This window comes from Bifidobacterium stellenboschense (assembly GCF_000741785.1).
Taxonomy (GTDB): domain Bacteria; phylum Actinomycetota; class Actinomycetes; order Actinomycetales; family Bifidobacteriaceae; genus Bifidobacterium; species Bifidobacterium stellenboschense.
The window spans coordinates 1-57671 of the sequence record NZ_JGZP01000003.1 but is presented as its reverse complement, the minus strand read 5'-3'; the positions used below and the strand labels follow the sequence as shown (position 1 = coordinate 57671).

Genomic DNA, 57671 nt, shown 5'->3' with positions numbered 1-57671 from the left:
TGAAACCGCCGGCGAAGCGGATCATGGCGGTGACCTGCGCCTTCCTGGCGTCCGCCTTCTCGTCCTCAAGCGCCGCGAGCTCGCTTTTCACATCATCCAGAAGAGCCAAGAGCCAACCTCCTAAGTCTCGTCCCTCTCAATGGTTCCAGGGGTCCGGGTCTGCCGGACGGGGACTCTTCCCCGCCGTCCGCCGAACTTCTGTGATACCGGTCATCTTGGACAACAGTCGCGCCGTTTTCACTTTTTCGCGGCCGACGTCTCGACATGTGGTCAGCGCCGCATGGGCGCGATTACTTGCGCTTTCGCTGTTCGCGGGCGGAAACCGTGACATCAAGCCCATGTGAGCGCAAACGCTTCGCCAGCGCCTCGCTCATGGCGACCGACCGGTGCTGGCCGCCGGTGCATCCGACGGCGATCGTCACGAAGTGCTTGTCCTCGCGCGCGTACCCGTCGATGGCGACGAGCAGCGCCTTCTCGTACGCGTCGAGGAACTCGGACGCGCCCGCGCTGTTCAGCACGTAGTCGGCGACCGGCTTGTCCCATCCGGTCAGCTCGCGCAGGCTCGGCACCCAGAACGGGTTGGGCAGGAACCGCACGTCGGCCACGAAGTCCGCGTCGGTGGGGGTGCCGTATTTGAACCCGAAGCTGAAGATGTGCACGGCGACGGTCTTCGGACCGGAGCCGACCATCGCCTCGTACAGTTTGGTGGACAGCTGGTGGATGCTCAGCGCGGAGGTGTCGATGACCATGTCCGCACGCTCCTTGAGGTTCGCGAGCAGCGCGCGCTCCTCGTCGATGCCGTCGATGAGACGGTTGCCGTGCTGGAGCGGATGCGGCCTGCGCACCTTCTCGTAGCGGGTGACGAGCACGTCGTCGCTGGCGTCGAGGAACAGGATGCGGGTCTTGACGCCGAGGTCGTCGAGGTGGCTGAGCACCTCGTTGAGGTCGTCGAAGTATTCGCGCGACCTCACGTCGATGACGGCGGCGAGCTTGTGCACGCCCTTGCCGTCGCCGGCGTTGGTCATCATGTCGACGAGGGGGACGAGCAGCTTGGGAGGCATGTTGTCGACCACGTACCAGCCCATGTCCTCCACGCAGTCGGCGGCATGCGAGCGCCCCGCGCCGGACATGCCGGTGATGAGCAGCACCTCGAAGCCGTCGGCGGGCGCCGGCCTGTCGGATGCGGCCGGGTCCTGGGCCGCGTCGATCGGGGTCGCGGCGGCGCCGCGCAACGTGTTCATCAGCGTCTGGTTCCTGATCACAGCGCCTCCTCCAATGCCGTTCTCATGGCGATCTCCAGATGGTCGTCGTCGGTGGTGACATCCTGCAGACGACGGTCCGCGTCGGATGGCGGGTCGTCGTCCCAGATGCCCGTCATCAGCAGCACCTGGATGAGCCCCTGGTAGAGGAGCATCTCCTCGCCGCCGATCGCGTGGCCGCCGTGTGCGCGCCACGCCTGCATGAGCTTCGTGGGCCGCGGATCGTAGACCACGTCGAGCAGCATGCCGCCGAACGCGTTCCCGGCATGGTCGAGCGTCCCGGCGAGACCGTCCGCGGCGTGCCCGGGAATCGTGTTGATCACGTAGTCGGATTCGCATGCGGCCGCCGTCACCCCGTCCGCGTCGGCGAGGTCGATCTCGTCGTAAGGGCGGCCTTCGACGCCGCGGAACAGTTTCGCGGCGGAATCCAGTCCGAGGTCGCGGCCGGGATGGCGCGCGGCGACGGTGATATGTTCGACGCCCGGCAGCATCAGGCATGCGGCGGCCGCCGACGTGGCGGTGTTGCCGTTGCCGATGATGAGCGCGCGGCGTCCCGTCCGTCCATCGCGGTGCACGCCGAGTTCGCGGTCGGCGTGATCGAAGGCCAGCTGGATGCCGACCACGTCGGTGTTGTAGAGTCTGATCGCCGGCTTCCCGTGGGGCCATGCGGGGTCGTCGTGAACGGCCTCGTCCCAATCGAACACCGCCGTGTTGGCGATGCCGAGCTCCCTGGCCCATACGTTGCTGGGCGTGCCGTACGGCTGGATGGTCTTCTTGAGCGGCATGGTCAGGCTGAGCCCGCGCCACGTGGGGTCGAGCCCCTTGAGGAAGGCGTCGAGATCCTCCTCCCCCACCTCGTGCCTGTCGTACGCCCAGTCGTCGAGTCCGAGCGCACGGTACGCCGCGTTGTGCAGCACCGGCGACAGCGAATGTGCGATGGGTTTGCCGAGCACCGCGCACCGATTGGCGATCGTCATGCTTCCCTCCTTGCCTTCCCGGTTCTCCCGACCATCCTACTCGGTTCGTCCGGCGCCCGCCGGAGCCCCGTTCCCGGTGCGGGCGTCGCCGGCGTCACCGGCGTGCAACGCGTCGTAGATGGCCTGCGCCTTGGCGTGGCCTATCCCCTTGACCGTCTCCAGTTCCTCGACGCCGACGCCGCGCATCGCCTTGACCGAGCCGAACCGCGCGAGCAGACGTTTCTGGTAGGCGGGCCCCACGCCGGGGATGCCGTCGAGGGCGCTGCGCAACGCCCCCTTGCGCCTCGCCTGGCGATGGTAGGTGATGGCGAAGCGGTGCGATTCGTCGCGCACGCGCTGCAGCAGGTACAGGCCCTCCGACTGGCGTTTGAGGATGATCGGATAGTCGTCGTCCGGCACCCACACCTCTTCGAGCCGTTTGGCGAGACCGCAGACGGCCACGTCGTCGACGCCGCAGTCGGCGAGCGCCTTCGCGGCGGCCATGGCCTGCGGCCTGCCGCCGTCGACGACGACGAGGTTCGGTTTGTAGGCGAACCGATGCCGGTCGGTGTTCTGCTGGACCGTCGTCCCCGTCGCCGCGCCGTCGGCCGTCTCCCCGCCGTCGCCGGCATCGTGCCGCACGCCCGCGGCGGCGGCCGCGCGCCGTTCCGCTTCGATGCTTTCGCCCGAGTCGCCGGCGATGTTGCCGTGGCGAAAGCGGCGCGTCAGCGTCTCGTAGAGGGCGCTCAGATCGTCGAGCGCGCCCTGGCCGTCCTTGCCACGGATGGCGAAGCGCCGGTATTCGCTTTTCTTGGCGACGGCGTCCTCGAACACGACCATGGAGGCGACCTGGAAGGCGCCGCCGACCGTGTTGGAGATGTCGTAACATTCGATGCGCAGCGGCGCCTCGTCGAGGCCCAGCGCGTCGGCGACCTCGTTCATGGCGCGGGTGCGCGCGCCGATGTCGGCGATGCGGCTCATCTTGGCCCGGACCAGCGCCTGCGCGGCGTTGTCGTTCGCCCTGTCCATGAGCTGCCTCTTGTCGCCCCTGCCGGCGACGCGGATCGTGACCGCGCCGCCGCGCAGTCCGGTCAGCCACGTTTCAAGTTCCTCGCGTCGCGACGGTTCGAGCTCGATGGGCGTGATGACCTCGCGTGGCACCGGTGCGACGGGCGCGAGCAGGTCGGCGCGTCCGGTGACCTCCCGGCGCGCGTTGCGTTCGCGCGTCGCCCGCGCGCGGGACGCCGCGTCGGTCGCGGTCACGCGCTGCGTGGAGCCGATGGCGTCGCGCCGCTCCTCGACCTTCGCCATCGTGGTGCCGTCCGCGCCGATGCCGACGGCCGGCGCGCCGGAACGCGCGTCGGCCGCGGCGTCGGTCCGCGCGTCCGCGTAGACGCGCACGAGCAGGTCGGCCATGAGGTCGGCGTCGTCGGCGTCGTCGACGCGCTCGACGCTCCAATTGCGTTCGCCACGGATCGTGCCGGCGCGCACGTGGAACGCGTGCACGGACGCTTCGATCTCGTCGGTGGCGAAGCCGAACACGTCGGCGTCGACCTGGTCGTCGAGCACGACCGCGTTCTGTTGGACGACGGTGGAGAGCATGGCGATCTCGTCGCGCAGTCGCGCCGCCTTCTCGAATTCGAGTTCGGCGCTGGCGGCCTTCATGTCGCGGGTGAGCTGCGCGATGTACGATTTGCCGAGTCTGCCGGTCATCACGCCGACGAGACGCTCGCACATGCGGCGGTGCTCCTTCGCGTCGACGCGGCCGACGCATGGCGCGGAGCATTTGCCGATGGAGGCGAGCAGGCAGGGGCGGCCCGTGAGCTCGGCCTTGCGGTAGACGCCGTCGGCGCAGGTGCGCACGGGGAAGGTGCGCAGGAGCCGGTCGAGTCCGTGGCGCAGATCCCATACCTTCGCGTAGGGGCCGAAGTAGCGGGTGTCGCGGCGTTTGCGGCTGCGCGTCACCCACACGCGCGGCACGGTCTCGCCGACGGAGACCGCCAGATACGGGTAGGTCTTGTCGTCGCGGAACTGCACGTTGAACCGGGGGTCGAACTCCTTGATCCACGTGTATTCGAGGGTGAGCGATTCGAGTTCGGTGCCGACGACGGTCCATTCGAGGCTGCGCGCGGTGAGCACCATGGTCTGCGTGCGCGGGTGCAGCAGGTACAGCGGCTGGAAGTAGTTGGCGAGCCTGTTGCGCAGGTTCTTCGCCTTGCCGACGTAGATGACGCGGCCTTCGCCGTCGCGCCATTTGTACACGCCGGGTTCGGCGGGGATGTCCGAGGATTTCGGGCGGAACAGGTCGCGCGAGTCGCCGAGCAGCGGCGCCCCATTGCGGTTCGTCCTCGCCGTCGCGCCGGCGTCGGCGTGCGCGCCGTCCGTCGTCTCGCCGCGCAGCGCGTCGGCCGTCCGCAGCCACACCTCGGGCGAATGTCGTTCGATGTCGTTGGTCACGGCGTCGCCTCTCAGAGCATGCCCTTGAGGAAGCGGCCGGTCCACGACGACTCGCATTGCGCCACCTGTTCGGGCGTGCCCTGCGTGACGACGGTGCCGCCGCCGTCGCCGCCTTCGGGACCGAGGTCGATGATCCAGTCGGCCGACTTGACCACGTCGAGGTTGTGTTCGATGACGATGACCGTGTTGCCCTTGTCGACGAGACCCTGCAGCACCTTGAGCAGCTTGTTCACGTCCTCGAAGTGCAGGCCGGTGGTCGGCTCGTCGAGGATGTACACGGTCTTGCCATCGGATCTGCGCTGCAGTTCGGTGGCGAGCTTGACGCGCTGGGATTCGCCGCCGGAGAGCGTCGGCGCGGGCTGGCCGAGGCGGATGTAGCCGAGGCCGACGTCCACGAGGGTCTTCAGGTACCGGGAGATGCCGGTGTACGCCTTGAAGAAGTCGGCGGCCTCCTCGATGGGCATGTCGAGGATGTCGGAGACGGTCTTGCCGTTGTACTTCACCTCGAGGGTCTCGCGGTTGTAGCGTTTGCCGTGGCAGGTCTCGCATTCCACGTACACGTCGGGCAGGAAGTTCATCTCGATCTTGAGCGTGCCGTCACCGTGGCACGCCTCGCAGCGGCCGCCCTTCACGTTGAAGGAGAAGCGGCCGGGGCCGTAGCCGCGCACCTGCGCCTCGGGCGTCTTGGCGAACAGGGCGCGGATCTTGTCCCACACGCCCGTGTACGTGGCGGGGTTGGAGCGCGGCGTGCGCCCGATCGGGTTCTGGTCGACGTGGATGACCTTCCTGACCTGGTCGAGCCCTTCGACGCGGCGGTGCTTGCCGGGCACGATGCGCGCGCCGTTGAGCTTGTCGGCGAGGACCGGGTAGAGGATCGTGTTGACGAGCGAGGATTTGCCGGATCCGGAGACACCGGTGACGACGGTGAACACGCCGAGCGGGAAGCTCACGTCGATGTTCTTGAGGTTGTTCTCGCGCGCGCCGACGACCTTGAGCTGCGCGGTCCTCTTCACCTTGCGGCGGTGCTCGGGCACGGCGATCTCGCGGCGGTGGGCGATGTAGTCGCCAGTGATGGAGCGCTTCGCCTCGACGAGATGTTTCGCCGGACCGGAGTAGACGACCTCGCCGCCGTGTTCGCCGGCGCCGGGGCCGATGTCGACCAGCCAGTCGGCCTCGCGGATCGTGTCCTCGTCGTGTTCGACGACGATGAGCGTGTTGCCGAGGTCACGAAGATGGTGGAGCGTCTCGATGAGGCGAGCGTTGTCGCGCTGGTGCAGGCCGATGGAGGGCTCGTCGAGCACGTACATGACGCCGACGAGGCCGGAGCCGATCTGCGTGGCGAGACGGATGCGCTGCGCCTCGCCGCCGGACAGGGTGGCGGCGGCGCGCGACAGGGTGAGGTAGTCGAGGCCGACGTCGTTGAGGAAGCCGAGGCGGGCGCGGATCTCCTTGAGCACCTCGCCGGCGATCTTCGCGTCCGCGCCTTCGAGCTTCAGGTCGTTGACCCAGGCGAGCCCGCGCACGACGGGCATGTCGCACACGTCGAAGATGGACAGGCCTCCGACGGTGACGGCCAGCACCTCGGGCTTGAGGCGTCTGCCGTGGCACACCTGGCAGGGCACTTCGCGCATGTACGACTCGTAGTACTCCCTCATGGACTGCGAGTCGGTCTCCTCGTGCTTGCGCATGAGCGAACGCACCACGCCTTCGAAACCGGTGGAGTATTCCCTGAGACGACCCCAACGGTTGCGGTAGGAGACGTCGACCTTGAACTCGTGGCCGTAGAGGATGTCGTGGCGCACGTCGGAGGGAAGGTCCTTCCACGGGGTGCGCATCGAGAAGCCCATCTCGCGGGCGAGGCCTTCGAGCAGGTGGCCGTAGTACTGGGAGGTCATCTTCGTGTTGCTCCACGGTTCGATGACGCCCTCGGCGAGCGACTTGTCCGGGTCGGCGATGACGAGATCCGGGTCGATCTCGAGCTTGAAGCCGAGGCCGGTGCAGGCGGGGCATGCGCCGTAGGGCGCGTTGAAGGAGAAGGTGCGCGGCTCGATCTCGTCGAGTTCGAGCACGTGCCCGTTCGGGCAGCTGCGGTGTTCGGAGAACGGCCGGCGGCGGGCCGGGCTCCCCTCCTCCTCGTCGACGAAGTCGATGACGATGGAGCCGTTGGCGAGCTTCAGCGCGGTCTCGACCGAGTCGGTGAGACGCTGGCGCATGCCGTCCTTGACGACGAGACGGTCGACGACGACTTCGATGGTGTGTTTCTTCTGCTTGGTGAGCGTGATGTCGTCGGACAGTTGCCGCATCTGGCCGTCGATGAGCGCGCGGGCGTAGCCGTCGGACCGCAGCAGTTCGAGCATGTCGACGAATTCGCCCTTGCGGCCTTTGACGACGGGCGCGAGGATCTGGAACCGCGTGCGCTCCGGATAGTCCATGAGCGCGTCGACGATCTGCTGCGGGGTCTGCGAGGCGACGGGTTCGCCACATTCGGGGCAGTGCGGCACGCCGGTGCGCGCGAACAGGAGGCGCAGGTAGTCGTAGATCTCGGTGATGGTGCCGACGGTGGAGCGCGGGTTGCGGTTCGTGGTCTTCTGGTCGATGGACACGGCGGGGCTCAGGCCTTCGATGAAGTCGACGTCCGGCTTGTCCATCTGGCCGAGGAACTGGCGCGCGTACGCGGACAATGATTCGACGTAGCGGCGCTGGCCCTCGGCGAACAGGGTGTCGAACGCGAGCGAGGATTTGCCCGAACCGGACAGGCCGGTGAACACGACCATGCGATTGCGCGGGATCGCGAGGTCCACGTTCTTGAGGTTGTGCTCGCGCGCGCCCTGGATGGTGATCTTGAGGTCGTTGGGGATGTGCGAGATGTCCGCCACGAGCGAACCGTCGTGCTCGACGAGCGGCGCCTTGCGGATCTCGCGCGTGAGGAACGAATCGCTGGTCATCACCTTCTCGACGACGACCTCGCCGTTCCTGCCGCCCGTCGTCTTCCGTTTCGTCGCCACGATCCCCGCCTTCCGTCAGTCGCCGCGGCACGCGTCCGGCCGCGGATTTTCCGCACCCAGAATACCCGAAACCCCGACGCATATCGAACACCTGTTCGACGGCGTGTCTTCTTCCGAATGGAAGCGAATCAAATCATCGGCACATCGAACGGCGCGGCATCGCGCACGACTATGCCCTTCTGGCTGTCGATATACGGCTGCAATACGTCGATTACCGCGGGAAGCTCCCGTTTGACCGCATGATACAGGCGGCCGAAATCAAGTTCATCATAGTCATGGACGATCCAATCCCGGGTACCTGCGATGGCCTTCCATTCGGTCTCCGGTTCGCTTTCTCGGAATCCTCTCGACAGACCCTTGACATGTTCTCCCACCCGGGCCACCGCCATCGCGACCGCGTTCTGGGTTTTGTCATCGTCATGGAATTCTTCAAGACTCATATCACCGAGAAACCGTTGGGCATCCTTCATGGCGCGCATGATGGCGACGATGTGCATCATGTCGCGTTCGCCGACAATTCCCATACCATGGCCTTCCCTATCGTCATTCATCACGAACAGGCCTACACGATTCTGAACATGGGTTTCGAAGTGATGCTGTTGGCGAACAATACGCGCTGAAGCTCTCTGAGCCTGTCATGCTGAGAATCGGTCACATAGGTCTTACGGACCAAATCGACGCTCCTGCCGAATGCATGCTCCAGCTCGTCACGCAACGCGATGAGATCTATCTGCGGATTGGCATCCGGTGCGAACTGGTAGATGAAATCGATGTCCGAATCGGCTTTTCCCTCGCCACGAGCCATCGAGCCGAACAGATACAGCTCGGAGACCCGGTTCCTCAACGCAATCGGCCGGGCGACGGAGGCGATTCGCCCCGGAGTGAGATCGGCTTGTTCCGCGCGATGCTCCGCGGCCATCGACGGTGCATCGTCAGCTGTTTTCACATGTTCGGAAACGCTCATCATCCGTGTCATCCCCACACCTCCCGTTCAAGTCTCACGTTCCGTCAGCGCACTTCTTCATCATATGCCCATGCGCGTATCCCGCGCCCCTTCTTCGGTCTTCGGCGCCGTCCTAGCCGGCCATGCGTCATCGATCCCTTCGCATCTCACGGGAAACCCCATGTTCGCCAAGCGAGACATGGCATAATCCATCGTGATGCGCTCCTGTTCGATACGAAGGCAATCGACGCCCTCTCCCGTGCATAGGGCCTCATACAGGTTTCGTTCCTCATCGGTCAATCCGGGAAGATCCTGCGGAATCCGCGTACGAAGCGTTTTGCCGTCTTCCGAGAGCTTGGCTCCGAATTCCTTATGAGCCTCGTACGTCTCCCTGTCCATGCATAACGATTCGCAGGAGATGCCGATCTGTCTGACCTTGGATAGGATTTCAAAGCCGGAAGCGTCCAAATCTCCCCAGTACGCCACGTGGATGCCATGCCCCGCATCGTCGAACAGCCACGGCAGCAGCGGCAACGAATCCGATGCCGCAAATCCTTGTCCGAATACGCATAGTCCCCCGTCAATGGACGGCATGGTCTGATAGGTGTCCTTGTTCTCGCAGATGACGACGTATCGGATGCCGCATGACGGCCCCTCGTTCCAAGGCCGGACGGCGACCATATCCGGAGACCGATGCAACGCCGGATCCAAGTACCTGAAACGACATTCGCGAGGACGTTCATCAAGCCCGAGATCATCCAAACCGCATAACAGTTCGATGGTCCGCCGACGTACCTTATGCGACTGGTCCAGCCATTTCGCGCTGAATCCGGCGAGCGGCACCGCCCTTGGCCTCCTACCGGTGGCGTCATAACGCAGGAAGAACTCGGAGGACCGTATCAGCAGCTCGAAATCGACATCCGATTGGGCATGGGTCTTACGGACCGCCTTCATCGCCAACGCCGGTTCCACACCCAGACGGTCACACAACCGGCCGGCCCGTTCCCGCATCCTGCGGTATTCGGCGGCGTCCCGCCGGCCGATGACCCGCAACGCGGTGGCTTCATCCTCGATCAGCACCTTGGACACGAGCCGCACCGGCGTTCCCATCCGTCGCGTCACATATTCCAAGCCGCATCCATGGTCATCCGCCCATTGTTTAATCGCGTTGTTGTTGTCATGCACCTCGACGATATTGGATTCCAGCTCGCTTTTGCCGGGCAACCCCACCTTCACCGTCAACGGCCACACCGTATCGAGTCGGTACATGCGGGTCCGCATCGCGCGACGTGTCTCGGCGACGAGGTCCTCCACGCTCTTCATACGGCTCATGCTTGCGGCTCTCCTTCATGTGTCGGAGACTCTTCCCCGTTGGGGGCATAATCCGCATCCCTCATTCCGAGGCCTTCGAGCGACGCCTCGCGCAGGGAGGTGAGGCCGGTGTCGGGGTTCTTGTATGTGACGTAGGCCTTGGTGGAGACCTCGAGGATCTCGCCGGTCTTGCTTTCCGGTGCGGAGACGATCACCTGGAAGCCGAGACGCGGCAGCACGGTGAGGGCGCGCTGCGTGTAGCGGCCGTCCGCCTTGATGAGCGCCTCGTCGAGGAACAGCGTCGTGTAGCTGGGCCTGAGCCGGTTCTCCATGCCGCCGCCGAGCAGATAGATGAGCGCGGCCCCGTAGACGAACGAGGTGAGCTCCTGCAGGGCGCCGCCGGACCGCCCGCCGGTGGAGGTGATGCGCTCGTCGAGCCCGTCCTCGTGGTGCACAATCGCATAGAAGGACGAACGGCATCGCGGGTCGAGGTCGCGCGCGCCGTAGCTCTTCACGCCGTTCGCGTCCTTCACCTGCGCGAGTTGGGCGCGCAGCAGGCCGATGATGCCGCCGCATGCGGCGAACACCTTGCGCATGGCCGTCGGATCGTCGTCTCCCGACGACTTCCAGTCGTTGAGCGCCCCGATGGTCCGGGTCAGCTGCGAGAAGAAGCCACGGTCCGGCTTGCGCACGTCCGCATGCAGCGACAGGCTGCCGTGCCTGGGACCGAACCGCTGCCCGTCGAGCATGGCGTTGATGCGGTCGAGCTGGTCGCGGATGCCGGCCTCGTCGGTGTCGACGGCGCGTTTGATGGTCAGCAGGCTCATCAGCAGCTGTTCCAGGCAACGCCGGTATTCAGCACCGGTCGCCTCGCCGGCGGTCAACCGCGACAATCCCTCCAACTCGTCGAGATAGTACCGGCGGTCCTCCACGGTGGCCGACAGCGCGTCGTCGTCCGCGGCGTACATGCCCTTGTACGATTCCATCCGGGCTTCGACGACCGTCTTCGCCGCCGAGGCCTGTGCGGCGAGCGCGTCGATGCGGGCGGCCATGTCGTCGCGCATCCTCGCGACGACGCGTTCGGGGAACGACGTTCCCGCGGCCGCCGCGTCGGCACCCGCTCCGATGATCATGTGGGCGCGCAGCGCGGCGTCCGCGATTCCCGAGAACCCGTCTTCGTAGGAATGTTCGAGCGCCGATTCCACGCTCTTGTCCAACGGCATGGCGTCTCCCCGCCCGGCATCGTCCCGGTTGGCGTCCAGCCACCGCCGGGCGGCTTCGCAGGCGGATGCCGCGGCGTCGGCGTCGCGTTTCTCGGCGAACCGGCGCTGCTCGTTGCGGTCGAGCTCCTCCTTCATCGATTCCTCGCGACGGACGAGGTCGGCGAGTTCGGGGTTGTTCCTGATCGCGGCAATCGACGTCTCGAGACCGTCCACCTTGGCCGCGGCCGAATCCGTATCGACGCTCTCCCATGAGGCGTAGGCGAGCTGTTTGGCGAGTTCGAGCCCGCTGCGCAGGTCCTCCGCACGGCGTTTCGCCTCCGTGTAGTCGTGTTCCGCCTTCTCCGAACGTTCGCGAGCCTCGGCGATGCCATGCTCCAGAGCATCCAGATAGGCTTCGGTGACGTAGCCGATGACCTCGCGACGGTCCTTGACGCCGTGCTGGCCGCGTTTGCCGCTTTTGATCTGACCGTCGGCCTGCACCTGACGGCGTTCACGATCGGCGTCGTCGATGGCGTCGACGCATACGGCGTCGAACCGTTCGGATGCGGTCTGCGCGCGCAGCCAGTCGGCGAACGGTGAATCATCGCGGTACCGCAGCTTGGAGGACATCCACGGGCCGCCGTCCGCGGCCGTGGTCTTCCCGTCATCCGCCCCGAAGCGCTCCGAGGTGTCGACGAACTGCCAGGTGCGCCGTGCCATCGCATGCGGGTCGATGGCGCTGACCTTGGCGGCGAACCCCCGTTCGTGGCGCTTGTCGACGAGGATGGTCTGCGCGATGGCACCGTAGGCGACGTTCATGGCGAGTCTCCACCGCTCCTCGCTCTCACGCACATCCATGAGTTCGGCGACGTACGGCAGTTCGTCGGCGCGCAGCCCGGTGGCCCGGCAGAGCATGGCACGGGTCTCGTCCATCTGCTGGGTGATGCGGGTGCGCTGCGTCTTCTGGCGCTCATAGTCGCGTTCGAGACGGCGCAGTTCGTCGTTCGCCGCGGCGCGGGCTGCGACCGCGCGGTCGCGCGTCTCGTCCAGTTCCTGCGCCCGCCGGTCGTACAGGCGGGTGAAGTCCACGGCGGCGATGCGTCGTTCCGTCCAGGCGTGCTCGTCCCCGGGCATCGTCTCGCCGACCGACCCGAACCCGGCTTCGATGCGCTCGCGGTTCGTCTTCACATCGGTGAGCGCGCGTCGGGCCTGTTCGAGTTCCATCTCCATCCGTGCGAGGTTGCCGCCGTCCAGTCCTCTGATGCGGTCGCGGATGGCGTCGATGCCCGCGCGGATCTTCTCGCCGTCGCGGTATGCGGCCTCGGCGGCCGTCTGATGCTCGCGGTGCTCGTGTTCGTCGATGGGCAGCCGTGCGGCGACCTCGCCGGACATGCGCGCCGTCGCCCAGCGTCGTATCGCCGTCGAGCCGACTTCCCCGGCTGGGTCGACCGGGTCGAAGGTCCGGACGCCCCGGCGTGCGGCGTCGTAGGCGTCGCACGCGTCCCGGATGCCGGCGAGCGCCGTCACGCGTTTCGCCTTGCGTTCCATTTCGGTGAAGTTCGCCTCGTAGCGCCCGTAGTCGTCGACGGTGTCGCGCGCCAGTTTCAGGGCTTCGGGCACGCCGAGCACGCCCTGTTTGAAGATGTCGTCGAGCCGCGACGGCGCGTCGGCGGACTGGATCTTGTGCAGCAGCCGGCAGGCCTCCTCGCTCAGCCCCATCATGTCCCAGATGTGTTCGTGGAATGCGTCGGCGCTGGTGAAGGTCTCGCATCCGGGGTATGCGTCCTTCAGCTGCGTGGGGGTGAACGGATGGTCGCGGTAGATGTCCATGAGACGCGGGTCGATCGGCTTGCCCCATGTCGCGTACTGCCGCCGCACGTCGCCACGCCCGTCGCCGGCCATCAGGTAGAGGAATTTGGCGCATGACAGCGTCTGTCCGCTGGTGGCGTTCACGTATGTGTCGACGATGGCGCCCCATACGGCCTGCGGCGCCCCGTCATCGTCGCGGCCGCGCAGGTAGACGGGCTCGTCGCCGCCCGCGGTGCTGCCGACGCCGATCATGCCTCGCAGATACGTGTAGTCGCTGCGTTCGGAGCGTCCCGAGTTCGACGCCTTGTTGAACGGCGTGCCGGTCGGGTACAGCAGTGAGATCTGCGCGTCCACGAGCGTGGATTTGCCGGATTCGCTGGCTCCGGCGAGCAAGGTCACGGGGAGCTTCGGGTCGGTGGACGGCCTGAATTCGTGGTAGCCCTGGTACGAGCCCCAGTTGACGAGGCGGCGGCTTTCCATCATCCACCGGTCGGCGATCATCTGCAGTTCCCTGATGGTCATGTTCATTCCTTCTCTTCCTCGCCGGCGTCACTCTCGCCGGCGACGCCGAGCCATGCGTCCGCCAGTCCCCGGTCGAGCACGACGGGGACGAGCGGCGTGATCCGATACATGGCGTCATCGTCGGTGACCGCCAGATAGCCGTAGGTGACCATCGTGTTGACGAGCGTGCCCACCTGCTTGAGCACGCCCTCCTCGTCGTTGCGTGAGGCGAGGTATCCGGCGCCGGTGGCGAGCGCGGCGCGCATCTCGTCGAAGCCGACGATCCACTGCCCCTCCGGCACCTGCATGTTCTCGTATTCGAGCACGCGGATGCGCAGGAACGCGAGCAGGGCGGCCTCCTCGCGCCTGAGGCTGGTGCGCGTCTTGAGCGAACGCAATGGGACGTCGGGGCCAGTGACGGGCGTCGCGTACATGATGCGGTGGCGTTCGTCGTCGACGAGCTCGAGCATGTCGTTGTTAAGCGAGCGGATGACCGCGTCGCGGTTGTCGTCGACGAGGTCGTACAGCTCGCCTTCGATGTACCGTTCGCGTTTGAGCGCGATGGCGGCCCTGCGGGCGTCCGCGCCCATGTCGCCGCGATCCCCTTCGAACAGGGCGTCGGGGTTGGTCTTCTCGTCCATGATCATCCTTCCTCCATGATGGCGTCCAGTTCGTCCGCGCCGGCGATCAGCGCACGCGTGCGCCAGTCCCGAGGCCTGCCGTCGATTGTCACGCAATGCCAGACGGCGTCACCGTCCTCCCGCCCGCCGATCGCGCCGAGGAAGCCGACGAGTTCGCTTTCACGCCGATCGGATTCCGGTAGCCGGTTGAAACTGGCGGCAATGTCGATTCCGCCGTCGGCCGTCACCGGTTCCCTCCGGATGAGCGCGATCATGCGGCGCAGACGCGGACCACCGTTGTCGATCAGCGTCTTCAGGTCGACGCGCGGCAGGTCGGAGTCCCCGGCGGCATCCAGTCCGGGCGATGCCGCGCGGACCATCGAACGTGCCGGCCGCGTGGGCAGCGGGGCGAGCCTGACCCCGCCGACGTCGGTGGCGTAGGGCCTGCCGTCGGCGCCCGGATGGGCTTTCGCGTCGGCGTTGACGGCGGCGTACAGCCGGTTGAGCCGCGCGAGCATCGACCGGTACCGGGTGTCGGTCTGCTGGCGTACGAGCCTGCCGATCTCCTCGTTGGAGACACGCATCTGGGCGCGTACCGCCTCGATGCCGTCGTAGATGTGGGCGAGCTCGTCGCGCACCTGCCCGAGCAGCGCGGCGGACTCCCCCGCGAGGTAGGGCGTCCTCGCGATGTCGCGCATCGCCTCGTCGATCTGCTGGCGTCCCTCGTCGGTGATGATCACCTGGAAGGCGTCCTCGAAGCGGCGCCCCATGTCGGATTCGCCGAAGTTCGCGCGGTATTCGGCGTTGTAGGCGTTCAGGATCTCGTCGACGTCCATGTCGCCGGCCTGCATGCGCCGGCGGAGCGCGTCGCCGTTGTCCCGTTCGGCGAGCACGAGCTCACGCAGGTCGACGGGCACGCCGCGCAACGTGTTGTGGATGACGGCGATGATGTCCTCCACCTGCGAGTCGTCGAGCGTCTCATGCCGCATCCCCTGCTGGATGCGTCTGATCTCGTGCTTGCGCTCCTTGATCTCGCGGTTGAGCAGGCGCACGCGTTCGCCGGGGTCGGCGGTCAGCCGCATGCGAGCGTGCTCGATCTCCATGATGATGCTGTTGGCCTGCGCGCCGGACAGGGTGCGGGATTCGTCCTCCAGCCGCCCCAGCGCCTCGATGGCGCGGTGGGCGCGCGCGGTCAGCCGGTAGAGGAACCGGTGGGATGCGGCGTCGTGCGAGTTGGCGAGCCAGGCGTAGTCGCCTTCGCCCTCGCGGGTCAGGTCGACGAGCATGCGATGCGCGGCCTGGCCGAACGTGAGGTCGGGGTCCAGCGCGTATTCGCCGATGTCGGCGAGCGCGGCGAGTCCCTGCGCGAACCGTTCCTCCAGCGTCTCGCGCGGCAGTTCGCCGGTCAGCGGGTCGAACGCCGCCTTGAGCAACGCCACGTACAGGCGCGAGTTGCGTCGCAGCAGCAGTCTGAGCACGCCGGTCTCGTAGACCGGCCGCAGCCGTTCCATCTCCCGTCGCGCATCGCCCATGGCGCACCTCCTGCCGCCGTCCTCGATCGTTGCCGTGCGAGACGGGAACGACGGCGTGCCCCGCGTCTCTCCTAGAAGCTAACACACGCCCGTACGGGCCGGCATATCGGGTACGGTTTCCGTCGACGCGGCGTGTCGTGCATGATTTCGGCGGAACATCCGAATACGCCGTCGGCGGAACCCGACACGATCGGATTGCGACATCGCAATCCCATCCGTACGGTTTCACCCCGATATCCAGCGGTTATGCACAGAGTTATGCACCGTTATGCACATTGTTCACATGCGATTTGCATATACCTCACAGACGCGGCATGGTGGTGCGTGTCGGCGGACGACGAAGGTCCGCAAGGCGGCCAGCGTAGGCCGCGCATCGGGAGAAGGAGCGACATCATGTCGGACGAGATCATCATGCAGGACGAGGACGCGACGGCGCGGTCGTGGGTCCAGCTGTTCCGGGAGGACGTCGACAGGCGGTATGTGTCGGACGATCAGGTGGACAGGGCCGCGACGATCATCGGGACAGCGGCCCGCATGGCCGTCGAACGCGGATACGCCGTCGTCGACCCGTCCCGGGAGCTGTTCGCCGAGGCGAAGCGGTCCAAATGGCCGTGGCCGCATCTCGTCGTGCGGGACGAGGACGGGTTCATGTCCTCGTTCCACGTGTCGGAGCTGTCGAAGCCCGGCAGCCCGCCGAAGCCCCGCACGCTGACCGGCGTGCCGAAAAGCGACGCGCCGCAATGGGTGGAGGGACGGTCGCGCGAATTCGAACCGACCGGCATGCTGTCGCTGCGGGTCAACGGCGAACGTCCGTTCGCCCGCCAGCGTTCCCTGCGCGACACCGTGAACTCGCGGATGGACGAACGCCTTTCCACGCTGTTCGACGGGTTGGCGCACGAGATCGATGCTTCGCGGGAACGCGTCGAGGCGGATCGCCGGCACGAGGAGACCGTCGAGCAGGCGCAGCGCGCATGCCGCGGGGAGCGGCTGTACACGGCGTTGTGCGAGGAGGTGCGGCTGCATGAGGATCTGCAGAGCCAACGCGCCTATCTCGATCTGGTCGAACAGCGGCTGAGGCGCACGGATCCGGACCGTCTGGCGGACGCGTCGGAGGACATCGAACTGATGCGCAGCCGCATCGACGCGCGCGACCCGCTGCTGTCGGGAGGCGTCGACTGGTCGAACCAGCCCGATCCGACCGACGTGGACGTGTACGAGTACATGCGCCGCGACCGACACGCCACCGCGTTCGGCCATGAGGACCTGTACGGCGACCGCACGCATCGTCCGCCGTACCGTCCGCCATACCGGAGCATGCCGTCGATCGGAAACGGGTTCTTCGACTGACCCGCCGCCGGAGCGTCCATCGCCGTTTCTCGCGCATCGGACACGCTCTCCTCCGCGTAACGCGACGATGGCATACTTGCCGGCAACCTATGGATTTCGGCGGCGGGGTCGTGGTTCGTGAAGGGGAACCGCGACCCCGCCGCCGCATACGACGAATCCGAATGGATGCACAAGGAGTATGCCGTCATGCCGAAGGTATCGAAGCGCGCCGCCGAAGCCCTGTATCCGAGCGTGCGCGAGATGTTCGAACTCGCCGCGGGCGTGCCGGACGCCGTCTCGTTCGCGATCGGCGAACCCGGATTCGACACCCCGCAGCCGGTCATCGACGCCGCCTACCGGGCCGCGAGCCTCGACGACACGCACTACACGCCGAACCGTGGCGCGGTCGCGCTGCGTGAGGCGTGGTGCGAGCACCGCAACGCGGCGGATGGCACCGACTACGATCCGGACACGGACGTGATCGTCACGGCGGGCGGCATGGAGGCCGTGTATCTGGCGATGCTCGCGACGCTCGACCCGGGCGACGACATCCTGATCCCCGACCCCGGCTATGCGAACTATTTCGGACAGGTGAGGCTCGTCGGCGCGAACGTCGTGCCGGTGCCGCTCGACGCGGGCCACGGCTTCCGCATGCAGGCGGCGGACGTGGAGGCGGCGGTCACGCCGCGCACGCGCGCGATCCTGCTCAATTCGCCGTCGAACCCGACGGGGGCGGTCATCGACGCGGAGCAGCTGGATCTCATCGCCGAAGTGTGCGAACGGCATGACCTGTGGGTGATCAGCGACGAGGTGTACCGCTCGTTCGTCTACGATCCGTCGGTCGAATGTCTGTCGATCGCCGCGGTGCCGGGCATGCGCCGCCGCACCGTGGTGGTGGACAGTTTCTCGAAGACGTTCGCGATGACCGGTTGGCGCATCGGCGCGGCGTTCGGCCCGAAGCCGATCATCGACCGGATGACGGTGATGCAGGAGGACATCGTCTCCTGTGTGCCGGGCGCGTTGCAGCAGGGCGCGGTGGCCGCGTTGGAGGGGTCGAACGAGATCCTCGACGAGATGACGTCCGTCTACCGCGCGAACCGCGACATGGTCGTCGCCGCCGTGGCGGACATGCCGCTTGTCTCATGCGCGACGCCGGACGGCGCGTTCTACGTGCTGGTGGACGTGCGCGACACCGGCATGGATGACCACGCATTCGCGGTCGATCTGCTGCATCGTGCCAAGGTGGTGGTGACGCCCGCTTCCGGGTTCGGTGGGCGTGGCCGTGGCTACGTGCGTCTGAGCTACGTGGGCACGCCCGAGGCCACCGCCGAGGGTCTGCGTCGTATGCGCGCGTATCTGGAGGACTACTCCTCGGCGACCAGTTCGAGGTAGGAGTCGTTCCACAGATCCTCGTCGCCGTCGGGCATGAGGAGCACGCGTTCCGGGTTCAACGCCTGGACGGCGCCCTCGTCGTGGGTGACGAGCACGATCGCGCCCTCGTATTTGGCGATGGCCTTGAGGATTTCCTCGCGCGAGGCGGGGTCGAGGTTGTTGGTGGGCTCGTCGAGCAGCAGCACGTTGGCGCGCGAGGTGACGAGCGTGGCGAGCGCGAGTCGCGTCTTCTCGCCGCCGGAGAGCACGCGGGCGGGCTTCATCGCGTCGTCGCCGGAGAACAGGAACGAGCCGAGGATGGATCGCGCCTGCGTGTCGTTCAGTTCGGGGGCGACGTGCGTGAGGTTCTCGAGCACGGTGGCGTCGAGGTCGAGCGTGTCGTGCTCCTGCGCGAAGTAGCCGATCTTGCAGCCGTGGCCGTAGTCGACGGAGCCGGTGTCGGGCTGTTCGATGTGGGCGAGCAGCCGCAGCGTGGTGGTCTTGCCGGCGCCGTTGTAGCCGAGGATGACGACGCGCGAGCCCTTGTCGATGGCGAGGTTGACGCCGGCGAACACGATGTTGGAGCCGTACGCCTTGGAGATGTCCTTCGCCATGATCGGGGTCTTGCCGCAGGGCGCGGGTTCGGGGAAGCGGATGTCCGCCACCTTCTCCTTCTTCTGCGCCTCCGACGTGTTCTCGAGGAGTTTTTCGGCGCGGCGCATCATGTTCTGCGCGGCGACGGCCTTCGTGGCCTTGGCGTGCAGGCGGATGCCCTGCTTCATGAGGCGTTCGGCCTTCTTCTCGGCGACTTCGCGTTCGCGGCGGCGGCGCTCCTCGTCGACGACGCGCTGGTGCAGGTACGCCTTCCAGCCGAGCGAGTACATGTCGATCTGGCCGAGCTGGGCGTCGAGGTGCCACACCTTGTTGACGACCTCGTCGAGCAGTTCGGTGGAGTGGGAGATGACGAGGAAGCCGCCCTCGTACTTCTTGAGGTAGCCGCGCAGCCATTCGATGGAGTCGGCGTCGAGATGGTTGGTGGGCTCGTCGAGGATGAGCGTGTCCGCGTCGGAGAAGAGGATGCGCGCCAGTTCGATGCGTCGGCGCTGGCCGCCGGACAGGGTGCCGAGCTGCTGCTCCATGACGTCCTGCGGCAATCCCAGCGAGGCGGCCATCGCGGTCGCCTCGGACTGGGCCGCGTAGCCGCCCGCCTTGTCGAAGTCCTGCATGGCCTTGTCGTAGCGGTTCATGGCTTTCGTCATCACGTCCGGGTCCGGGTCGGTCATCTCCTTCTCGGCCTTGCGGATGCGGTTGATGATCGTGGCGATGTCGCGCGCGCTCATCATGCGGTCGAGCGCGGTCTGCTCCGGGTCGGCGGCGTGCGTGTCCTGCGGCAGATAGCCGAGCTTGCCGGAGACGCGCACCTTGCCGGCGGTGGGCAGCATGTCGCCGGTGATGACGCGGGTCAGTGTGGTCTTGCCGGCGCCATTGCGCCCGACGAGACCGATCTTGTCGCCTTTGGCGACATGGAAGTCGCACGGATGCAGCAGGGTCCTCGCCCCGATCTGAATCTCCAGACCCTGTGCGTCGATCGCCATATCGCCTCACCCGTCGCTTTCCGTATAGTCGCTTATCGTTCTCAAGCCGTTCTCAAGCCAACGAACACTATAACGGAAGGCTGGAAAATCACTCGCCCGCGGCCTCCTTGACGCAGCGGAGCGCGTTGAGCGTGCGCGGGTAGCCGATGTACGGCATGATCTGGGAGACGACGGCGATGAGGAACGCCTTGTCGTTGCCGACCGCCATGTTCGCCTTCGCGTGGGCCGTGAGCTGCGGCTCGCAGCCGCCCTGCGCGGCCAGATAGCACAGGGTGATCATCTCGCGTTCGCGGGTGCCGAGCCCGCCGCGCGTGTAGTAGTCGCCGAAGCAGTTGTCGGCCAGCCACTTGTTGATGTGGCGCGTGTCCTCGGGGCCCGAGGAGGCGAATCCGCGCATGCCCTCGCCGAAGATCTCCACCTGCTTGGCCTCGCCGGCCGCCGCGCGGGTGTCCGGCGTGGTGGTGGACTGGCCTTCGAGCGGCAGGTCCACGCCCGCTTCGACGAGCACGTCGTTGGTGATGTTGAGGAACGGCAGCACACGCCCAAACCCGCAGTAGGCGACCGCCTGATAGGCGATCTCCTTGGCCTGGACGGGCGTCACGCCGCTTTTCAGCGCCACGGGCAGCAGCATCTCGTACGCGTCCGTGCCCTGGCATCCGATGAGCGCGGCGAGAATCGCCATCGACCGCGTGGCGTCGTCGAGGTCGGGATGGTTCGCGCCCGGCTCGTGCACGACCTCGCCGTAGGCGAAATCGGAAAACAGGTCGATGAACTCGGGGTCGCACTTGGCGAGCGTCGGCCTGCCGTCCGCGAACAGATTGCTTTTCTTCTTTCCGCCGAACATGTCCGTTCTCCTTCGCTGGGAATCCGTTGCTTCAGGACAGCGTAGGAGCCCTGAACGCCCCCGGTCAAATGCCCGCGGTCTCACGGCCGTCATACGGGACGGGCATGACGGGCGCGACTACACTGATGGGTAGTCGCAGACTTGTGGAACCGAGGAGGCTGCCATGGATACACCGAACGATGCGGAACGTCGCATGACCCTGCTGCACACCGCCTACACGGCGGCCGACGTGCGCGGGATGGAACGCCCCCTGTTGGACGACGGCGTGCCGCTGATGCGCATGGCGGCCAACGCGGTGGCGCACACCGCCGCGGCCATGCTCGACGACGAGGGCATCGACATCGAGGACGCGGTCGTCACATTGCTCGCCGGCGCGGGCGACAACGGCGGCGACGGCCTGTTCGCCGCCGCCATGCTCGCCGAGGAGGGCGCGCAGGTGAACGCCGTGGCGGTCGGACGCTCCCTGCATGACGAGGCGTTCGCCGCGTTCGTGCGCGCCGGCGGCAAGATTCTCGTGCTCGACCCGGAGGCCGAGATCCCCGGCTGCGCCTCCGGCTTCACGCCCGGAGAGGCAGGCGAACGGCTCGAGACGGCGGTACGGGTGGCGCGCCGCTCTCACCTGGTGATCGACGCGATGACCGGCATCGGCCTGAACGGCCCGCTGCGCGGGATTCCCGCGGCGCTCGCCGCCTCGCTGGGCATGCCGGCGAAGGACGCGCGCGACGGGGGTTCGCCGCTGCCCGACGTCCCGGCGTCGGCCGGCCGCGAGCCGGAAGGCGACCTGCCGCTCATGCTCGCCGTGGACACGCCTTCCGGCGTCGGCGTGGACGACGGTTCGCTCGTCGGCGCGTACGTTCCGGCCGACGCGACCGTCATGTTCGGCGCGATGAAGCCGTGCGCGGTGCTGCCGCCGGCCACGTTCGCATGCGGCCGCATCACCTTGGTCGATTTCGGTTTCGATCTGGACGGCGTCGAGCCTGCCGTCGAGGCGGTGGACCGCGACCTCGCCGGACAGGCGGTGCGTCTGCCGCGCGTGACGGACGCGAAGTATTCGCGCGGCGTGACGGGACTGGTCACCGGTTCGGCGCGGTATCCGGGCGCGGCCGTGCTGACCGCGCGCGCGGCGGCCCGCACGAACGTGGGCATGGTCCGCTATCTCGGCCCGGAACGCGCGCAGGACATGGTGCTCGCCGCGCTGCCGGAGGCCGTGATCGGCAAAGGCCACGTGCAGTCGTGGGTGGTGGGTTCCGGCGTGCCCGGCAACGACGCGGACCCCGAATTGAGGGACATCCAGCGCGAGACGATCGCCGCGTTGCTCGCCCATTATGCGGCTGACGACGAGGAATCCGCGGGACGCGCGGCGCTGATGCCGCCGATCGTCGTGGACGCCGGCGCGCTCGACCTGCTGCCCGACCATGTGCCCGCCCAGGTGGTGCTGACGCCGCATGCGGGCGAACTGGCCCGCATGCTGGGCGTCTCCCCCGCCGACGTCGCCGCCGAACCGCTGCGGTTCGCGCGCGAGGCGCAGGCACGCACCGGCGCCACAGTGCTGCTGAAGGGCGCGGCGACGATCGTCGTGAACGGCTCCTCCCGCGTGCTGGTCGCCGGCACGGCACCCGCGTGGCTGGGAACCGCCGGCGCGGGCGACGTACTCGCCGGCATGACCGGCGCCCTGCTCGCCCAGATGGACGTGAACGACGAGGCCGACGGGAATAACGGAGATGACGGGGACGCGGCGATCGATCCGGAGATCGTCGCCGAGACGGCCGCCGCGGCCGCCTATCTTCACGGCTCGGCGGCGGCCATCGCCTCCGAATCAGAGCAGTGCGGCTGGCAGCCGCCGGAACTGTTCGGCATGAACGGCCACCGTCAGCGCTTCAACACGCTGGGGCACCCGATCGTCGCCTCCGACGTGGTCGCGGCAATCCCCGACGCCCTGGCGGACGCGCTCTCCTGACCGGACCGGCGGGACGGATACACTGGAATCGTCATATCCGAATCACCCATACCCGTTTCCCGAGGAGCTTTCCATGGCCATCTCCACCGCGCCCTCCCCCGACTCCCCCATCACCGACGTGATCTTCGATTTCTGCGGCGTGCTGTTCGACTGGCAGGTGCGCTCCTGCCTCGAAGGCCGTTTCCCGGACGACGTGGTGGACGCGATCTGCGCCGACGACGACCCGCACGGCTTCTTCCGCTACGAGGACCGCATGGACGCCGGCGAGGACTTCGCCGACATCTACCCGGACGTGGTGCGCGAGCAGGGCGAGGAGATCGCAAGGATCTTCGAGTACTACATCGAACACTACGGCGACGCGCTGCCACGCATGCTGCCGGGCATGGAGCAGCTGCTGCGCGACCTCAGGGCGCACGGCTACGGCGTGTGGGGGCTGACGAACTGGTCGCATGAGACGATCCACGTCGCGTTCGACAAGTACCCGGTGCTCGACGAGCTGCTTCAGGGCACGGTCGTCTCCGGCGTCGAGAAGATGCACAAGCCGAACGCCGACATCTACGAGCTGGCGCTCTCCCGGTTCGGCCTCGAAGCGGACAGGTGCGTGTTCTTCGACGACACCGCGAAGAACGTGGCCGGCGCGAACGAGGTCGGCATCCACGGACTGCTGTTCTCCGGCGCCGTCGCCGCCCGCGACGCCCTCGCCGGGCTCGGCGTGAGGCTGTAGCCGCCCGTCATGCGGCCATGCGGGAATCCTCTCGCATGGCCGCATGGCCACGTGGCCGTCCTGCGATCCGGAACATCTCACCGTACGGCCATGCGGATGGAATCCGTGGCTATAACCTCCATCTCAGGCCATCCCCGCTGGTATAACTGCTGCTTATGACGCTTCTGCAACTCAAATACATCGTCAAGATCGTCGAATGTGGTTCGATGAACGAGGCCTCGCACGAACTGTATGTCTCGCAGCCGGCACTGAGCTCCTCCGTGAAGGAATTGGAGAAGGAGCTCGGCATCGAGATCTTCACCCGATCCTCGCAGGGCATCGCCTTGACGGTCGACGGCGCGGAGTTCCTCACCTACGCCCGTCAGGTGCTCGATCAGGCGTCGCTGCTGGAGGAACGCTACAAGAACGCGAAGCCGCGCAAGCAGCTGTGCACCGTCTCCACGCAGCACTACATGTTCGCGGTCGAGGCGTTCGTCGAGATGATCAACTCCATCCACTCCGACGAGTACGAGTTCACGATTCGCGAGACGCGCACGCGCGACATCATCGACTCGGTGGCGAACATGCGCTCCGACGTCGGCATCATCTACCTGTCCGACTTCAACAAGGACGTCATCGGCAAGCTGCTGCGCGAGAAGCACCTTGAATTCCACGCGCTGTTCCGCGCGCCGCTGCACGTGTTCCTGGCGCGCACGAACCCGCTCGCCTCGAAGAAGATGGTCACGATGAAGGATCTCAAGCCCTACCCGTTCATCCAGTACGAGCAGGGCGAGGACGGCTCGTTCTTCTTCGCCGAGGAGGCGGTCTGGCCGGACTACTCCCCCAAGCAGATCAACGTGACCGACCGCGCCACAATCCTCAACTTCATCATCGGCCTCAACGGCTACACGGTGTGCACGGGCATCGACAACGGCGATCTCAACAACGAGAAGATCTGCACGGTGCCGCTCGATTCGGATGAGACGATGCTCGTCGGCTGGATCACCAACGAGCGCGCCAAGCTCTCCAAGGCGGCCGAGACCTATCTGGAGAAGCTCAAGAGCGTGGTCGCCGACCATGGCTACAAGCTCATCGACTGACGGCGGGCACCGACCGGACCGGCCGACGACACGAGGGGCCTCGCGCATGGGTTTGCGCGAGGCCCCTCGGCGTCATAGAAGGAACCGGAGGGTTCCGACCCGTCAGCCCTTATGCCCGTGCGCCACGAACAGCACGATCACATGGGCGAGCAGCGCGGCATAGACGAGGAACGACAGCAACGACGTTCCGATCCCGTATACGTGGCAGGCGTACAGGATCTGCAGCAGCAGTTCGCCCGCGGCGCCGGCGACCAGAATGATGAAACCGGTCAGACGATACCACTTCACCGAGTCGACCACGTGCAGACCGATGACGAACAACGCCAATGCGAGCGTGAAGTACGTCCACGGCGCGAAATTGAGCAGGGAGTACAGTGCACTGCGATAGTCGAAGCTCGCTCCGACCAGCAGCGAGATGAACGACTGGAACAGGTCGATGCCCATGAAGACGACCATCAGGATCAGCGAAATCCGCGTGGTCTTGGCGACATCCAACGCGTCGAGGAAGGTCGGCTTATGGGCTTGGACGGCCGGTTGACCGTAACCGGGCTGGACGCCGTACACCTGCTGCGGCGGATAGCCGTAACCGGGCGCCGTCTGCTGCGGCTGAGGCGCCGCGCCCCCCGGTTGCGCATACTGCGGCGCGGGCTGGGCTGACGGCATCGGTTGCCCCGGCTGCTGGCCCGTTGGCTGCGGCGTCTGCGGTGCGTAACCGTATCCGGGCTGCGGCTGCTGCGGATTGGGATTCTGCGGGAACGGTTGCTGCGGCACTGTCATCGTGTCCTTCTTTCGTTGATCGGACGATGCTTGTACCTCTTCAGCCTACTCCCGTGGCTCCGAATCGGCGGCATCGCCGGTCCGTATTTCCTTCGATGTCAGTCGGCGCCCCGGATGACCGACGTGGCCGCGGTCGCCGCGAACCCCTTGAGCACTTCCGCCACGACCTCACGGTCCTCAGGGTCGATGCCGCGTATCGCGGCTAGCATGGCCGGCAACGACTGCGTCCAATGGGCGGTGAGCTCGCCGAATGTATGGTATCCGCCGGCTTCGAGCACGGCGAACAGGTTCTCGATGAACAGCCGGCGCCGCCCGTCATCATACCGTGCCATCCAATCGTTCAACGTGCGCGCCGCATACCGCGCGCCTGCCGTCAGGCCGTCCGCATGCACGAACCGACCGTCCCGCACCTGCCAGTTCAACGCGAAATGCTGCATGATGCCGAGCCCGTCACTCGCCACCACCTCGTAGCCGGCGTCCGCATGCTCGCGTTGTTCGAACAGCATGCCGATGACCGACGCCTCCGGCACGGACTTGTGCACCTTGGCGGCCACACGACGGTACTCCGGCGAGTCGAGGAAGTCTTCGTCGAAGCCCGGACCGTCGTGCGAGTACACGGCGACGATACGCTCCGCGACGTCGTCCGGCATGGCGGCGGCCGCGTACACCGCGAGATTGCCGCCCTTGGAGTGGCCTCCCACCATCAACGGCCCGTTCCACCGCGCGGCCACGTCGGCGAGATAGCGCACGGCCGCCGACTGCGAGGCGACCGGCCGGCGGAACGCCATCGTGAAGTCCTCCTTCCAGCCGACAATCGAACTGTCGGTGCCGCGGAAGGCGACGTAGAGCGCGCCGTCCCCCACATCGAACACGCACGCCGAGAACTGCTTGGTGGAGGCCGCGTCAAACTCGTCCACGTAGCCGCCCACGCGCAGGGCGCGCCAGCGCGGGTTCTCGCACACGGCGCGCAGCAGGTCGACGTTCAGCTGAGGCGACCACACCCGCCCGAACATGGCGTCATAGCATTCCGCACGCAGCAGGTCGCGGACGGGGACCATCGGAATGGATCCATCCCATGCCGTCGCCGTGACGGCATGGCCGTCGGTCCGATCATCGGTCCGATCATCGGCATATTCATCGTGGATGCCGTCATCACGGCCGTCCCATCGCGGAACGTTGCCGGGCATGCGCGCATACGCCAGCTGCGAGAGCACCAGACTGTCCACCTCGTTGAACGCATCATCGCCGAACGTGCCGAACCGCGTCCGCAGATCCTCCGTCACATTGCCCATGGCGACCTCCTCCAAGGCGGCGCCGCATCATGAACCAAGCCTCCGCCATTCCTTAGGTACATTACGCATATCTTAGGTACGTCTCCGGCGAAAGGCGCCCCGAAGACAAACGTTCACGCCCAATGGTTCCCCAACATACCTACCTAAGAAATGACGAATGTGCCTAAGCAATACCTCCGACTATCCTGCCGACGCCGGCAACCACTCGCACATGAACCATCCACACCACCGTCAAAGGCCTAGATGGGGATTCCCCTCCCGGACAACGAGCAGCTGCATCGCCCCATCCCCTACACGGCTTCAGAAACAAGATGCCAACCCTATTTCCCGGTACGCTATCCGTCGCAAACCCTTGAAAACCGTTGGAACACGCCTTCTCCGGGGGTGTTATCCATAATGCCCGGGCGAGTTTGCCCTCCGATGCGACGAACCTCTACCGTCGTATCATGGACCCTTCATATCACACGTTCTTCACTCTGGACGAGGCCGCGGAACTGGCACGGCGGACGCACGACGCGTGCCGGAGCGCGTCCATGCGCACCACTTCCTCATTATGCTTCAGCCACACCACCGCATTACGTCTGCATGGCATGGCCGCGGCGATGAATCTCAAACCCGGATTCGACGACCGCCGCCTGCACGCCTGCGTCGATTCGGCGGACAAGCTCCGTCGGCTGCGCGATGTGCAGATCCATCTTTGGCGCAGTCCCACGACCTCTTCGTTTCTGGACGATCGGCTGGGGTGCGTCTCCGCCGCCGACGCGGTATGCCAGATGGCATCGTATACGGATCTTCCGAGTCTCGTAGTGGCGATGGATTGGCTGACCTGCCGCAACCGGTCGATGCGGGTAATGACCCACACCGAACTTGCCGAGCGCATCGAATCCCTCGGCCGATTCCCAGGCGCGCGGCTTTGTCGCAAGGCGCTCTCCTACAGTCGTGAGGACACCGACTCCCCGCAGGAGTCACTGCTGCGATTGGCCGCAGAACAATACGGCCTGCCACGGTTTATGGTGAACCATGTAGTGGATGACCTAGAGCAAGGAAAACGGTATACGGTAGACATGGCGCTGCCGGATCATGGCATCATCGTCGAGTACGACGGCCGATACCATTACACGATGGACCGTTGGGAGACCGATCTGGATAAAAGGAACCGTCTGACCGCTTTGGGGATGGCCTGTTTCGTCGCCACCAAAACCACGCTGGCCAACGAGCATAATCTAAACGCCTTCCTCACGATGATCGCGAAGGAGATCGGGCGCAGAAGAAGCCATTGAACGTTCGGCATCCCCGGATTCCGAATCCCGGATCATCCATCGCATCACGATTAAGCCTTTCCTAGGTACATTGCGCATTTCCTAGGTACGTCTTCGAACGGACCTCAATCACGAATCCGGGCTTCGCCGCCGGAATCTCCGGAGACACCTACCTAGGAAACGATGAATGTACCTAAGAAACACGTGAGATACGCTTGGGAAACGTCATCGACCGGCATAAACCGTCCTGAGGGCCAAGCCGTCCAGCATATGATGCCGTTCTGACGGACTTGCACAAAGGCGGCCACATCATGAGCCCATTCTGCAGGGTTCTTCCGAGCGGATGTTTGTTCCAGAACGATGAACGAATCCGCACCGAGACGAATCTACAATGGGCCTCATGAATTGGTTGGCGATCGTAGTAACGGTAACGTTCGTCGTCGTCATCGCACTGGTGGCGATGTGCTCCGTGCAGCACCATCTCGATGCCAAGGCGGACCGGTTGAGGAGGGGTTCCGAAGAGGAGCGGCAGATGGCGCATGACCTCGACGAGATCTCCCGCAAGATGGATCAGGGCCGGTATTCCCCGTTCTAAACACCGGAGCAGCCCCGTTTCATCCGGCTACCGCCGCGTGAGCTCCATGTAGGATTCCTCCAACGCGAGCGAGATCCGTTCGATCTGCTCACGGGTGAGCGGTTCGCGGAACGTCATGCGCAACGCGGATTTCGCGATGGCCGGCTCGAATCCCATGGCGAGCAGCGTGGCGGGAATCTCATGCCGTCCGATCGCACATGCGGAGCCGGAGGATGCGGCGATGCCGCGCGCGTCCAGGTCGACGAGCAGGGCCTCGCCGGTCACGCCAGGGAAGACGAACGACGCATGCCCGGGGAGCCGGAATTCCGGGTCGCCGGTGAGTTCGGCCCGTGGCACGACCCGTCGGACCGCGTCGATGAGCATGTCGCGCGAGGCGACGAGCTCCCGATACCGCGCGGCCATGCGCCGGTTCGAGCCGTCCAAAGCGATGGCGAGCGCGACCGCACCGGCGACGTTCTGCGTGCCGGAGCGCAGTCCGCGTTCCTGTCCGCCGCCGGAGAGCACCGGTTCGATGGGCGTGCGCCCGCGTACGAGCAGCGCGCCGAGTCCTTTGGGAGCGCCGAATTTGTGTCCGGAGACGCTCAGCGCGTCCACGTTCCAGTCGCGCATGCGGATGGGGATGAGCCCGGCGGCCTGCACGGCGTCGACATGCACCGGCACCCCGCGCGCATGCGCGATCGCGACGATCCTCTCCACCGGTTCGACGGTGCCGACCTCGTTGTTGGCGAGCATGGCGCTGACGAGCGCGGTCCGCTCCCCCGCCTCGCCGTCGAGCGCGCGTTCGAGCGCCTCCAGGTCGAGGTGCGCCTCATGGTCCACGGGGATGCGCACGACCTCGAAGCCGAACCATCGCGCGAGCCAGTCGGCGGATGCCGAGACGGCCGGATGCTCGATCGAGGAGATGACGATGCGCGGGTGTTCTCCCAGCCGTTTCATCCTCGCCATGGCGATGCCTTTGACGGCGAGGTTGTCGGATTCGGTGCCGCCGGAGGTGAAGATCACGTCGTCGGGTTTGGCGCCGAGCCCGGCGGCGAAGGAGGCGCGCGCCGCGTCGAGGGCGCGGGCCGCGGTCTTGCCGGGCTGGTGCACGCTGGCCGGGTTCGCGTACGCGTCGGTGAGGAATGGGGTCATCGCGGCGATGACGTCCCGTCCCACCGGTTCGGTGGCGGCCGCGTCGAGGTAGAGTTCGCCGGTCTCCCGCGCCCCGCCGACTTCCTGTTCCCGTGTCGCGGTGACGCCGTTTGTCCGGCTCTGGTCCGATTCGTTCATCATGCCCAGTCCAATCCCAGATCGATGGAGCGCACGGAGTGGGTGAGCGCACCGACGGAGATCACGTCCACGCCGGTGGCGGCGACGGCCGCGACGCGTTCCAGCGTCATGTTGCCGCTCGCCTCGACGATGGCGCGTCCGTCGATCGTCTCCACGCCGCGTCGGGTGTCGTCGAGCGTGAAGTTGTCGAGCATGATGGTGTCGGCGCCGCCGTCCAATACCGCGGGGATCTGGTCGAGCCGGTCGACCTCGACCTCGATGTGCGTGGTGTGCCCCACTTGGTCGCGCACGTGGCGGATCGCGCCGGCGAGGTCGATGCCTCGGGCGGCGAGCGCGGCGAGATGGTTGTCCTTCATCATGACCGCGTCAGACAGACTGTAGCGGTGGTTGTGTCCGCCGCCGCAGACGACCGCGTATTTCTCGAACGGGCGCAGTCCGGGCGTGGTCTTGCGCGTGTCGACGATGCGCGTGCGCGTGTAGCGCCGCGGACCGACCACCCCGAAGGCCGGTCCGGCGGAACCGTCGTACCCGTCCTCGTAGATCGCGTCCACCGCGGCGACGAACGCTGCGGTCATCGTGGCGATGCCGCTCATGCGCTGTGTGAAGTTCAATGCGACGCGTTCCGCGGTCAGGAGGACGCGCACGCGGCCCCGCACGGTGGCGAGCGTCTGTCCGGCCTCGAACCGTTCGCCGTCGCGGATGGCGGGTTCGACGGTCACGGACGGGTCGAGCGTGGCGAAGGCGGCGGCGAACACGTCGATGCCGCTCATCACGCCTTTCTCTCGCGCGACGAGTCGGGCTTCGCCGGTCTCGTCGGCGGGGATGGTGGTCTCGCAGGTCACGTCGCCGTAGGGCGCGTCCTCGGCGAGGGCCGCCGCGACGGCGGCATGGATGGTCTGTTGCGTGAGCATGGTGCTCCTTGGTCGTGGATTACCGCTTGACGTAGGCGACGGAGTGCGCCCACTCGTCGCGGGGTTCAGGGAAGTCGGTGCGCGCGTGGGCGCCGCGCGATTCGGTGCGGGCGAGCGCGGCGGTCGCGGCCACGTAGCCGACGGTGAGCATGTTCCGGTTCTCGAGCGTGGTCACGTCGGCGGATTCCGCCGGAGTCGCGGCGTGCGCGGCGTGCGCATCCGCGACGGCGAGACCGTCGCCGAGCGCGGCGATGGCGCGCGCGAGTCCGTCGGCGTCGCGCAGCACGCCGACATCGCGCCACATCGTGTTCTGGATGCGTGTGCGGTCCCACACGTCGTCCGTGGTCGCGTCGTCGCCGTGGCCGCCGGCACCGGCGACGGGCGGCGTAGCGAGCGCGACGGGCGGCTTGTCGTAGACGCCGCCGGTCGCGGAGTTGAGCAGCGGCTGCGGCGTCCATGTCGTGTCGTCCGTGTCATGCACGGCGGCGAGGCCGGCGCGGCGGCCGTAGACGAGGCCTTCGAGCAGCGAGTTGGAGGCGAGGCGGTTCGATCCCATGACGCCGGTGCGCGCACATTCGCCGGCCGCGTACAGTCCGGGGATGGAGGCGCGTCCGTCGAGGTCGGTGCGGATGCCGCCCATGAAGTAGTGCGCGGCGGGCGCGACGGGGATGGGCTCCCTGCTCCAGTCGTAGCCGAGCGAACGCGTGTAGGCGTCGATGGTCGGGAAGCGTTTCGCGAGGAACGCCGCGAGGTCGGGGTGCTCCCCGCGCATCGGGGAGACATCGAGCATGACGGGGCGGCCGTCTTGGCGCTGCATGACGCGGAAGTTCTCGCGGGCGACGACGTCGCGCGGCGCGAGTTCGGCGCGCGGGTCCACGTCCTTCATGTAGCGGCGTCCGTGCTCGTCGAGCAGGATGGCGCCTTCGCCACGCACGGCTTCGGAGACGAGGAAGTGTTCGCCGACGGCCATCGCGGTGGGGTGGAACTGGGTGAATTCGAGGTCGGCTACCTGCGCGCCCGCGCGCCATGCGGCGGCGAGTCCGTCGGCGGTGGCGACGATCGGGTTCGTGGTGTACGGGTACATGCGGCCCGCCCCGCCGGTGGCGAGGATGACGCGGTCCGCGTGCAGGGTGACGTCATGCCCGTCTTCGAGCAGCGCGACGCCGGCGATGCGGCCGTCGCGCACGAGGAGGTCCTTGAGGAACGCGTGTTCGACGATACGGATATGCGGATTCGCGCGCACCATGGCGGACACGTCGAGTTCGAGGATGCGTCCGGTGGCGTCGCCTCCGGCGTGTATGACGCGGGCACGCGAGTGCGCGGCTTCGAGCCCGCGCAGCATGCGGCCGTCGGCGTCACGGTCGAAGCGGACGCCTGCGGCGGCGAATTCGCGCACGCGGTCGGCGCCTTCGCGCGTGAGGATGTCGACGGCCTTCGGGTCGCACAGGCCGTGCCCGGCGGCGATGGTGTCGGCGGCGTGCAGTTCCGGATCGTCGTCGGCGAAGATGGCCGCGGCGATGCCACCCTGCGCGTGGTAGGTGTTCGATTCGACGAGTTCGGTCTTGGTGACGAGCGTCACGTCATGGTCTTCGCCCGCCACAGCGAGCGCGGCGGACAGTCCGGCCACGCCCGCGCCGATGACGATGATGTCGGTGTCGTTCATTGTCTCGTTCTCTCCGTTCACGGGTGGACGCGCAGCATGCGTTCGAGCGCGACCTTGGCCTCGCGAGCGGTGTCCTCGTCCACGGTGATGCGGTTGACGACGTTGCCCTGTTCGAGGTTCTCCAACGCCCAAGCGAGGTAGGCGGGGTGGATGCGGTACATGGTGGAGCAGGGGCAGACGACCGGGTCGAGGCAGAACACGGTCTTGTCGGGGTGCTGCGCGGCGAGGCGGTTGACGAGGTTGATCTCGGTGCCGACGGCGATGGCGGAGCCGGCGGGCGCGTTCTCGATCTCCTTGACGATGTACGCGGTGGAGCCGGTGCCGTCGGCGGCGTCGACGACCTGCATCGAGCATTCGGGATGCACGATGACCTTGACGCCCGGATACGCCTTGCGGGCGCGTTCGATCTGGTCGACGGTGAAGCGCTGGTGCACGGAGCAGAAGCCCTTCCACAGGATCATCCTCGCGTTCGCGTAGTCGGCGGGGTCGGCCGCGCCTCCTCGCGCCTTGAACGGGTCCCACAGGGGCATCTCGCTCAGCGGGACGCCCATGGCGCGCGCCGTGTTGCGGCCCAGGTGCTGGTCGGGGAAGAACAGGACGCGGCGGCCGCGGGCGAACGCCCATTCGAGCACTGCGTGCGCGTTGGACGACGTGCATACGATGCCGCCGTGGCGGCCGCAGAACGCCTTCAACGCGGCGGAGGAGTTCATGTAGGTGACGGGGATGATCGGCTGCAGGCCGTCGGCGTCGGGCTTGGTGCCGCAGATTTCGCCGAGCTGCTCCCACGCCTCCTCGACCTGGTCGATGTTGGCCATGTCGGCCATCGAGCATCCGGCGGAGAGGTTCGGCAGGGTCACGGTCTGTTCGGGGGTGGAGAGGATGTCGGCGGTCTCGGCCATGAAGTGCACGCCGCAGAACACGATGTGGTCGGCATCCGGACGTTCGGTCGCGTTCTTGGCGAGCTGGAAGGAGTCACCGACGAAATCGGCGTGCGTGATGATCTCGTCGCGCTGGTAGAAGTGGCCGAGGATGAGCAGCTTGGAGCCGAGGCGGCGCTTCGCGTCGCGGATGCGCTGCTGGAGCTCCTCGTCGGAGGCGTTGCGGTACTCGTCGGGCAGCACCTGCTGGCGGGGCGCGTTCTTCGGCAGCCGGTCGAGCATGGAGGCGCCGGGGCCGTAGCTGGGGCGCGTGGTGTCGAAGTGCCACGGGTCGAGGGTGAGGCCCGCGTCGCAGGTGCTTTGCGCGCCGAGCCGGGCGATGATCTCGTCGACGGAGGGCGCGGTGAATGTCGCTGTCATGGTCGTTCCTTTGTTCTGTTGGTTCTGTTTGTTCTATTGGTTCCGTTGGTCGTTTCCGGCGGATGATGTCGTTGGTATGACGCATCGTCATGCCGTTTTCGGGTATGCTTCGCCGCCCCGGTCGCACGTCTCGCGTCGGGGTTCGATGTGGCGGGAATCGGTGGACGAGGAGGGAAGGAGCGGAATCCGGTTCAGCGCGAGAGCGCCGACATCGGATCGTCGTCCACGGCGACGGGCGGCGGATCCGGTCCGGCTGGTCCGGCCGCGGCATGTCCGCCCGTATCCACGCCGCCGTCATCGTCGTCTTTCAGCCAGTCGTAGGGGTTCCATGGCGTCGATGCGGCGGCCACGTACCGGTACACGGCGGCGGGGCGGTGTTTGCCGACGCGCTGTTTGGCGCCGGTGTCCTCGAGTTCGCCTGAGGCGAGGATGCGACGACGGAAGTTGGCGAGGTCGACCGGTTCCCCGGTGACGGCTTCGACCACGTCGTGCAGCTGGCTGAGCATGAACGTCTCGCCGACGAGACGCGCGGCCACGTCCGGGTAGGCGATCTTGGTGCGCAGCCGCCACAGCGCGTAGTCGATGATCGCCTTGTGGTCGAAGGCGAGTTCGGGCAGCTCGTTCTCGGGGAACCAGCGGACGTTGTCGGCTTCGACGAAGTCCTTCGCCTCGGCGGTGCCGACGAGCGCCCAGTAGACGATGGAGACCATCGGCAATCCCCCATGGGAACGGCCGGGGTCGCCGAACGTGTACAGCTGCTCCAGATACCGCGGGTGCAGCGTGGTGGTCGATTCGAGCGCGGCGTACGCCGACTGTTCGAGGGACCGGTTGGCGGCCAGGTCGCCGCCGGGCAGCGCCCATGCGCCGAGGAACGGCTGTCGCACGCGTCTGACGAGCGGCAGCCACAGGCGGCTGCGCCCCGTCGCGTCCGGCCCGAGGGCCAGGATCACGACGGATACGCCGACCTGCGGCGGCGCGAGCCGTCGTTCGGAGACATTGCCGATGCCCATCGTCCACTTCCGTCCGATCGTGGTTTTCCTTGACGGTGGTTCAGCATAGCACTGCTTATAGTCAAACTGACTATAAGTTGTTCATGCTTGTTCACGGCGCGTTCGGACGGCCGCTCGCCTTGCCCTTTACAGGTGGATGCCGCTGGCGTCGGCCGTGACCTCGCCGATCGAATCAGGCAGGAACGGGGCGAGTTCGGGCAGCTCGTCGAGCGAGTCGAATCCCATCTTCTCCAGGAACAAATCGGTGGTAACGAGCAGGGTCGCGCGCGATTCGGCGTCGACGCCCTGGCCGCGCACCAGCCCGCGCACGATGAGCGAGCGGATCACGCCGTCCGAGTTGACGCCGCGGATCGCGGAGACCTGCGCGCGCGTGACCGGCTGCCGATAGGCGATCACGGCGAGCGCCTCCAACGCGCCTTGGCCGAGGCGCGCGGTCTGCCCGTCGGTCACGAACGCGGAGACGACCGGCTCGTACACGGCGCGGCTCGCGAACCGCCATCCGCGTGCGGTGCGGCGCAGCTCGAAGCCGCGGCCCGCCACCTCGTAGGCGTCACGGAGCCGTTCCAGCGCCTCGGCCACCGTCGCCGCGTCCACGCCGAGCACGCGCGCGGCGGCGTCCGGGTCCAACGGCTCGTCGGCGACCATGAGCATCGCCTCCAGGCACGCCTTCAATCCGCCCGGATACTCCTCCACGTTCATGCGAAATCCCTTTCGTCGATCGATACGGCCGTTTCGTCGTCCAACGACGCCGCGGCGTCCGGCGCGCCGGCATCGTCCGCGAACGACGGCTGGTCGGGCGCCCACTTGAGATGGAGCGTCGCGTATGGCCCGGACTGGCGGAACCGCACGCTCCCCTGCTTGAAGAACATGAGCACGGCGAGGAAGCGCGCCACGACCTCCGCACGCCCGTCCGCATCGGCGGAAAGCTCGGCGAAGGTCATCGAACCGTCCTCGCCCAACGCGCGCAGCCTGTCCCGGACGAGCGCGGCCTGCGCCTCCAGGTCGACCAGCGGCACATGCAGCTGGCGCGTGCTCACCGTCGTCGCCGGCATGTCGGCGAACACGCGTGCGGCAATCGACGCGAGGTCGTCGGCGCCGACCGTCCACACGAGTTCCGGCAGCATGGCCGTGACCGACTCGTCGAGCTCGCCGGGATGCGGGAACCGCCCTCTGTTCGCGGCGATGCGCGCGCGGAACTCGCCGGCCGCCCGTTTGAACGCGCGGTACTGCAGGAGCCTCGCGAACAGCAGGTCGCGTTCGCGCAGCGCCTCCATGCTGCGTTCGTCGCGTTCGCCGGACATATCGGCGGGCAGCAGCGCCGCGCTTTTCGCCTCGACGAGGATCGACGCGACGTCGAGGAACGAGCTCGCCTCGTCCATGTTCGAGGACAGGTCGAGCCCGCGCACGTAGGCGAGGAACTCCTCGGTGATCGCGGCGAGGGACACTTCGGTCAGTTCGAGACGCCGGTTGGCAACCATGCCGAGCAGCACGTCGAACGGACCGGAGTACACGTCGAGGTTCACGGTGAATCCGGCGGGCGACGGCGCGGCGGACTCCCCCGCCGCGGAGCGATCGGACGTCGCCGCGGTGGTGCGCATATCGTCCATTCAGGCGATGACCCCGTTGGCGACGAGTTCGCGGGCGACCTCGCGATACTCCTTGCTGGTCTTGTGCTGCGGCGCGAAGATCGTGATCGGCGCGGCGGCCACGGTCGAGTCGGGCAGTTTGATGGACCGGGAGATGACGGTGTGGAACACCTTGTCCTGGAACGCCTCGTAGATGCGCTGCATGACCTCCTCGCAGTGGAGGGTGCGCGTGAACATCGTGATGAGCACGCCGTACACCCTGAGCGCCGGATTGATGCGGCTCTGCACCTTCTCGATGGACTGCATGAGTAGGGCAACGCCGCGCAGCGCGAAGAATTCGGCGGCCACGGGGATGATGACGCCGTCCGCGGCGGTCAGCGCGTTCACGGTGAGCAGGCCGAGCGACGGCTGGCAGTCGATGATGATCACATCGTATTCGGCGCGCAGCGGGCGCAACACCTGGGCGAGGACCTGCTCGCGGCCCACTTCAGTGACGAGCTGCACCTCGGCGGCGGACAGGTCGATGTTCGCCGGAATGATGTCGAGGTTCTCGAAGGCGGTGTGGCGCACCACCTCGTGCACGTCCATGCGGAAGTCGAACAGCGCGTTGTAGATGGTCTTCTCGACGGTGTTCGCGTTGATGCCGAGGCCCACGGTGGCTGCACCCTGCGGATCGAAGTCGACGATGAGGCATTTGCGGCCGTACTGGCTCAATGCGCCGGCGATGGAGATGGAGCTGGTGGTCTTGCCTACGCCGCCCTTCTGGTTGCACATGGCGATGACCCTCGCCGGGCCGTGCTGTCGCAGCGGTTCGGGGGCGGGGAAGGTCTCATACTCGCGTCCAAGCATATCGGTAGGCATATGGTTTACCTTATCATCTTCCATTCGGGTTCCGGGTCATCGCGCGCGGGGATGCGCGGTCAGATAGGTTTCGATCAGGTTCTCCGGGCTCACGTGCGTGTAGATCTGCGTGGTGGTGACGGAGGCGTGGCCGAGCAGCTCCTGCACGGTGCGCACGTCCGCCCCGCCCTGGATGAGATGCGTGGCGAACGAGTGGCGCAACGTGTGCGGGTGCAGCGGGCGCGTGATGTGCGCACGCTCACCGGCGGCCTTGACGACCTCCCACACGGATTGGCGGGACAGGCGTCTCCCCCGCTTGTTGAGGAACACGGCCCGGCGTTCGGGTCTGCCGGAACGGTTGCGGGCCTCCAACGCGGGCCGGGCGAGGTCGAGGTAGCGCGTCATCGCCGCACGCGCGTAGCCACCGACCGGTACGAGCCGCTGCTTCGAACCCTTGCCCATGAGCCGCGCCACATGCTGGTCCGTCAGATCGATGTCGTCGAGGTTCAGGCCGACGGCCTCGGAGACGCGGCATCCGGTCGCGTACATGAATTCGAGCAGCGCCTTGTCGCGCAGCATGACCGGGTCGTCGCCGACGACCGGCACCGCATCGAGCAGACGCGCCACCTCGTCGACGGTGAGCACGTCCGGCAGCATTGAGGCCCCCTTCGGCGCCTTCACGTCCGCGGAGACGTCCTCGTCGACCGCATGCCGGCCGAGCGCGAACCGGTGGAGCTCGTGCACGGCGGCGAGACGGCGCGCCTTCGAACGCGCGGATTCGCCGTCCGCGTCCAATGCGGCGACGAAGTCCTCCACGTCGTACCGCGTGACGGCACGCAGGTCCGTCGCGCCGCGTGAACGCAGGAACGCGACGTAGCGTGCAAGGTCCGACGAGTATGCGGCGACCGTCGCCTTCGCGAGTCCCCGCTCCACGTCGATATGCGCGGCGAACTGTTCCAGCAGCGCCCCGAATCCGTCGTCTCCGTCGGTCACGATGCTCCTCCCCGTAACGGCCGATCGTATCGGCGCGACCATATCGGCGATGTCGTGCGACACCCCGTCACAAACACGAAGACCCCGCACGGGCGGGGTCTTCAGGCAAGATTCGCGTCAGCGGAATCAGGCGGCCTTCGGGGCGTTCACGTCCTCCGGAAGGGCGGCCTTGGCGGCCTCGACGATGGCCTTGAAGGCATCGGCGTCGGAGACGGCGAGCTCGGCGAGGGCGCGACGATCCAGCTCGATGCCGGCGAGGTGCAGGCCCTGGATGAAGCGGTTGTAGGTAATGCCCTCGGCGCGGACGGCGGCATTGATGCGCTGGATCCACAGCTTGCGGAAGTCACCCTTGCGGGCCTTGCGGTCGCGGAAGTTGTAGTTGAAGGAGTGGAGCAGCTGCTCCTTGGCCTTGCGGTACAGACGGGAGCGCTGGCCGCGGTAGCCGGAGGCCCTCTCGAGAACGACGCGACGCTTCTTGTGGGCGTTCACTGCGCGCTTGACACGTGCCATATTTCTATTTCCTCAGCTTTCTGAAGTTTGCAGGTCTTGTCTCTGGTCAGGCTCAGCGGGCGCCCAGAAGGCGGTTGAGCTTCTTGGTCTGCGGCGTGGGCAGAACCTCGTCGGCCTTCAGCGCGCGGCGCTGGCGGGCGGACTTGTGCTCGAGGTTGTGGCGCATGGCGCTGCCGGCCGCCATCAGCTTGCCGGTGCCGGTGCGGCGGACGCGCTTGGAAGCGGCGGAATTAGTTTTCATCTTCGGCATTGCTGCCCTCCTTGTTGGTGTGCTTCTTGGAAGTCGTGGCGGAGACCGAGGCCTTCGCCTCCGCGGCGGCCTGCGCCTGCGCCTCCTGCTTGGCGGCGAGACGCGCGGCCTGTCGGGCCTGGCGCTCGGCGCGGGATTCGGCGCCGCGGCGTCGCTGCTCGGACTGGGTGTGCACCTTCTTGCCCTTGGGCGCAAGCGTCATGATGATGTTGCGGCCCTCCTGCTTGGGCTTGGACTCGACGGTGCCGTACTCCTCCACCTCGGCGGCGAGACGCTGCAGCAGTTCCACGCCGCCGATCGGGCGGGACTGCTCGCGGCCGCGCAGCATGATGGTGACCTTGACCTTGTCTCCGCCGTTGAGGAAGCGGACCACATGGCCCTTCTTCACGTCGAAGTCGTGGTCGTCGATCTTGAGGCGGAAGCGGATCTCCTTGATCTCGGCCGTGTTCTGATTGCGGCGGGCCTCGCGGGCCTTGATCTTCTCGTTGTACTTGAACTTGCCGTAATCGATGAGCTTGGCGACCGGAGGCTTCGCGTTAGGCGCCACCTCGACGAGATCGAGGTTCGCTTCCTTCGCCAGGTTGAGGGCGACCGAGGTCGCGATGACTCCCACCTGTTCGCCGTTCGGGCCGATCAGGCGCACCTGCGAGACGCGAATCTCGTCGTTAATGCGTGGTTCGTCGCTGATGATGACTCCAATCCTCTGATTTCCGTTGCGGAGCCCATCCGTAAGACCTCATACCGTCTCGATTCCATGGCATGCCGAGACAGGCGCTGTACACGCGCTGCATCACATCGGACGTTCCTGACGTCGCTCGCGCATCACCCGAGGATGCGCCGGCCATTGCCGTGGACCCGAGGCCGTGAAAGGCTTCCAGGTGGGGTTGCCCCGCTTTCTTGATTTCTCAAGCTAAGTGGAGAGTCTACCACACCCCCGGACATCGCCGCCCTGCGTGTCGCGGGCGGACGGGGACGCCTCACCGCATCTCGCGCAGCAGTCCGCCGACGCCTTCCCTCTTCAGGATGTCGCGGTACGGCCCCGCCTGTTCGGCGATGATGTTGTCGATCGCCCGCATGCCGAGCAGTTCGACGGGCGCGTGGTCGTCGGTGAGAATCAGCGACCGGTCGCCGGAGCCGGTCGACGGGGTCGCGCACCGGCGTCATGCGCGAGGCGACCTCGCTCATGTACGCGGCGAGCGCGCCGTCGTGCGTGCGCTCCCACGCCGCGGCACGGAGCGCCGTCGCCTTCACGTCGTCGCGCATGCCGCTGCCGACCGGTTCGGGGACGGTGGCGATGCCGCCGGTGCGCCGCCATGAGTCGCTGCATCCGTCGTAGCGTTTGAGCTCGGCGGCGGTGGGCGCCTTGGCGAACAGTTCGCGGTTGGTGGTGCCGGGCACGTCGGCCGTGTAGGTCGTGCCGCTGCGGCACGCGCCGTCGAACACATTGGCGATGGTGGTCTGGAGCGCCTCGTTGATGGAGCCGCGTCCGTCGGAGACCATGTTCATGTTGACGACCATCACGCCGCCGGGGTTGAGATGGTTCCTGACCATCGTGAAGAACTCGTCGGAGCTCATCTGGAACGGGATGGTGATGTCCTGGTACGCGTCGACCATGATCACGTCGTATCGCTCCCGGGACGCGGCGAGCCACGCGCGTCCGTCGTAGGTGGCGACGGGCACGTCGTCCGGCTCGTCGAAGTATTCGCCGGCCAGACGCGTGATCTTCGCGTCGATCTCGACGCCCTGCACCGTCATCTTCGGGTAGTAGCGCCTCAGTTGCCGCGCGTAGGTGCCGGTGCCCATGCCGAGGACGAGCGCGGATCGCGCGTGGTCGGCGAGCGCGGGCGCGGCAAGGGCGGTGTCGTAGTACATGCCGGTGAGCCCCCGGTCCTTCATCGTGACGGACTGAACGCCGAACAGCACCTTGGTGGACAGGATGGTCCGGTCGGAGAGGTTCTTCACCTGCAGGTAGTTGTAGATGGACTCGCCCTCGTAGGCGAGCGTCGAGGAGTTCTCCCAGAACGCGAACCCGCTCATCGGCGAGAGCACGGCGGAGACGGCGAACACGGCGGCCGAGACGGCGCAGGCGACGCGTCTCGCCCGCATCGAGACGAAGTAGACGATCGGGATGGCGAGCAGGAGCCCGGAGAAGACGAGGAACGTGACGAACGTGCCGACGGCGGGGATGGTGACGAACGTGGGCAGGAACGTGCCGAGGATCGAGCCGATCGTGTTGCATGCGGACAGCCGGCCGACGACGGACGCGTTGTCGTCGAGCGAATCGGTGGCGAACTTGTTGAGCCCGGCGGTGACGGTGCCGAGGAGGAACAGCGGCGGCACGAAGACGACCATGCAGCTGGCGAACGCGGCGATGACGAGGAAGTTCGTGGAGACGGTCACGATGAGCAGTCCGGAGACGAGGAGGACCACGTATTTGCCGACGAGCGGGATGAGCGCGATCCACACGGCGGCGGCCATGATACGCAGGTACAGCTTGTCCGGGTCCGGATCGCGGTCGGCCCACTTGCCGCCGAACACGGCGCCCAGGGCGAGCGCGATCATGATGGTGCCGATGATGATGGTCCATACGATCTGCGAGCTGGAGAAGTAGGGTGCGAGCAGGCGCGACGCGCCGAGCTCGGCGGCCATCACGGCCATGCCGGAGAAGAATTCGGTGACGTACAGGAACGTTTTGGACTTGAGAATCGGCCGCTCGCTCGCCGCTGTTTTCACTGCCATGGGACGAACACTAACGCGCCTCGCGTACACTGGACCGGTATGTGTGCGGATATCGAGGGACGCGTATGCGTCGTGTTCGCGGCGGGCGAATATTACGCCTCGCCTGACTATCGGCCGATCGTCGTGCCGGGCGGCGCGTTCGTCGTCGCGGCGGACGGCGGGCTCGACCATGCACGCGCGGCGGGCGTGAGCCCGGACGTGGTGGTCGGCGACTTCGATTCGCTTGAGGGAGCGCGTCCCGCCGCGGGCGCGGACACGATCGCGCTGCCGCCGCTCAAGGACGATCCGGATCTGCTGAGCGCGTTGAAGGTGGCGTGGTCGCGCGGCTGCCGCACGTTCCACGTGTACGGCGCGCTGGGCGGCCGCATCGACCACACGCTCTCCGCGATCCGGCTGATGGCGCTCGTCGCGCATCACGGCGGCATCGGCTTCCTGCACGGCGACGGCACGATCGTGACGGCGATCTGCGACGCGCGTCTCGACTTCCCGGCGAACGACGTGGCGGCCGGGCACATGGTGTCGGTGTTCTCACATTCCGACGTCTCGCGGGGCGTGAATGAACCGGGACTCAAATACGAGATGCTCGACGGCACGCTCACGTCCGACGCGGTGCAGGGCGTGAGCAACGAGTTCCGTCCGGGAGTCCCCGCCTCGGTCGGCGTGCGCGAGGGCACGCTCGTCGTCACGTTCCCCGCCGAGGCGCCGATGCCGCGCGTGGCACGGCGGCACGCGTTCGGCGGCGACTTGGGTACGCTGGACACGCGCGTCTCGCCGCTGCTGCGGGGCTGACGACGCCTGCGTCGCGCTTTCGCCACGCTCCCGCCGCCGATGCCCGGACGCCCTGACGCCCCTCATGTGAACGCTCACGGAATTTTCGGGATTTTCGGCTGAAACACGATGGAAGACGTTGCGTTTCGTACAGACGACGCACTAGAGTGGTCGATGTTGGTAAACAATGGCTCCGGCGTGCCCAGCGTGCCGGCGTCACCCTACAAGGGAGAATTACATGACAGTTAAGATTGGTATCAACGGCTTCGGTCGCATCGGTCGTCTCGCCTTCCGTCGCATCTTCGAGCTCCAGGCTCGCGGCGGTCAGGCCGGCGACATCGAAGTTGCCGCCATCAACGATCTGACCACTCCGGCCACGCTGGCCTACCTGCTGAAGTACGATTCCACCCACGGCACCTTCCGTCACGACGACGGCACGCCGGTCGACGTGAAGGCCACCGAGGACTCCATCGTCGTCGACGGCAAGGAATACAAGGTCTACGCCGAGAAGGACGCCAACAACATTCCGTGGGTCAAGAACGACGGCGTCGAGTTCGTGCTCGAGTGCACCGGCTTCTACACCTCCGCCGAGAAGTCCCAGGCCCACCTGAACGCCGGCGCCAAGAAGGTCCTGATCTCCGCCCCGGCCAAGGACGACGTCACCCCGACCGTCGTGTTCGGCGTGAACCACGACATCCTCAAGGCCTCCGACAACATCGTGTCCGCCGGCTCCTGCACCACCAACTCCATGGCCGCCATGGTCAAGCTGCTGGACGAGAAGTTCGGCATCAAGGCCGGCTTCATGACCACCATCCACGCCTACACCGGCACCCAGATGCTGCTGGACGGCCCGCGTGGCACCAAGTCCGGCCGCAACCTGCGCGCCGCCGGCATCAACACGATTGCCCACTCCACCGGTGCCGCCAAGGCCATCGGCAAGGTCGTCCCGTCCGTCAACGGCAAGCTGCAGGGCCACGCCCAGCGCGTGCAGGTCCCGGACGGCTCCGTCACCGAGCTGACCACCGTCCTCAACACCGAGACCACCGCCGACGAGATCAACGCCGCCTTCAAGGCCGCCTTCTCCGACACGGACTATTACGGCTACAATGATGAGGGCATCGTCTCCTCCGACATCCTCGGCGACACCCACGGTGGCGTCTTCGACCCGACCCAGACCGACGTCAACACCATCGACGGCGTGACCCTGGCCCGCACGGTCTCCTTCTACGACAACGAGTACGGCTTCACCTCCAACATGATTCGTACCCTGCTGTACTTCGCCGAGATCTCCGAGTGAGCCCACGCGGATTCGTCCGCATCGCTTCACCGCTGATATGAGGTGAATGGAACCCCCGCCCTTCCGGCGGGGGTTTCTTCGTATCATGGGAGCCATGGCGAAGAAAAAGAAGCATGAGAAAGGCGCCGGTTCCACGCCGGCCACCGTGCAGCTGGAGAAGGCGGGCGTCGCGTTCACGCCCTACGAATACGAACATTCGAACGACCACATGGACGACGGCTACGGCGTGGAGGCCGCCAAGAAGCTCGGATTCGACGAGCATCAGGTGTTCAAGACGCTGATGGCGGACACTGGTTCGGAACGCGTCGTGGGCGTCGTGCCGGTGTCCGGCCACATGGATCTCAAGGCCCTCGCCGCCGCGGTGGGCGCGAAGAAGGCCGCGATGGCCGACCCGAAGGTCGCGATGCGCGAATCCGGCTATGTCGTCGGCGGCATCTCCCCACTCGGTCAGAAGACGCGTCACAGGACCGTGCTCGACGAAAGCGCCCTGAAGTTCGACACGATACTCGTCTCCGGAGGCAAGCGCGGCTTCTCCGTCGGTGTCTCCCCCACCGACCTCCTCAAGGTCCTCGACGCCACCGCCGCCCCCATCGGCACCTGGTGACATCCCTCCCGCTCCCCTTGAGGGGAGCTGTCCGCGAAGCGGACTGAGGGGTGTCCCACACAATGAATGAGGCTCCTGCCGCCCGGCATCACCGGGCAGCAGGAGCCTCATCGATTCGACATCACGGCATCACATGTCACGCGCCGTACCGTTCGAGATACGCGTCGGCCGCGGCCTTGATGGCGTCGGTCACGTACGGTTCGCCGGAATCGGTGAGGATCGAACGTCCCGCCTCGAAGATCTCGCGCACGTTCGCGATGGCGAACACCGGGAAGCCGAACTCGGCCTCGACGGCCTTCACCGCGGACAGGTCGGAATCCTTGGTCTTCTCCATGCGGTCGACGGACAGCACGAGGCCCACGACCTCGACGTCCGCCTCGGCCTTGAGCTTCGGGATGACCTCACGCACGGCGGTGCCGGCGGTCATCACGTCATCGACGAGCAGCACCTTCATGCCGTCCTTCAGCTGGGTGCCGACCATCATGCCGCCGTCGCCGTGATCCTTCTTCTCCTTGCGGTCGAACGTGTAGCCGACCTCCATGCCGTGGGCGGAGGTGAGGGCGATCGCGGTGGACACGCCCAACGGGATGCCCTTGTACGCCGGGCCGAACACGGTGTCGATGTCCTTCGGCAGGTTGTCGGCCTCGATCTCGGAGGCGATCTTCTCGGCGTAGAACGCGCCAAGCGTGGCGATCTTGCGGCCGTCGTCGAACGCGCCCGCGTTGATGAAGTACGGGGACTTGCGTCCGGACTTCAACGTGAAGTCGCCGAACTTGAGCGCCTTGGATTCGAGCAGGAACTGCGTGAATCGGATGTCGAGCGATGCGTTGTCGGTCATGTCTGTCCTTTTCCCCTCCCGCTGGCGGGAGGTGTCACGAAGTGACGGAGGGTGGTCACCCCCAGTCGGCTTACGCCGACAGCCCCCGCCAGCGGGGGCCGTGCGATTTGGTCCGGAAACGTCCGCTCAGCGCCAGGTCTCGCCGGCGGCGAGCTTGGCGGCGAGTTCGGGGCGGTCGTCGAGCAGGTCGTCGAGCTCGCGGGCGACGCGTAGCGGCGCGACCGGGTCGAACAGGGCGGCCGCTCCCACCTCGACGGCGTTCGCGCCCGCGTACAGGTATTCGAGCGCCTTCTCGCCGGAGTCTACGCCGCCGATGCCGATGATCGGGATGTCGGGCAGCACGGTGCGCGTGCGGTAGACGGCGACCAGTCCCATCGGCAGTACGGCCGGACCGGACACGCCGCCGGTCGTGTTCGCGATGATCGGCTCGCCGGTGCGGATGTTGATGCGCATGCCGAGCAGCGTGTTGATCATGCTCAGCGCGTCGGCGCCGTGTTCGACGGCGGCGCGCGCCGGCACGGTGATGTCGGTCACGTTCGGCGTGAGCTTGATGATCATCGGCTTGTCGGTCATTGGGCGCAGCTTGTCCATGAGCTTGGCGAGCGCGACCGGATCGGTGCCGACGCTCATGCCGCCGTGCGTCACGTTCGGGCAGCTCACGTTGATTTCGAGCATGTCGGCGTCGGAGTCGGCGAGCTTGGCGACGACGGCCGCGTAGTCGTCGTCGCAGTGTCCGGCCACGTTGGCCACGACGGTGGCGCCCGCCTTCTTGAGCTTCGGCAGGTCGTCGACGAGGTAATGGTCGACGCCCGGGTTCTGCAGGCCTACCGCGTTGATGTTGGAGGCGGGCCCCTCGGCGGTGCGCGGTGACGGGTTGCCCTCCCACGGCACGGGCGAGCATCCCTTGGTGGAGACGGCGCCCAGCTGGCTCACGTCGTAGAACCAGCGCACGGCCGCGTACTGGAAGGTGCCGGAGGCGGTGCCGACCGGGTTCTTCCACGTGACGCCGGCCACCTGGGTGGAGTGCTTCCACTCGTGGGTCTCGTACAGGTTGATGTGGTCCGTGTGCTTCGCTTCGGTCATGTTCACTTCCCCCATCCGAGCTGTTCGCGGGTGAACACCGGTCCGTCGGCGCACACCTTGAGTCGTCCGTCCACGGTGTCCACGGTGCACAGCACGCAGGTGCCGTAGCCGCAGCCCATGCGCTGCTCCATGCTCAGCTGGCAGGCGAGGTCGCGTTCCGCGGCCCATGCGGCGACGGCCTTCATCATCGGCAGCGGTCCGCAGGACAGGATCACCGTGTCGAGTCCGTCGACGGTGAGCCCGCCTTCCGCTTCGAGATGGTCGAGCAGGGTGATGACGTTGCCTTCCGACTCGTCGATGCTCACCGTCGCGTCGGCGTACGGCTCGACGAACTTGTCGGCGAAATGCTCGTTGCGGTAGCCGAACACGGCGGTGGTGCGCGTGGCCGGGTCGTCGGCGAGATGCTGCGCCGTGTAGATGAGCGGCGGGACGCCGAGTCCTCCGGCGACGAGCACGTAGTGGGCGGCCGTCTTTGTGTTGAACGGGCGTCCCAAGGGCCCGAGCACCTGGATCGTGTCGCCGGCCTCGAGCCGCGCGAATCCGGCGGTGCCCTTGCCGACGACGGCGAAGATGACGCTCACCTCGCCGTCGTGCGTCTCGCTCACGCCGAACGGGCGAGGCATCGGCATCAGCGGGTCGTCGGTGAAGATGTTGACGAACTGCGCGGGACGCGCATGCTCGGCGATGTACGGGTCGCGGAAGGTGAGCCGGATGACTCCCGGCGTGAGTTCGGTGACGTCGGTGACGTCGGCGGGATGTCGCGGCGGGAAGAATCCCGCGGCGACGGCCTCGTTCACCACGTCATAGGTCGGGGTGAAGGTGGCGCTCATGGTGCTCCTTACGTTGGTCGGTGGTCGGTCTGTTGCGGTGTTGCGGATTCGGTGCCCCGGATGCCGCGCACGTCGGCGGCGTCGCCGCCGGTGCGCGGGTCCATGGTCTACAGCACGGCGCGCAGGTCGTCGCGCATGCGGATGGCCGCGTCGCGCGCCGTCTCGTCGACGAGCGCGAGCGCGTCGTCGGCGGACATGGACGGGTCGTAGCGTCCGTCCTTCCGCCACGCGCCGATGATGCCGCGCGACGAGTTGACGATGGCGCCGGATCCGTCCGCGTCGAACATGCCGCGCACGTCGGCGGCGGTGCCGCCCTGCGCGCCGTAGCCGGGCACGAGGAAGAACGTGTGCGGCATGCGCGTGCGCAACGCCTTGCCCTCCTCGGGATGGGTGGCGCCGACGACCGCGCCGACGCGCGAGTAGCCATGCGCGCCGATCGAGTCGGCGCCCCAGCCTTCGACGAGATCGGCGACACGCTCGTACACCTTCGACCCGTCGGCGAGGTCAAGCATCTGCAGCTCGCTGGACGAGGGGTTGGAGGTGCGCACGAGCACGAACAGGTCCTTGTCGCTTTCCTTGGCGGCGTCGACGAACGGGGTGATGCCGTCGGTGCCGAGGTACGGGTTGACGGTGACGGCGTCGACCTTCCACGGGTCGAAGCCGTCCACGCCGGTGAGCATGTGCGCGTAGGCGGCGGCCGTGGAGCCGATGTCGCCACGCTTGGCGTCGGCGAGCACGTACAGGCCGCGGCTGGCCGCATAGTCGCAGGTCATCGTGTACACGTCGACGCCGGCGGGGCCGAGCGCCTCGTACATGGCGATCTGCGGCTTGACGGCGGGCACGATGCCGGCGACGGCGTCGATGATGGTGCGGTTGAACTCGTAGAAGGCGCTGGCGAGCTGTACGGCCGGCGCCTCGGCCGGGTCCTCCACGGAATCCCTGACCTCCTCGGCGAGACCCGCGACCACCTGCGGCGGCACGAGCGCCTCGGTGGGGTCGAGTCCGACTACGCTCGGGTTCTGCGTCGCCTCGATGGCGTCGATCAAGCGGTCCATGCGTTTCCTTTCGTTGAAAGTCCTTGTCGTTCACTCCGCCCCCGCTGGCGGGGACTTGGTCAGTGCTCACTACCTCCGCCCCCGCTGGCGGGGGCTGTCACGCAGTGACTGGGGGTGGTTGCCGGGTATCCGTCACAGTCGGCTGAACACCATCGCGCCGCCGATGATGGTGGCGAGCGGGCGTCCGGTCACTTTCCAGCCGCCGAACGGGGTGTTGCGCGCCTTGGAGTGGAAGGCATCGGGGTCGACGGTCCACTCGCCGGACGTGTCGAGCACGACGAGGCCGATGCCGACCGTGTCCTTCACCTGCGTGAGGTCGAGCACGCGCTTGGCGTCCGGTTCACGCGAGGCGTCGGTCTCGCGGTCGAGCAGCGCGGTCACGTCGGTGGCCTCATGGCCCATGAGGCGCATCGGCTCGACGCTCATCAGTTCGATGAGGCGTTCGTCGGAGATGTAGCCGCCGTCGACGAGCGTCCTGTGGCACACGCCGTACGCACATTCGAGGCCGATGATGCCGTTGGGGGCATCGAGGAAGCCGAGCTCCTTCTCCGCCATGGTGTGCGGCGCGTGGTCGGTGGCGAGCAGGTCGACGGTGCCGTCGGCGACGGCCTCGCACGTGGCCTTGCGGTCCTCCTCCGAGCGCAGCGGCGGGTTCATCTTGGCGAGCGTGCCGTACGTGAGCAGCGCCTCGTCGCTCAGGGAGAGGTAGTGGGGCGCGGTCTCGCAGGTGACCGGCAGGCCCTCGGCCTTGGCGGCGCGAATCGCCTCGAAGCTGCCGGCGGTGCTCACGTGCTGGAAGTGCACGTGCACGCCGGTCTCGCGCGCCTTGGCGATGTCGCGTGCGACGATCTTCAATTCGGTGTCCTCGGGGATGCCGGGCACGCCGAGCTTGCGCGAGACGGGGCCTTCGTTCACCGCGCCGGTGTCGTGGTGTTCGCAGTGTTCGATGAGCGGCAGGCTGGACTCCTTGGCGAGCGCGAACACCGCGTCGAGCGTGGCGGGGGTGACGGCGGAACCGTCGTCGCTGATCGCGGTGACCGGATGCGCGAGCTGGTCGGCGTCCTTGGTCTCGTCGGCGACGCCCGGCATGTGGCGGCGCCAATGTTCGAATTCGGTGGCCTCATGGCCGGCGCGCCCCTTGGAGGCGCACACGCACAGGTCGTAGCGCACGGGCAGCGTCACGTCGTGGTCGGCGGCGTAGTGCTGCAGGAAGTCGATGACGTCGTTCCTGCCGGAGGACAGCACCTCGTCGGCGCCGGGGGCGTCCCGGTCGACGATCGTCTCGCCGTCCATCGCGGGCACGGTGTTCGGCATGATGAGGACGTCGGTGTATCCGCCGGAGGCCGACGCGGCGCAACCGGTGACCATCGACTCCTTGTAGGTCTGGCCGGGGTCGCGGAAGTGCACGTGCGGGTCGGCGAATCCGGGCGCGAGCGTGAGCCCGGTCGCGTCGATCTCGAGCGCGTCGAACCCGTCCGCGCCGGAACGCTCCCCTTCCAGCAGCGCGTCGGCCGCCAGCGGCACCTTCACGTCGATGACCTCGTCGGTGTTCCACACCTTGATGTTGCGCAACGTCGGCATATCGGCTCCTTACAGTTTCGCTTCCTCGTCGCAGTAGTCGCAGCGGTACTCCTGACGCTCGGAGTGCGTCAGGTGGAACATCTGCTCGATGCCGCGTTCGGTGGTGGTCACGCAGCGCGGGTTGCGGCAGGTGAGGATGTTCACCACGTGCTCGGGCAGCGTAGGCGTCTTCTTCTCGACGATCCTACCGCCGCGCACGATGCCGACGGTCGCGGTGCGCGCGACGAGGCCGAGCACGTCGAGATCGACGGACGGGCCGTTGCCGTCCTCGTCCTCGATCTTGATGATGTCCTTCGTGCCGTACAGGTGGCTGTCGGTGTTCATGATGAGGGCGAGCTTGGTCTTCGCCGGGTTGATCTTCAGATACGCGAGCACCTTCAGCGCGGTGCCGGCGGGCACGTGGTCGATGATGATGCCGTTTTGGATGCTGGTGACCTCCATCAGGCCTGGACCTCCTTGTTCTCGAACGGTTCGTAGCCGGGCAGCTCGTCACCCACCACGGTGCTCTCGAGCGCCATGCGCATGAGCATGCCGTTCTTCACCTGTTCGAAGTAGGCGGCGCGCGGGTCGTCGTCGACTTCGACGGCGATCTCGTTGACGCGCGGCAGCGGGTGCAGCACGGCCATATGCTCCTTGGCGCGGGCGAGCTTGTCCTCGTCGAGGATGTACGTGTCCCTAAGGCGCAGGTAGTCGTCCTCGTTGAAGAAGCGTTCCTTCTGCACGCGGGTCATGTACAGCACGTCGAGGTCGCCGATCACGGAGACCAGATCCTTGACCTCCACGTAGGAGCAGGACGGGGTGGCGTCGATGCGGTCGAGCACGTACTGCGGGGTCTTGAGCTCGTCGGGGCTGATGAGCACGAACCGCACGTTGCCGAAGCGGCACAGCGTCTCGATGAGCGAGTGCACGGTGCGGCCGAACATGAGGTCGCCGCACAGGCCGACGGTCAGGTCGGTGACGCGGCCGAAGCGCGACTGGAGCGTGGCGAGATCGGCGAGCGTCTGCGTGGGGTGCATGTGTCCGCCGTCGCCCGCGTTGATGACGGGCACGGAGGCGGCACGGGAGGCGACGAGCGCCGCACCTTCCTTCGGATGGCGGATGGCCACCACGTCCACGTAGTTGGACACGGTCTTCAAGGTGTCGGCGATGGATTCGCCCTTGGTGACGGAGGCGAGCTGCGCGCCGGCGAAACCGATCACCTTGCCGCCGAGACGCAGCATCGCGGTCTCGAAGCTCAGACGCGTGCGGGTGGAGGGCTCGTAGAAGAGCGTGGCCAGCACCCTGCCGTCGCAGGCGTGCGCCACTTCCTTGCGATGCGAATCGATGTACTGCGCCTTGTGCAGCAGATCGGTGATCTGGGGGATGGAGAGATCGTCGAGCGAGATGACGCTCTTGCCGAGCATCGGCGTCTCCGCCGGTTCCTGTTCAGTTGACACGGCTCACCTTTCGTGTGTGAAACGGACAAGGTGGCCACTAACGTGACCTATCCGACTATAGACCATTTCTCCGACGCACGCCGCACAAGCCGTCCCCCGCGCGTCACCTTCCGTTCACCTTGCGCGGGCGTGCGGCGGATCAGTCGCACGCCATGCGCGCTACAGTACGTAACCATGTTCACCTTCGAGCAGTTGGAACGCTGCAATCGCACCGAGCTTGCGATCTGCCGGTTCGTCTCCGCGCATCCGGAGGCCGCGGCGTACATGTCCGTGCGCGAGCTGGCGGCCGCCACCTATGTCTCGCCGTCCACGGTGATGCGCTGGTGCGCGCGGATGGGATTCGACGGGTTCGACGCGTTCAGACGGGCCGCACGCGACGCCGCCGAACGTCCGGAGCGAAGTCCCGTTCCGCAGGCCGATCTGGGCGAGTTGTCGTTGTTCTTCTCCCGCGCCGACTCCCCCGCGTTCGAGGCGATGCTCGGCGAGGCGACCTCGCTGCTGGAGAAGGCCGACCCGATCGTCTTCATCGGCGAGGGGTCGTCGGGCACGATCGCCGACTATGGCGCGCGTCTGTTCGCGAATCTCGGCCTGTTCGCCATCGGGTTGACGGACGCGTTCTATCCGTCCGGGACGTTCGCCCGTCCGGGCATGGCGGTCGTCGCCGTGTCGGAGAGCGGCGAGACGCCGAAGCTGTTGGAGACGGCGGAAGGCTTCGCCTCGCGCGGCGCGAGGCTCCTCGCGTTGACGAACACGCCCGGCAGCACGCTGGCGGGGATGTGCGACTGGTCGTTCGCCGCCGGTCTCGCGCCGGAGCGCGTCAACGGCGGCTACAACGCGACCAGCCAGCTGCCCGCCGTGTTCGTCATCGAATCGTTGGCCCGTCGTCTCGTCAGGCCGCGCTCCGATCCGGATCAGCCCGATCGGAGCCGTTGATCGGCCGCAGCACGCGGCACGGGTTGCCTACGGCGACCACGTTCGCGGGGATGTCCCGCGTGACGACCGAACCGGCGCCGATCACCGTCCCGTCGCCGATGGTGACGCCCGGCAGCACGATGACGCCGCCTCCCAGCCAGCAGCCGCGCCCGATGTGGATAGGCTTGGCGTATGTGTTCCACCGGTAGTGCGCGTCGCCCGGCTTCCAGCCTTCCGCGAGCCGGTCCGCGAGTTCGACCGGATGCGTGGCCGTGTACAGCTGCACGTTCGACGCGATGAGCGTGTCCGATCCGATGTCGATCGTGTTGCAGTCGACGAACGTGCAATTCATGTTGACGGACACGTTGCTGCCGATGCGGATATTGCGCCCGTAGTCGCAGATGAACGGCAGACCGACGGACACGTTCGCGCCGATCGAGCCGAACAGCGATTCGAGGATCTCGCGTTTGCGCTCCTTCGCGTCGTACGGGAGCCGGTTGTATTCGGCGAGCAGCCGTCGCGCGGTGTTCTTGTAGTCGAGGAAGATGGGATCGTGGCAATCGTAGATCTCCCCCGCCATGCACTTGTCGAGTTCGTTCATCGTTCTCTCCTCACTCGGTCACGTCGAGACGGCGGCCGTGCCAATAGTATTCGCGGTCGTGTTCGCCAATCGGGCGCACCACCTTGCACGGCACGCCCACGGCGACGACGTTCGCGGGGATGTCGCGCGTGACGACCGAACCGGCGCCGATCACGCTGTTCTCGCCGATGGTGACGCCCGGCAGGATGCTCACGTTGGAGCCGACCCACACGTTGCGTCCGATATGCACCGGCAGCGCGTACGTGTAGTGGTGTTCGCGCAGGATCGGCAGGATCGGGTGTCCCGCGGTGGCGATGGTGACGGACGGTCCGAACATCGCGTAGTCACCGATCCATATCTCCGCATCGTCGACCATGCTCATGAACGCGTTGATGTAGATGCCCCTGCCGAGGTGCACGCGCCGGCATCCGTTGTTCGCGTGCAATGGCGTCTCGATGTGCACGCCTTCGCCGATCTCGGCGCACATGCCTTTGAGCAGTTCGGTGCGGCGGTCCTGTTCGATGGGTCTGGTCTGGTTGTACTCCCACAGCTTGTCCTGCCATGCGAGCTGTCCGTCCATGATGGCCGGGTCATCGTAGTGGTACGGCAGTCCCGCGTCCTTGCGCGCCACGTTGTCCATTGCCTCCCGTGTATCGTCCATGCGTGTCCCTCGTCTTCCGTCCGCTTCGCCGCCGATCCGCGGCACGACTCCCATGGTAGCGTTGCCATGGTTCGCGGGGAGCCTCACGCCGGACATCCGGTACGTTCCGTTCCTGATCGGGAACGGACGGCGGAGCCGGAGACGGTTCAGCCCGCCAGCCGCCGCCCGATGACGTCGAGGAAGACGTCCGCCCCGTCCGCTCTCATCTACGGCGCGGGCTACGTGAAGACCGCCGGGGTTCCTACGCATCGGCCTGGTATGCGGCGTTGTTCCGTCTCTTCTACACTGGACAACGGAAGCGCGCATCATTGTCATGGGCGGCGTGACGTCAACAACCCCGGGAGGAACGAATCATGCGTCTCAGTTCGGTGAATCATATCGAAACCATTGTCGGAGATAGGAACGCCGCGACCGGCGACGACCGTCTGTTCGTCATGTTCCACGGCTACGGCAACGATGAGCGGGAGATGATCCGCGTCATCGACGGCGTGTATGCGGGAGCGAGACGGACCCCGAGCTACCTGTCGTTCCACGGCACGTATGACCGCGACTACATGGGCGGCGCCTACTGGTATCCGGATGGGTGCGGCATCGAGGAGCGTCGACGCGAGTGCTCGGCGGTGGGCAATGCGGTGGTCGCGCTGCTGGATTCGCCGATGTTCGCCTCCCGACGGAAGATCCTCATCGGGTTCTCGCAGGGCGGCTACATGTCGTATCGCATCGTGCGCGAGCACCCCGATGTGTTCGACGCCGCGATTCTGATGAGCCCGTCGTTCAAGGGCGAGGAGGCGACGGATGGTACCGCGATCGCCGGCGATACGCGTTTCCTGCTGCTCTACGGTTCCGAGGACCATACGATTCCGCTCGACGACCAGCGTACCGCACACCGTGTGCTCGGGGAGACCGGTCGACTCGAATCTCGCGAATACACCGGCGTGGGCCACGCCATCCGCAAGGCGGAAATCGAGGACATCGGAAAGTTCATTGAACTTTGAACTTTCCTATTCCGCCCTTTCTCCGCCGTATCGCAGCTTGCGAATCAGATCAAACCGAGGTGCCGGAAGGCGACGGCGATGCCGTCCTTGTCCACCGCGGTGGTAGTCCAATCGGCGATGGCCTTGATGCCGTCGGTCGCATTGCCCATGGCGACGCCCACGCCGGCCGCTTCGATCATCTCGGTATCGTTCTCCGAATCGCCGATGGCGATGGTGTCGGCGATGGCGACGTCATACAGACCGGCCACGTATGCGAGCCCCGTGCCTTTGTCGGTTCCCGGCGTCATCCCTTCGCCGTTCGTCGGTGCCTCCAATCCCATCGAACCGCTGACGATGTGGAGACGATCGCCGACGGCGTCACGGATATCGTCCAGTGTGAGCCGTGACGAGGGCGGTGCGAAGAACGTGCATTTCGAGGCGGGGACGAGTTCGCCGAGATCGACGTGATCAAGCCAGGCATCGGCTTTGCTCGCTTCGAGCACACGCCACCAATCGCCGCCGTAGTCGGCGCGCAGGTTGCGGCGCACCCAGTCGACGTGCGCCATATATCCGGCCGACGCCCACAATCCCCGTGACGACTGCCACATGTAGTTGACGCCAATCTCATCGAATACGCGTGTGACGTGCGTCACCGTCTTGGGGTCGATGAACCGGTCGAGCAGCACTTTGCCGCCGATCTCGATGTAGGCGCCGACCGAGCCGACGATGCCGTCGAATCCGGGCGCGAGCACGTCGTCGTCGATTTCGGGACGTGAACGCCCTGTATCGATGAAGACGAGATGTCCGTTGCGTTGCGCGGTGTGGATCGCGTCAAGCGTGGATGGGGCGATGATATGGTCACGCCCGAACAACGTGCCGTCGATGTCGAGGAAGATGATGCTGCGGTTCATGTTCTTCACCTTTCACCGTGTCCTGTTTCCGTGGTCCGACGCCCGATCAATCCAAGTCGTGCGAACGCGTGCGCCAGACCATCCTCTTCGACGTCGTCGGTGACGAGATCGGCGGCCCGCTTGACGTCGGGCGACCCGTTGCCCATCGCCACGCCGTAGGCACAGTATTCGAGCATCGGCACGTCGACGGCCGCATCGCCGAATGCGATGGTGTCGGCCCGATCGGCACCGAGATATGCGAGCAGGCAATCGATGGCATGTGCTTTGGTGATGTCCTTGACACCGAGATCGCCCCATAGGGCGGTCGCTCCCCTACCGCCCCACGTGCCGTTATGCATGTCGTCGAATTCCTGTTCGGCATCGAGGAAATCCTGCTGGGAGCCGAGCACGTAACTGATCTTGTTCACGTCGTCACGATACAGTTCGCCGCCGTAGATCATGTCCGGGTATCCGTCGTGAACGGTCATCGTAGCCGCATTCGATTTGCCTTTGCGAGCCGAATAGGCGCGTACGGCCTCCAACGCACCGTTCTCGAAATCCCTGCTGGCGAACAATCCGCTGTTGCTCTCCAGATAGAACGCGAGCCCGCGCGCGTTCAGCCAGTCGACGGCGCGCGTGCACTGGTCGAGGCTCAATGTCCGGTGCATGACGATCTCGCCATCGCTCTCCACATAACTGCCGTTGCCGCCGATCATGCCGTCCAGCCCGATCTCCCATAGTGGCGGATAGACCTCGGCTTTGCTACGACCGGTGCAGATGTAGATCCGGTGTCCATTCGCACGGGCTTCGCGAATCGCCTCGATGGCGGAATCAGGCAGGTTGTTCTCATAATCGACGAGCGTTCCATCCACATCAAGGAAGATGATTTTCGGAGTATCGGCGGGCATCATCGCTGCCTTTCTCTTGACGGCCACAAGACACAGAACATCATACCGCAACATATTTCAACAAGCGAAGGTTATATAGATTTTCACCCGCCCCCGCAAGAGCAACCCAATGTCGGGGTGCGCGTCTTCCTCCCGCTGGCGGGAGGTGGCGCGCGGCACGCGCGTCGGAGGGTGGTCCGCCGGCGTGCCGGCGGGGGCGCGTGTGGTGGGTGGGTTCGGGTATGCGAAAACCCCCGGGAGCCGTGTGGCTCGACCGGGGGTCCTGTTCGTTGTGGTGCGGCGGCGTGCTACTCTCCCACATCCTCTCGGGTGCAGTACCATCGCCGTGCCAGGTCTTAGCTTCCGGGTTCGGAATGGGACCGGGCGTCTCTCCTGGCTATGACCGCCGCAAATCTTCAATTATCAGGGATCTCATATCCCTGATGGCTGGTGGTTTGGGGACCGGATGGTGGACGCTGTTGATTGGTTCTGTTGTGACCACGGTTCGTGTTGCTCCGTGTCGCGTGTATCCGCAGAAAGAGGTCGATGCCGTCCCAACATGGTTGGGATGTGTGTGTCGCGCTTCCCCGTTAGTACCGGTCGGCTCCACCCCTCGCGGGGCTTCCACGTCCGGCCTATCGACCACGTGTTCTACATGGGGGGTCACGGGCTTCGAAAAGCCCAGGGAATACTTATCTTGGAGCGGGCTTCCCGCTTAGATGCTTTCAGCGGTTATCCCTTCCGAACGCAGCCAACCGGCGGTGCCACTGGCGTGACAACCGGCGTACCGGAGGTTCGTCCACCCAGGTCCTCTCGTACTATGGGCAGGTCTCCTCAGTATTCCGACGAGCGCAGAGGATAGAGACCAAACTGTCTCACGACGTTCTGAACCCAGCTCGCGTGCCGCTTTGATCGGCGAACAGCCGAACCCTTGGGACCTGCTCCAGCCCCAGGATGCGACGAGCCGACATCGAGGTGCCAAACCATCCGTCGATATGGACTCTTGGGAATGATCAGCCTGTTATCCCCGGGGTACCTTTTATCCGTTGAGCGATGCCGCGTCCGTACACCGGCACCGGATCACTAGTTCCGACTTTCGTCCCTGCTCGACCCGTCGGTCTCGCAGTCAAGCCCCCTTGTGCACTTGCACTCGCCACCCGATTGCCAACCGGGCTGAGGGGACCTTTGAGCGCCTCCGTTACTCTTTGGGAGGCAACCGCCCCAGTTAAACTACCCGCCAGGCACTGTCCCAGAGCAGGATCACTGCTCGTGGTGAGACATCCAATGCGAACAGAGCGGTATTTCACCTTCCGACTCCACACGATCTGGCGACCATGCTTCCCAGTCTCCCGCCTATGCTACACAATCCACACCGAATGCCAATACCAAGGTATAGTAAAGGTCCCGGGGTCTTTTCGTCCTTCTGCGCTTAACGAGCATCTTTACTCGTACTGCAATTTCGCCGAGCTCCTGGTCGAGACAGTGGGGAAGTCGTTACGCCATTCGTGCAGGTCGGAACTTACCCGACAAGGAATTTCGCTACCTTAGGATGGTTATAGTTACCACCGCCGTTTACCGGGGCTTGAATTCACCGCTTCACGCCGAAACGCTGACGGATCCTCTTAACCTTCCGGCACCGGGCAGGCGTCAGTGCATATACAGCGGCTTGCGCCTTCGCATGCACCTGTGTTTTTGGTAAACAGTCGCTACCCCCTGGATTGTGCCACCCCCAACCGCTCCCCGGGCAAGCCGGTTCACCATCGGGGGTCTCCAGCGGCTTGATGACGACGGG

At 66.3% G+C, this 57671-nt stretch carries 51 protein-coding genes and 2 rRNA genes (1 of these 53 running past the window's edge); 12 read left to right on the top strand and 41 right to left on the bottom strand.

The genetic code is table 11. From position 1 onward, the window contains the following. The 11 genes from whiA to BSTEL_RS00985 all read right to left on the bottom strand — a co-directional run. Nucleotides 1-109 carry the 5' end (the start) of a DNA-binding protein WhiA gene (gene whiA / locus BSTEL_RS01035; RefSeq protein ID WP_034526061.1) on the bottom strand. 839 nt of this gene lie to the left of the window's left edge, so the window shows 109 of its 948 coding nt (coding positions 1-109); the start codon lies at nt 107-109; its stop codon lies off the left edge, out of view. 181 nt (nt 110-290) lie between these two features. Beyond that, nucleotides 291-1241 carry an RNase adapter RapZ gene (rapZ, locus tag BSTEL_RS01030; protein ID WP_034526226.1) on the bottom strand — a complete coding sequence of 317 codons (951 nt, stop codon included), beginning with the start codon at nt 1239-1241 and terminating at the stop codon, nt 291-293. Between the two features lie 17 nt (nt 1242-1258). Beyond that, nucleotides 1259-2230, bottom strand: coding sequence for a shikimate dehydrogenase family protein (locus tag BSTEL_RS01025; protein ID WP_084686025.1), 972 nt, complete (start codon nt 2228-2230; stop codon nt 1259-1261). Between the two features lie 42 nt (nt 2231-2272). Beyond that, a complete protein-coding gene (gene uvrC / locus BSTEL_RS01020; protein ID WP_051922732.1) occupies nt 2273-4672 on the bottom strand; it encodes an excinuclease ABC subunit UvrC in 2400 nt (799 codons plus the stop codon). 11 nt (nt 4673-4683) lie between these two features. Beyond that, entirely contained in the window at nt 4684-7617 is a 2934-nt protein-coding gene (uvrA, locus tag BSTEL_RS01015; RefSeq protein ID WP_156963111.1) for an excinuclease ABC subunit UvrA, read from the bottom strand. A 188-nt stretch (nt 7618-7805) separates the two neighbouring features. Then, nucleotides 7806-8201: a HepT-like ribonuclease domain-containing protein gene (locus tag BSTEL_RS01010; protein ID WP_051922731.1), complete on the bottom strand. Its 396-nt coding sequence runs from the start codon at nt 8199-8201 to the stop codon at nt 7806-7808. A 38-nt stretch (nt 8202-8239) separates the two neighbouring features. Further along, a complete protein-coding gene (locus BSTEL_RS01005; protein ID WP_162178962.1) occupies nt 8240-8641 on the bottom strand; it encodes a nucleotidyltransferase family protein in 402 nt (133 codons plus the stop codon). Nucleotides 8642-8701: 60 nt separating this feature from the next. Then, nucleotides 8702-9952 carry a DUF3322 and DUF2220 domain-containing protein gene (locus BSTEL_RS01000; protein ID WP_051922729.1) on the bottom strand — a complete coding sequence of 417 codons (1251 nt, stop codon included), beginning with the start codon at nt 9950-9952 and terminating at the stop codon, nt 8702-8704. After that, on the bottom strand, nt 9949-13464 hold the full coding sequence (locus tag BSTEL_RS00995) for an ATP-binding protein (protein ID WP_051922728.1): 3516 nt from the start codon (nt 13462-13464) through the stop codon (nt 9949-9951). The genes BSTEL_RS01000 and BSTEL_RS00995 overlap by 4 nt, the downstream gene beginning before the upstream one ends. 2 nt (nt 13465-13466) lie before the next feature. After that, nucleotides 13467-14084: a DUF4194 domain-containing protein gene (locus BSTEL_RS00990; protein ID WP_238567592.1), complete on the bottom strand. Its 618-nt coding sequence runs from the start codon at nt 14082-14084 to the stop codon at nt 13467-13469. 2 nt (nt 14085-14086) lie between these two features. Further along, entirely contained in the window at nt 14087-15595 is a 1509-nt protein-coding gene (locus BSTEL_RS00985) for a DUF3375 family protein (RefSeq protein WP_034526044.1), read from the bottom strand. A 393-nt stretch (nt 15596-15988) separates the two neighbouring features. Here BSTEL_RS00985 and BSTEL_RS00980 point away from each other — a divergent pair, with 393 nt between their 5' ends. Both BSTEL_RS00980 and BSTEL_RS00975 read left to right on the top strand, forming a co-directional pair. Continuing rightward, nucleotides 15989-16942 carry a hypothetical protein gene (locus BSTEL_RS00980; RefSeq protein WP_034526043.1) on the top strand — a complete coding sequence of 318 codons (954 nt, stop codon included), beginning with the start codon at nt 15989-15991 and terminating at the stop codon, nt 16940-16942. Between the two features lie 186 nt (nt 16943-17128). Further along, on the top strand, nt 17129-18313 hold the full coding sequence (locus BSTEL_RS00975) for a pyridoxal phosphate-dependent aminotransferase (RefSeq protein ID WP_034526215.1): 1185 nt from the start codon (nt 17129-17131) through the stop codon (nt 18311-18313). Here BSTEL_RS00975 and BSTEL_RS00970 read toward each other — a convergent pair. Next, nucleotides 18286-19887 (bottom strand): ABC-F family ATP-binding cassette domain-containing protein, encoded by a 1602-nt coding sequence (locus BSTEL_RS00970; RefSeq protein ID WP_034526041.1) that lies wholly within the window; start codon nt 19885-19887, stop codon nt 18286-18288. The genes BSTEL_RS00975 and BSTEL_RS00970 overlap by 28 nt on opposite strands. Nucleotides 19888-19975: 88 nt before the next feature. After that, a complete protein-coding gene (locus tag BSTEL_RS00965; protein ID WP_034526039.1) occupies nt 19976-20731 on the bottom strand; it encodes a carboxymuconolactone decarboxylase family protein in 756 nt (251 codons plus the stop codon). A gap of 163 nt (nt 20732-20894) precedes the next feature. Between BSTEL_RS00965 and BSTEL_RS00960 the strand changes: the two genes are divergently transcribed. The 3 genes from BSTEL_RS00960 (at nt 20895) to BSTEL_RS00950 (ending at nt 24491) form a co-directional block, all read left to right on the top strand. Next, nucleotides 20895-22688, top strand: coding sequence for a bifunctional ADP-dependent NAD(P)H-hydrate dehydratase/NAD(P)H-hydrate epimerase (locus tag BSTEL_RS00960; protein WP_034526037.1), 1794 nt, complete (start codon nt 20895-20897; stop codon nt 22686-22688). 73 nt (nt 22689-22761) lie between these two features. Beyond that, nucleotides 22762-23412, top strand: coding sequence for an HAD family hydrolase (locus BSTEL_RS00955; RefSeq protein ID WP_034526034.1), 651 nt, complete (start codon nt 22762-22764; stop codon nt 23410-23412). A gap of 155 nt (nt 23413-23567) precedes the next feature. Beyond that, entirely contained in the window at nt 23568-24491 is a 924-nt protein-coding gene (locus BSTEL_RS00950; protein WP_034526032.1) for a LysR family transcriptional regulator, read from the top strand. Nucleotides 24492-24593: 102 nt separating this feature from the next. On the opposite strand, the gene BSTEL_RS12465 is transcribed toward BSTEL_RS00950, so the two are convergent. After that, nucleotides 24594-25268 carry a DUF3824 domain-containing protein gene (locus tag BSTEL_RS12465; protein WP_051922726.1) on the bottom strand — a complete coding sequence of 225 codons (675 nt, stop codon included), beginning with the start codon at nt 25266-25268 and terminating at the stop codon, nt 24594-24596. Between the two features lie 98 nt (nt 25269-25366). Continuing rightward, nucleotides 25367-26560 carry a DUF2974 domain-containing protein gene (locus tag BSTEL_RS00940; RefSeq protein ID WP_034526212.1) on the bottom strand — a complete coding sequence of 398 codons (1194 nt, stop codon included), beginning with the start codon at nt 26558-26560 and terminating at the stop codon, nt 25367-25369. A gap of 446 nt (nt 26561-27006) precedes the next feature. Here BSTEL_RS00940 and BSTEL_RS00935 point away from each other — a divergent pair, with 446 nt between their 5' ends. Both BSTEL_RS00935 and BSTEL_RS00930 read left to right on the top strand, forming a co-directional pair. Next, entirely contained in the window at nt 27007-27840 is an 834-nt protein-coding gene (locus BSTEL_RS00935; RefSeq protein ID WP_034526030.1) for a PDDEXK family nuclease, read from the top strand. A 379-nt stretch (nt 27841-28219) separates the two neighbouring features. Then, nucleotides 28220-28414, top strand: coding sequence for a hypothetical protein (locus BSTEL_RS00930; protein ID WP_156963108.1), 195 nt, complete (start codon nt 28220-28222; stop codon nt 28412-28414). 27 nt (nt 28415-28441) lie between these two features. Here the strand turns inward: BSTEL_RS00930 and BSTEL_RS00925 are convergent, their stop codons facing one another. From BSTEL_RS00925 to BSTEL_RS00865, 13 genes are all read right to left on the bottom strand, one after another. Next, nucleotides 28442-29686: a cysteine desulfurase family protein gene (locus tag BSTEL_RS00925; RefSeq protein ID WP_238567591.1), complete on the bottom strand. Its 1245-nt coding sequence runs from the start codon at nt 29684-29686 to the stop codon at nt 28442-28444. Beyond that, entirely contained in the window at nt 29683-30594 is a 912-nt protein-coding gene (locus tag BSTEL_RS00920; RefSeq protein WP_034526029.1) for a nicotinate-nucleotide diphosphorylase, read from the bottom strand. Before BSTEL_RS00920 ends, BSTEL_RS00925 begins: the two co-directional genes overlap by 4 nt. 19 nt (nt 30595-30613) lie before the next feature. Further along, on the bottom strand, nt 30614-32257 hold the full coding sequence (nadB, locus tag BSTEL_RS00915; protein WP_034526027.1) for an L-aspartate oxidase: 1644 nt from the start codon (nt 32255-32257) through the stop codon (nt 30614-30616). Between the two features lie 17 nt (nt 32258-32274). Beyond that, entirely contained in the window at nt 32275-33555 is a 1281-nt protein-coding gene (gene nadA, locus BSTEL_RS00910) for a quinolinate synthase NadA (RefSeq protein ID WP_034526025.1), read from the bottom strand. Between the two features lie 191 nt (nt 33556-33746). Then, nucleotides 33747-34565, bottom strand: coding sequence for an NUDIX hydrolase (locus BSTEL_RS00905; protein ID WP_162178961.1), 819 nt, complete (start codon nt 34563-34565; stop codon nt 33747-33749). A gap of 126 nt (nt 34566-34691) precedes the next feature. Continuing rightward, the gene (scpB, locus tag BSTEL_RS00900) at nt 34692-35264 is read right to left on the bottom strand and encodes an SMC-Scp complex subunit ScpB (protein ID WP_051922724.1); all 573 of its coding nucleotides are present in this window, start codon (nt 35262-35264) and stop codon (nt 34692-34694) included. After that, complete coding sequence (locus tag BSTEL_RS00895) at nt 35261-36163, bottom strand: segregation and condensation protein A (protein ID WP_051922739.1); 903 nt, start codon at nt 36161-36163, stop codon at nt 35261-35263. Before BSTEL_RS00895 ends, scpB begins: the two co-directional genes overlap by 4 nt. Nucleotides 36164-36172: 9 nt before the next feature. Beyond that, entirely contained in the window at nt 36173-37012 is an 840-nt protein-coding gene (locus BSTEL_RS00890) for a ParA family protein (RefSeq protein WP_034526023.1), read from the bottom strand. A gap of 36 nt (nt 37013-37048) precedes the next feature. Next, nucleotides 37049-37984: a site-specific tyrosine recombinase XerD gene (gene xerD / locus BSTEL_RS00885; RefSeq protein ID WP_034526020.1), complete on the bottom strand. Its 936-nt coding sequence runs from the start codon at nt 37982-37984 to the stop codon at nt 37049-37051. Between the two features lie 126 nt (nt 37985-38110). Further along, a complete protein-coding gene (rplT, locus tag BSTEL_RS00880; protein WP_034526019.1) occupies nt 38111-38494 on the bottom strand; it encodes a 50S ribosomal protein L20 in 384 nt (127 codons plus the stop codon). A 52-nt stretch (nt 38495-38546) separates the two neighbouring features. After that, nucleotides 38547-38744: a 50S ribosomal protein L35 gene (gene rpmI / locus BSTEL_RS00875; protein ID WP_034526016.1), complete on the bottom strand. Its 198-nt coding sequence runs from the start codon at nt 38742-38744 to the stop codon at nt 38547-38549. After that, nucleotides 38725-39444 carry a translation initiation factor IF-3 gene (gene infC, locus BSTEL_RS00870; RefSeq protein ID WP_034526013.1) on the bottom strand — a complete coding sequence of 240 codons (720 nt, stop codon included), beginning with the start codon at nt 39442-39444 and terminating at the stop codon, nt 38725-38727. Before infC ends, rpmI begins: the two co-directional genes overlap by 20 nt. A gap of 122 nt (nt 39445-39566) precedes the next feature. Further along, nucleotides 39567-41483, bottom strand: a complete 1917-nt coding sequence (locus tag BSTEL_RS00865; protein WP_156963107.1) for a spermidine synthase — start codon at nt 41481-41483, stop codon at nt 39567-39569. A 39-nt stretch (nt 41484-41522) separates the two neighbouring features. On the opposite strand from BSTEL_RS00865, the gene BSTEL_RS00860 reads away from it, so the two are divergent. From BSTEL_RS00860 to ybaK, 3 genes are all read left to right on the top strand, one after another. Beyond that, nucleotides 41523-42272, top strand: coding sequence for a thiamine diphosphokinase (locus tag BSTEL_RS00860; RefSeq protein WP_034526011.1), 750 nt, complete (start codon nt 41523-41525; stop codon nt 42270-42272). A 217-nt stretch (nt 42273-42489) separates the two neighbouring features. Continuing rightward, complete coding sequence (gene gap, locus BSTEL_RS00855) at nt 42490-43548, top strand: type I glyceraldehyde-3-phosphate dehydrogenase (RefSeq protein WP_034526007.1); 1059 nt, start codon at nt 42490-42492, stop codon at nt 43546-43548. Between the two features lie 94 nt (nt 43549-43642). Further along, entirely contained in the window at nt 43643-44152 is a 510-nt protein-coding gene (gene ybaK / locus BSTEL_RS00850; protein ID WP_034526198.1) for a Cys-tRNA(Pro) deacylase, read from the top strand. A gap of 136 nt (nt 44153-44288) precedes the next feature. Here ybaK and pyrE read toward each other — a convergent pair whose 3' ends face one another. The 7 genes from pyrE to pyrB form a co-directional block, all read right to left on the bottom strand. After that, nucleotides 44289-44990, bottom strand: coding sequence for an orotate phosphoribosyltransferase (gene pyrE, locus BSTEL_RS00845; RefSeq protein ID WP_034526004.1), 702 nt, complete (start codon nt 44988-44990; stop codon nt 44289-44291). A 126-nt stretch (nt 44991-45116) separates the two neighbouring features. Continuing rightward, nucleotides 45117-46088, bottom strand: coding sequence for a dihydroorotate dehydrogenase (locus BSTEL_RS00840; protein WP_156963105.1), 972 nt, complete (start codon nt 46086-46088; stop codon nt 45117-45119). Beyond that, nucleotides 46076-46903, bottom strand: coding sequence for a dihydroorotate dehydrogenase electron transfer subunit (locus BSTEL_RS00835; protein WP_034525998.1), 828 nt, complete (start codon nt 46901-46903; stop codon nt 46076-46078). Before BSTEL_RS00835 ends, BSTEL_RS00840 begins: the two co-directional genes overlap by 13 nt. Before the next feature lie 107 nt (nt 46904-47010). Beyond that, nucleotides 47011-47958, bottom strand: coding sequence for an orotidine-5'-phosphate decarboxylase (gene pyrF / locus BSTEL_RS00830; RefSeq protein ID WP_034525995.1), 948 nt, complete (start codon nt 47956-47958; stop codon nt 47011-47013). 132 nt (nt 47959-48090) lie between these two features. Next, entirely contained in the window at nt 48091-49539 is a 1449-nt protein-coding gene (locus BSTEL_RS00825; RefSeq protein WP_034525992.1) for a dihydroorotase, read from the bottom strand. Between the two features lie 9 nt (nt 49540-49548). Further along, a complete protein-coding gene (locus tag BSTEL_RS00820; RefSeq protein WP_034525988.1) occupies nt 49549-49980 on the bottom strand; it encodes an aspartate carbamoyltransferase regulatory subunit in 432 nt (143 codons plus the stop codon). After that, nucleotides 49980-50942: an aspartate carbamoyltransferase gene (gene pyrB / locus BSTEL_RS00815; protein WP_034525985.1), complete on the bottom strand. Its 963-nt coding sequence runs from the start codon at nt 50940-50942 to the stop codon at nt 49980-49982. Before pyrB ends, BSTEL_RS00820 begins: the two co-directional genes overlap by 1 nt. Before the next feature lie 207 nt (nt 50943-51149). Between pyrB and BSTEL_RS00810 the strand changes: the two genes are divergently transcribed. Next, nucleotides 51150-51908, top strand: coding sequence for a MurR/RpiR family transcriptional regulator (locus tag BSTEL_RS00810; protein WP_051922721.1), 759 nt, complete (start codon nt 51150-51152; stop codon nt 51906-51908). Here BSTEL_RS00810 and BSTEL_RS12855 read toward each other — a convergent pair. Together BSTEL_RS12855 and BSTEL_RS00800 are read right to left on the bottom strand one after the other, a co-directional pair. Continuing rightward, on the bottom strand, nt 51865-52488 hold the full coding sequence (locus BSTEL_RS12855; RefSeq protein WP_034525982.1) for a sugar O-acetyltransferase: 624 nt from the start codon (nt 52486-52488) through the stop codon (nt 51865-51867). The two genes, BSTEL_RS00810 and BSTEL_RS12855, sit on opposite strands and share 44 nt — an antisense overlap. Nucleotides 52489-52498: 10 nt before the next feature. Further along, complete coding sequence (locus BSTEL_RS00800) at nt 52499-53128, bottom strand: sugar O-acetyltransferase (RefSeq protein WP_202962058.1); 630 nt, start codon at nt 53126-53128, stop codon at nt 52499-52501. Nucleotides 53129-53481: 353 nt separating this feature from the next. Here BSTEL_RS00800 and BSTEL_RS00795 point away from each other — a divergent pair, with 353 nt between their 5' ends. Then, on the top strand, nt 53482-54123 hold the full coding sequence (locus tag BSTEL_RS00795; RefSeq protein WP_034525975.1) for an alpha/beta hydrolase: 642 nt from the start codon (nt 53482-53484) through the stop codon (nt 54121-54123). A gap of 44 nt (nt 54124-54167) precedes the next feature. Here the strand turns inward: BSTEL_RS00795 and BSTEL_RS00790 are convergent, their stop codons facing one another. The 4 genes from BSTEL_RS00790 to BSTEL_RS12460 all read right to left on the bottom strand — a co-directional run. Then, nucleotides 54168-55013, bottom strand: a complete 846-nt coding sequence (locus tag BSTEL_RS00790) for an HAD family hydrolase (RefSeq protein ID WP_034526194.1) — start codon at nt 55011-55013, stop codon at nt 54168-54170. A 5-nt stretch (nt 55014-55018) separates the two neighbouring features. Continuing rightward, nucleotides 55019-55927 (bottom strand): Cof-type HAD-IIB family hydrolase, encoded by a 909-nt coding sequence (locus BSTEL_RS00785; RefSeq protein WP_202962057.1) that lies wholly within the window; start codon nt 55925-55927, stop codon nt 55019-55021. Between the two features lie 247 nt (nt 55928-56174). Further along, nucleotides 56175-56290 (bottom strand): 5S ribosomal RNA (gene rrf, locus BSTEL_RS00780). 159 nt (nt 56291-56449) lie between these two features. Continuing rightward, nucleotides 56450-57671: ribosomal RNA gene (locus BSTEL_RS12460) — 23S ribosomal RNA — on the bottom strand; the annotation flags it as partial.

Coding starts and splice junctions, on each gene's coding strand:
- rapZ (WP_034526226.1), bottom strand. CDS start 1,241: ATGAACACGTTGCGCGGCGCCGCCGCGACCCCGATCGACGCGGCCCAG.
- uvrA (WP_156963111.1), bottom strand. CDS start 7,617: ATGACCAGCGATTCGTTCCTCACGCGCGAGATCCGCAAGGCGCCGCTC.
- BSTEL_RS01010 (WP_051922731.1), bottom strand. CDS start 8,201: ATGGGAATTGTCGGCGAACGCGACATGATGCACATCGTCGCCATCATG.
- BSTEL_RS01005 (WP_162178962.1), bottom strand. CDS start 8,641: ATGAGCGTTTCCGAACATGTGAAAACAGCTGACGATGCACCGTCGATG.
- BSTEL_RS01000 (WP_051922729.1), bottom strand. CDS start 9,952: ATGAGCCGTATGAAGAGCGTGGAGGACCTCGTCGCCGAGACACGTCGC.
- BSTEL_RS00995 (WP_051922728.1), bottom strand. CDS start 13,464: ATGACCATCAGGGAACTGCAGATGATCGCCGACCGGTGGATGATGGAA.
- BSTEL_RS00990 (WP_238567592.1), bottom strand. CDS start 14,084: ATGGACGAGAAGACCAACCCCGACGCCCTGTTCGAAGGGGATCGCGGC.
- BSTEL_RS00985 (WP_034526044.1), bottom strand. CDS start 15,595: ATGGGCGATGCGCGACGGGAGATGGAACGGCTGCGGCCGGTCTACGAG.
- BSTEL_RS00980 (WP_034526043.1), top strand. CDS start 15,989: ATGTCGGACGAGATCATCATGCAGGACGAGGACGCGACGGCGCGGTCG.
- BSTEL_RS00975 (WP_034526215.1), top strand. CDS start 17,129: ATGCCGAAGGTATCGAAGCGCGCCGCCGAAGCCCTGTATCCGAGCGTG.
- BSTEL_RS00970 (WP_034526041.1), bottom strand. CDS start 19,887: ATGGCGATCGACGCACAGGGTCTGGAGATTCAGATCGGGGCGAGGACC.
- BSTEL_RS00965 (WP_034526039.1), bottom strand. CDS start 20,731: ATGTTCGGCGGAAAGAAGAAAAGCAATCTGTTCGCGGACGGCAGGCCG.
- BSTEL_RS00960 (WP_034526037.1), top strand. CDS start 20,895: ATGGATACACCGAACGATGCGGAACGTCGCATGACCCTGCTGCACACC.
- BSTEL_RS00955 (WP_034526034.1), top strand. CDS start 22,762: ATGGCCATCTCCACCGCGCCCTCCCCCGACTCCCCCATCACCGACGTG.
- BSTEL_RS00950 (WP_034526032.1), top strand. CDS start 23,568: ATGACGCTTCTGCAACTCAAATACATCGTCAAGATCGTCGAATGTGGT.
- BSTEL_RS12465 (WP_051922726.1), bottom strand. CDS start 25,268: ATGACAGTGCCGCAGCAACCGTTCCCGCAGAATCCCAATCCGCAGCAG.
- BSTEL_RS00940 (WP_034526212.1), bottom strand. CDS start 26,560: ATGGGCAATGTGACGGAGGATCTGCGGACGCGGTTCGGCACGTTCGGC.
- BSTEL_RS00935 (WP_034526030.1), top strand. CDS start 27,007: ATGGACCCTTCATATCACACGTTCTTCACTCTGGACGAGGCCGCGGAA.
- BSTEL_RS00930 (WP_156963108.1), top strand. CDS start 28,220: ATGAATTGGTTGGCGATCGTAGTAACGGTAACGTTCGTCGTCGTCATC.
- BSTEL_RS00925 (WP_238567591.1), bottom strand. CDS start 29,686: ATGATGAACGAATCGGACCAGAGCCGGACAAACGGCGTCACCGCGACA.
- BSTEL_RS00920 (WP_034526029.1), bottom strand. CDS start 30,594: ATGCTCACGCAACAGACCATCCATGCCGCCGTCGCGGCGGCCCTCGCC.
- nadB (WP_034526027.1), bottom strand. CDS start 32,257: ATGAACGACACCGACATCATCGTCATCGGCGCGGGCGTGGCCGGACTG.
- nadA (WP_034526025.1), bottom strand. CDS start 33,555: ATGACAGCGACATTCACCGCGCCCTCCGTCGACGAGATCATCGCCCGG.
- BSTEL_RS00905 (WP_162178961.1), bottom strand. CDS start 34,565: ATGGGCATCGGCAATGTCTCCGAACGACGGCTCGCGCCGCCGCAGGTC.
- scpB (WP_051922724.1), bottom strand. CDS start 35,264: ATGAACGTGGAGGAGTATCCGGGCGGATTGAAGGCGTGCCTGGAGGCG.
- BSTEL_RS00895 (WP_051922739.1), bottom strand. CDS start 36,163: ATGCGCACCACCGCGGCGACGTCCGATCGCTCCGCGGCGGGGGAGTCC.
- BSTEL_RS00890 (WP_034526023.1), bottom strand. CDS start 37,012: ATGCCTACCGATATGCTTGGACGCGAGTATGAGACCTTCCCCGCCCCC.
- rplT (WP_034526019.1), bottom strand. CDS start 38,494: ATGGCACGTGTCAAGCGCGCAGTGAACGCCCACAAGAAGCGTCGCGTC.
- rpmI (WP_034526016.1), bottom strand. CDS start 38,744: ATGCCGAAGATGAAAACTAATTCCGCCGCTTCCAAGCGCGTCCGCCGC.
- BSTEL_RS00865 (WP_156963107.1), bottom strand. CDS start 41,483: ATGGCAGTGAAAACAGCGGCGAGCGAGCGGCCGATTCTCAAGTCCAAA.
- BSTEL_RS00860 (WP_034526011.1), top strand. CDS start 41,523: ATGTGTGCGGATATCGAGGGACGCGTATGCGTCGTGTTCGCGGCGGGC.
- gap (WP_034526007.1), top strand. CDS start 42,490: ATGACAGTTAAGATTGGTATCAACGGCTTCGGTCGCATCGGTCGTCTC.
- ybaK (WP_034526198.1), top strand. CDS start 43,643: ATGGCGAAGAAAAAGAAGCATGAGAAAGGCGCCGGTTCCACGCCGGCC.
- pyrE (WP_034526004.1), bottom strand. CDS start 44,990: ATGACCGACAACGCATCGCTCGACATCCGATTCACGCAGTTCCTGCTC.
- BSTEL_RS00840 (WP_156963105.1), bottom strand. CDS start 46,088: ATGGGGGAAGTGAACATGACCGAAGCGAAGCACACGGACCACATCAAC.
- BSTEL_RS00835 (WP_034525998.1), bottom strand. CDS start 46,903: ATGAGCGCCACCTTCACCCCGACCTATGACGTGGTGAACGAGGCCGTC.
- pyrF (WP_034525995.1), bottom strand. CDS start 47,958: ATGGACCGCTTGATCGACGCCATCGAGGCGACGCAGAACCCGAGCGTA.
- BSTEL_RS00825 (WP_034525992.1), bottom strand. CDS start 49,539: ATGCCGACGTTGCGCAACATCAAGGTGTGGAACACCGACGAGGTCATC.
- BSTEL_RS00820 (WP_034525988.1), bottom strand. CDS start 49,980: ATGGAGGTCACCAGCATCCAAAACGGCATCATCATCGACCACGTGCCC.
- pyrB (WP_034525985.1), bottom strand. CDS start 50,942: ATGCTCGGCAAGAGCGTCATCTCGCTCGACGATCTCTCCATCCCCCAG.
- BSTEL_RS00810 (WP_051922721.1), top strand. CDS start 51,150: ATGTTCACCTTCGAGCAGTTGGAACGCTGCAATCGCACCGAGCTTGCG.
- BSTEL_RS12855 (WP_034525982.1), bottom strand. CDS start 52,488: ATGAACGAACTCGACAAGTGCATGGCGGGGGAGATCTACGATTGCCAC.
- BSTEL_RS00800 (WP_202962058.1), bottom strand. CDS start 53,128: ATGGACGATACACGGGAGGCAATGGACAACGTGGCGCGCAAGGACGCG.
- BSTEL_RS00795 (WP_034525975.1), top strand. CDS start 53,482: ATGCGTCTCAGTTCGGTGAATCATATCGAAACCATTGTCGGAGATAGG.
- BSTEL_RS00790 (WP_034526194.1), bottom strand. CDS start 55,013: ATGAACCGCAGCATCATCTTCCTCGACATCGACGGCACGTTGTTCGGG.